Annotated in this window: 52 protein-coding genes (1 of these 52 only partly in view); 27 read left to right on the forward strand and 25 right to left on the reverse strand. The window is 66.8% G+C overall.

Features of this window, described 5'->3' with window-relative positions:
- Positions 1–275: FAD-dependent monooxygenase (locus GXK59_RS19285; protein WP_202129243.1), on the reverse strand; the 275-nt coding region annotated here is incomplete at its 3' end.
- A 135-nt stretch (positions 276–410) separates the two neighbouring features.
- Here GXK59_RS19285 and GXK59_RS19290 point away from each other — a divergent pair.
- The 9 genes from GXK59_RS19290 to GXK59_RS19330 all read left to right on the forward strand — a co-directional run bounded on the left by GXK59_RS19290 (position 411) and on the right by GXK59_RS19330 (position 9,752).
- Entirely contained in the window at positions 411–1,106 is a 696-nt protein-coding gene (locus tag GXK59_RS19290) for a GntR family transcriptional regulator (RefSeq protein WP_160668889.1), read from the forward strand.
- Between the two features lie 121 nt (positions 1,107–1,227).
- Positions 1,228–2,469, forward strand: a complete 1,242-nt coding sequence (locus GXK59_RS19295; protein WP_160668890.1) for an MFS transporter — start codon at positions 1,228–1,230, stop codon at positions 2,467–2,469.
- Positions 2,469–2,891: a nuclear transport factor 2 family protein gene (locus tag GXK59_RS19300; RefSeq protein ID WP_160668891.1), complete on the forward strand. Its 423-nt coding sequence runs from the start codon at positions 2,469–2,471 to the stop codon at positions 2,889–2,891. Before GXK59_RS19295 ends, GXK59_RS19300 begins: the two co-directional genes overlap by 1 nt.
- A 221-nt stretch (positions 2,892–3,112) precedes the next feature.
- Positions 3,113–4,048 carry an SDR family NAD(P)-dependent oxidoreductase gene (locus GXK59_RS19305; protein WP_160668892.1) on the forward strand — a complete coding sequence of 312 codons (936 nt, stop codon included), beginning with the start codon at positions 3,113–3,115 and terminating at the stop codon, positions 4,046–4,048.
- 1 nt (position 4,049) lies between these two features.
- Complete coding sequence (locus GXK59_RS19310) at positions 4,050–4,943, forward strand: amidohydrolase family protein (RefSeq protein WP_160668893.1); 894 nt, start codon at positions 4,050–4,052, stop codon at positions 4,941–4,943.
- Between the two features lies 1 nt (position 4,944).
- Positions 4,945–6,159, forward strand: a complete 1,215-nt coding sequence (locus tag GXK59_RS19315; RefSeq protein WP_160668894.1) for an acyl-CoA dehydrogenase family protein — start codon at positions 4,945–4,947, stop codon at positions 6,157–6,159.
- An 88-nt stretch (positions 6,160–6,247) separates the two neighbouring features.
- Positions 6,248–6,703: a MaoC family dehydratase gene (locus tag GXK59_RS19320; RefSeq protein ID WP_160663309.1), complete on the forward strand. Its 456-nt coding sequence runs from the start codon at positions 6,248–6,250 to the stop codon at positions 6,701–6,703.
- A 41-nt stretch (positions 6,704–6,744) separates the two neighbouring features.
- Entirely contained in the window at positions 6,745–8,112 is a 1,368-nt protein-coding gene (locus GXK59_RS19325) for an MFS transporter (RefSeq protein ID WP_160663311.1), read from the forward strand.
- Between the two features lie 53 nt (positions 8,113–8,165).
- The gene (locus tag GXK59_RS19330) at positions 8,166–9,752 is read left to right on the forward strand and encodes an acyl-CoA synthetase (RefSeq protein WP_160669269.1); all 1,587 of its coding nucleotides are present in this window, start codon (positions 8,166–8,168) and stop codon (positions 9,750–9,752) included.
- 20 nt (positions 9,753–9,772) lie between these two features.
- Here GXK59_RS19330 and GXK59_RS19335 read toward each other — a convergent pair whose 3' ends face one another.
- Entirely contained in the window at positions 9,773–10,396 is a 624-nt protein-coding gene (locus GXK59_RS19335; RefSeq protein WP_160663315.1) for a LysE family transporter, read from the reverse strand.
- 246 nt (positions 10,397–10,642) lie between these two features.
- On the opposite strand from GXK59_RS19335, the gene GXK59_RS19340 reads away from it, so the two are divergent.
- Positions 10,643–11,395: a PKD domain-containing protein gene (locus GXK59_RS19340; protein WP_160663317.1), complete on the forward strand. Its 753-nt coding sequence runs from the start codon at positions 10,643–10,645 to the stop codon at positions 11,393–11,395.
- A gap of 21 nt (positions 11,396–11,416) precedes the next feature.
- Here the strand turns inward: GXK59_RS19340 and GXK59_RS19345 are convergent, their stop codons facing one another.
- Complete coding sequence (locus GXK59_RS19345) at positions 11,417–12,232, reverse strand: methyltransferase domain-containing protein (RefSeq protein WP_160663319.1); 816 nt, start codon at positions 12,230–12,232, stop codon at positions 11,417–11,419.
- 132 nt (positions 12,233–12,364) lie between these two features.
- Here GXK59_RS19345 and GXK59_RS19350 point away from each other — a divergent pair, with 132 nt between their 5' ends.
- Positions 12,365–13,702, forward strand: a complete 1,338-nt coding sequence (locus tag GXK59_RS19350) for an APC family permease (protein WP_237394029.1) — start codon at positions 12,365–12,367, stop codon at positions 13,700–13,702.
- Here the strand turns inward: GXK59_RS19350 and GXK59_RS19355 are convergent.
- A complete protein-coding gene (locus tag GXK59_RS19355; protein WP_160663323.1) occupies positions 13,644–14,171 on the reverse strand; it encodes a MarR family winged helix-turn-helix transcriptional regulator in 528 nt (175 codons plus the stop codon). The genes GXK59_RS19350 and GXK59_RS19355 overlap by 59 nt on opposite strands.
- A gap of 202 nt (positions 14,172–14,373) precedes the next feature.
- Here GXK59_RS19355 and GXK59_RS19360 point away from each other — a divergent pair, with 202 nt between their 5' ends.
- On the forward strand, positions 14,374–16,599 hold the full coding sequence (locus tag GXK59_RS19360; RefSeq protein ID WP_237394030.1) for an MMPL family transporter: 2,226 nt from the start codon (positions 14,374–14,376) through the stop codon (positions 16,597–16,599).
- A 49-nt stretch (positions 16,600–16,648) separates the two neighbouring features.
- On the opposite strand, the gene GXK59_RS19365 is transcribed toward GXK59_RS19360, so the two are convergent.
- A complete protein-coding gene (locus GXK59_RS19365; protein WP_160668895.1) occupies positions 16,649–17,572 on the reverse strand; it encodes an NAD-dependent epimerase/dehydratase family protein in 924 nt (307 codons plus the stop codon).
- A gap of 223 nt (positions 17,573–17,795) precedes the next feature.
- Here GXK59_RS19365 and GXK59_RS19370 point away from each other — a divergent pair, with 223 nt between their 5' ends.
- The 6 genes from GXK59_RS19370 (at position 17,796) to GXK59_RS19395 (ending at position 23,419) form a co-directional block, all read left to right on the forward strand.
- Positions 17,796–18,566, forward strand: coding sequence for a TetR/AcrR family transcriptional regulator (locus GXK59_RS19370; protein WP_160663325.1), 771 nt, complete (start codon positions 17,796–17,798; stop codon positions 18,564–18,566).
- A gap of 106 nt (positions 18,567–18,672) precedes the next feature.
- Complete coding sequence (locus GXK59_RS19375) at positions 18,673–18,963, forward strand: hypothetical protein (RefSeq protein ID WP_160663327.1); 291 nt, start codon at positions 18,673–18,675, stop codon at positions 18,961–18,963.
- 385 nt (positions 18,964–19,348) lie between these two features.
- Entirely contained in the window at positions 19,349–21,211 is a 1,863-nt protein-coding gene (gene dnaK, locus GXK59_RS19380; protein ID WP_160669271.1) for a molecular chaperone DnaK, read from the forward strand.
- A gap of 2 nt (positions 21,212–21,213) precedes the next feature.
- Positions 21,214–21,894 carry a nucleotide exchange factor GrpE gene (locus tag GXK59_RS19385; protein ID WP_202129031.1) on the forward strand — a complete coding sequence of 227 codons (681 nt, stop codon included), beginning with the start codon at positions 21,214–21,216 and terminating at the stop codon, positions 21,892–21,894.
- 94 nt (positions 21,895–21,988) lie between these two features.
- A complete protein-coding gene (locus tag GXK59_RS19390; RefSeq protein ID WP_202129032.1) occupies positions 21,989–22,978 on the forward strand; it encodes a DnaJ C-terminal domain-containing protein in 990 nt (329 codons plus the stop codon).
- Between the two features lie 15 nt (positions 22,979–22,993).
- A complete protein-coding gene (locus GXK59_RS19395; RefSeq protein WP_160663331.1) occupies positions 22,994–23,419 on the forward strand; it encodes a heat shock protein transcriptional repressor HspR in 426 nt (141 codons plus the stop codon).
- 58 nt (positions 23,420–23,477) lie between these two features.
- On the opposite strand, the gene GXK59_RS19400 is transcribed toward GXK59_RS19395, so the two are convergent.
- The 4 genes from GXK59_RS19400 to GXK59_RS19415 form a co-directional block, all read right to left on the reverse strand.
- Positions 23,478–24,758 carry a hypothetical protein gene (locus GXK59_RS19400; protein WP_160663333.1) on the reverse strand — a complete coding sequence of 427 codons (1,281 nt, stop codon included), beginning with the start codon at positions 24,756–24,758 and terminating at the stop codon, positions 23,478–23,480.
- Entirely contained in the window at positions 24,755–25,261 is a 507-nt protein-coding gene (locus GXK59_RS19405; protein WP_160663335.1) for a hypothetical protein, read from the reverse strand. Before GXK59_RS19405 ends, GXK59_RS19400 begins: the two co-directional genes overlap by 4 nt.
- 1 nt (position 25,262) lies before the next feature.
- Positions 25,263–26,096: a COG1470 family protein gene (locus GXK59_RS19410; protein WP_160663337.1), complete on the reverse strand. Its 834-nt coding sequence runs from the start codon at positions 26,094–26,096 to the stop codon at positions 25,263–25,265.
- Positions 26,097–26,221: 125 nt separating this feature from the next.
- Positions 26,222–26,674, reverse strand: a complete 453-nt coding sequence (locus GXK59_RS19415; protein ID WP_160663339.1) for a hypothetical protein — start codon at positions 26,672–26,674, stop codon at positions 26,222–26,224.
- 496 nt (positions 26,675–27,170) lie between these two features.
- On the opposite strand from GXK59_RS19415, the gene GXK59_RS19420 reads away from it, so the two are divergent.
- A complete protein-coding gene (locus GXK59_RS19420; RefSeq protein ID WP_337248049.1) occupies positions 27,171–27,617 on the forward strand; it encodes a hypothetical protein in 447 nt (148 codons plus the stop codon).
- 44 nt (positions 27,618–27,661) lie between these two features.
- Here GXK59_RS19420 and GXK59_RS19425 read toward each other — a convergent pair whose 3' ends face one another.
- Genes GXK59_RS19425 through GXK59_RS19450 form a run of 6 tightly spaced genes read right to left on the reverse strand, consistent with a single transcriptional unit; the run spans position 27,662 to position 34,122 of the window.
- A complete protein-coding gene (locus tag GXK59_RS19425) occupies positions 27,662–28,495 on the reverse strand; it encodes an HpcH/HpaI aldolase family protein (protein WP_202129033.1) in 834 nt (277 codons plus the stop codon).
- The gene (gene hpaH, locus GXK59_RS19430; protein WP_160663341.1) at positions 28,480–29,265 is read right to left on the reverse strand and encodes a 2-oxo-hept-4-ene-1,7-dioate hydratase; all 786 of its coding nucleotides are present in this window, start codon (positions 29,263–29,265) and stop codon (positions 28,480–28,482) included. Before hpaH ends, GXK59_RS19425 begins: the two co-directional genes overlap by 16 nt.
- A 2-nt stretch (positions 29,266–29,267) precedes the next feature.
- Positions 29,268–30,356, reverse strand: a complete 1,089-nt coding sequence (gene hpaD, locus GXK59_RS19435; protein ID WP_160668900.1) for a 3,4-dihydroxyphenylacetate 2,3-dioxygenase — start codon at positions 30,354–30,356, stop codon at positions 29,268–29,270.
- Positions 30,357–30,395: 39 nt separating this feature from the next.
- On the reverse strand, positions 30,396–31,910 hold the full coding sequence (hpaE, locus tag GXK59_RS19440; protein WP_160663343.1) for a 5-carboxymethyl-2-hydroxymuconate semialdehyde dehydrogenase: 1,515 nt from the start codon (positions 31,908–31,910) through the stop codon (positions 30,396–30,398).
- 9 nt (positions 31,911–31,919) lie between these two features.
- Positions 31,920–32,642: a GntR family transcriptional regulator gene (locus GXK59_RS19445; protein ID WP_160663345.1), complete on the reverse strand. Its 723-nt coding sequence runs from the start codon at positions 32,640–32,642 to the stop codon at positions 31,920–31,922.
- The gene (locus GXK59_RS19450; protein WP_160663347.1) at positions 32,635–34,122 is read right to left on the reverse strand and encodes a fumarylacetoacetate hydrolase family protein; all 1,488 of its coding nucleotides are present in this window, start codon (positions 34,120–34,122) and stop codon (positions 32,635–32,637) included. Before GXK59_RS19450 ends, GXK59_RS19445 begins: the two co-directional genes overlap by 8 nt.
- A gap of 237 nt (positions 34,123–34,359) precedes the next feature.
- Between GXK59_RS19450 and GXK59_RS19455 the strand changes: the two genes are divergently transcribed.
- A complete protein-coding gene (locus GXK59_RS19455) occupies positions 34,360–36,279 on the forward strand; it encodes an FAD-binding monooxygenase (RefSeq protein WP_160663349.1) in 1,920 nt (639 codons plus the stop codon).
- A 157-nt stretch (positions 36,280–36,436) separates the two neighbouring features.
- On the opposite strand, the gene GXK59_RS19460 is transcribed toward GXK59_RS19455, so the two are convergent.
- Together GXK59_RS19460 and GXK59_RS19465 are read right to left on the reverse strand one after the other, a co-directional pair.
- Positions 36,437–37,294, reverse strand: coding sequence for a prephenate dehydratase (locus tag GXK59_RS19460; protein ID WP_160663351.1), 858 nt, complete (start codon positions 37,292–37,294; stop codon positions 36,437–36,439).
- 159 nt (positions 37,295–37,453) lie between these two features.
- The gene (locus GXK59_RS19465; protein ID WP_160663353.1) at positions 37,454–38,863 is read right to left on the reverse strand and encodes an aldehyde dehydrogenase family protein; all 1,410 of its coding nucleotides are present in this window, start codon (positions 38,861–38,863) and stop codon (positions 37,454–37,456) included.
- 273 nt (positions 38,864–39,136) lie between these two features.
- Between GXK59_RS19465 and GXK59_RS19470 the strand changes: the two genes are divergently transcribed.
- Positions 39,137–40,606, forward strand: coding sequence for an APC family permease (locus GXK59_RS19470; RefSeq protein ID WP_160663355.1), 1,470 nt, complete (start codon positions 39,137–39,139; stop codon positions 40,604–40,606).
- A gap of 126 nt (positions 40,607–40,732) precedes the next feature.
- On the opposite strand, the gene GXK59_RS19475 is transcribed toward GXK59_RS19470, so the two are convergent.
- Both GXK59_RS19475 and GXK59_RS19480 read right to left on the reverse strand, forming a co-directional pair.
- Positions 40,733–41,704, reverse strand: coding sequence for a helix-turn-helix domain-containing protein (locus GXK59_RS19475; RefSeq protein ID WP_160663357.1), 972 nt, complete (start codon positions 41,702–41,704; stop codon positions 40,733–40,735).
- 124 nt (positions 41,705–41,828) lie between these two features.
- On the reverse strand, positions 41,829–42,419 hold the full coding sequence (locus GXK59_RS19480) for a TetR/AcrR family transcriptional regulator (protein WP_160663359.1): 591 nt from the start codon (positions 42,417–42,419) through the stop codon (positions 41,829–41,831).
- A 120-nt stretch (positions 42,420–42,539) separates the two neighbouring features.
- On the opposite strand from GXK59_RS19480, the gene GXK59_RS19485 reads away from it, so the two are divergent.
- Complete coding sequence (locus GXK59_RS19485) at positions 42,540–44,465, forward strand: primary-amine oxidase (RefSeq protein WP_443094251.1); 1,926 nt, start codon at positions 42,540–42,542, stop codon at positions 44,463–44,465.
- 3 nt (positions 44,466–44,468) lie between these two features.
- Complete coding sequence (locus GXK59_RS19490) at positions 44,469–44,936, forward strand: hypothetical protein (RefSeq protein ID WP_160663363.1); 468 nt, start codon at positions 44,469–44,471, stop codon at positions 44,934–44,936.
- On the opposite strand, the gene GXK59_RS19495 is transcribed toward GXK59_RS19490, so the two are convergent.
- Entirely contained in the window at positions 44,926–48,417 is a 3,492-nt protein-coding gene (locus GXK59_RS19495; RefSeq protein WP_160663365.1) for a DEAD/DEAH box helicase, read from the reverse strand. The genes GXK59_RS19490 and GXK59_RS19495 overlap by 11 nt on opposite strands.
- A gap of 99 nt (positions 48,418–48,516) precedes the next feature.
- Positions 48,517–48,882, reverse strand: a complete 366-nt coding sequence (locus GXK59_RS19500) for a DUF3846 domain-containing protein (protein ID WP_160663367.1) — start codon at positions 48,880–48,882, stop codon at positions 48,517–48,519.
- 631 nt (positions 48,883–49,513) lie between these two features.
- Between GXK59_RS19500 and GXK59_RS19505 the strand changes: the two genes are divergently transcribed.
- Complete coding sequence (locus GXK59_RS19505; protein WP_237393709.1) at positions 49,514–50,383, forward strand: DMP19 family protein; 870 nt, start codon at positions 49,514–49,516, stop codon at positions 50,381–50,383.
- A 49-nt stretch (positions 50,384–50,432) separates the two neighbouring features.
- Here GXK59_RS19505 and GXK59_RS19510 read toward each other — a convergent pair whose 3' ends face one another.
- Complete coding sequence (locus GXK59_RS19510; RefSeq protein ID WP_160663369.1) at positions 50,433–50,972, reverse strand: COG4315 family predicted lipoprotein; 540 nt, start codon at positions 50,970–50,972, stop codon at positions 50,433–50,435.
- 174 nt (positions 50,973–51,146) lie between these two features.
- Here GXK59_RS19510 and GXK59_RS19515 point away from each other — a divergent pair, with 174 nt between their 5' ends.
- From GXK59_RS19515 to GXK59_RS19525, 3 genes are all read left to right on the forward strand, one after another.
- The gene (locus GXK59_RS19515; protein WP_160663371.1) at positions 51,147–51,647 is read left to right on the forward strand and encodes a sigma-70 family RNA polymerase sigma factor; all 501 of its coding nucleotides are present in this window, start codon (positions 51,147–51,149) and stop codon (positions 51,645–51,647) included.
- On the forward strand, positions 51,644–52,345 hold the full coding sequence (locus tag GXK59_RS19520; RefSeq protein ID WP_160663373.1) for an anti-sigma factor family protein: 702 nt from the start codon (positions 51,644–51,646) through the stop codon (positions 52,343–52,345). The genes GXK59_RS19515 and GXK59_RS19520 overlap by 4 nt, the downstream gene beginning before the upstream one ends.
- Before the next feature lie 228 nt (positions 52,346–52,573).
- Positions 52,574–53,089 (forward strand): flavin reductase family protein, encoded by a 516-nt coding sequence (locus GXK59_RS19525; protein WP_160663375.1) that lies wholly within the window; start codon positions 52,574–52,576, stop codon positions 53,087–53,089.
- A 42-nt stretch (positions 53,090–53,131) separates the two neighbouring features.
- Here the strand turns inward: GXK59_RS19525 and GXK59_RS19530 are convergent, their stop codons facing one another.
- The 3 genes in view from GXK59_RS19530 to GXK59_RS19540 are tightly spaced (at most 33 nt apart) and all read right to left on the reverse strand, a layout consistent with a single transcriptional unit that may run on beyond the window.
- Positions 53,132–54,559 (reverse strand): NtaA/DmoA family FMN-dependent monooxygenase, encoded by a 1,428-nt coding sequence (locus GXK59_RS19530; RefSeq protein WP_160663377.1) that lies wholly within the window; start codon positions 54,557–54,559, stop codon positions 53,132–53,134.
- Positions 54,559–55,809: an acyl-CoA dehydrogenase family protein gene (locus GXK59_RS19535; RefSeq protein WP_160663379.1), complete on the reverse strand. Its 1,251-nt coding sequence runs from the start codon at positions 55,807–55,809 to the stop codon at positions 54,559–54,561. Before GXK59_RS19535 ends, GXK59_RS19530 begins: the two co-directional genes overlap by 1 nt.
- Before the next feature lie 33 nt (positions 55,810–55,842).
- A protein-coding gene (locus GXK59_RS19540; protein WP_160663381.1) for a dipeptide ABC transporter ATP-binding protein crosses the window boundary here: on the reverse strand, positions 55,843–56,109 show its final stretch. 1,401 nt of this gene lie beyond the right edge of the window; the window shows 267 of its 1,668 coding nt (coding positions 1,402–1,668); its start codon lies beyond the right edge, outside the window — the gene reads right to left on this strand; the stop codon is at positions 55,843–55,845.

A 56,109-nucleotide genomic window follows, 5' to 3' on the forward strand; every position in this document is an offset into this window, starting at 1 on the left:
TCGTAGATATCCGACGCCGAGGAGAACTCGGCCATGAAGTCGGCAAGTCCGAGGCCGTCAAGGGCCCGGGAGATGTCGCCGTCGTAGTGGACGGCGCGGGGAAGCGGATACGGTTCGGCCTGTTTTTCGACGACGACGACGTCGTGCCCGTGCCGGGCCAGCAGCAGGGCCAGCACCTGGCCAACCGGTCCAAGTCCGACAATTGCTACGTCGTGGATGTACGCCGTGTCGGCGGTCTCCCGCGCTCTCGACGGATCTGCTGCGTAATCTGACATGCGATTTTCTCCCTTGAAACCATGCCGGCGTGCGTGAAAAGTGACGGGGGTCATGGCAAGCATCGCAGAGATCCTTGAGGTATTCAAGAATTATCGAAAATAACGCGATTCACGGACATCGACTATCGTGGAAACATGGCAACTTCTCCCAGTGGCTCGACACTGACCGAGCATGTGTACGAACAGCTTCGTGCCGGCATCCTTAAGGGCCGCTACGTTCCGGGCAGTCCGCTGCGTCTCGCTGCGTTGTCCAAGGAGTTCGGCGTCAGCATGGCCGTGGTCCGCGAAGCCCTCGTCCGCCTGGCGGAACAGCACCTTGTGGCGCTTGCGCCCAACCAGGGCTTCAGGGTTATTACCATTTCCCGGCAGGACCTGATTGACCTGACCGACCTTCGGATCCGGCTCGAAGGCCTGGCCTTGCAGCGGTCCGTTGAGTCCGGTGACATGGGCTGGGAGGCCAATGTGGTGGCGACCCACCATCGGCTGGAGCGGGCGCCGCTGACGCATCCGGGCGAGCCTGGCGCCACTGAGGAGTGGAGCGCCGCACATGCGGCTTTTCATGACGCTCTGGGGGTCGGTTGCGGCAGTCCGCGCTTGATTGCTTTCGCCCGCACCCTGCGCGACAGTTCGGAGCTGTACCGCCAGCTCTCGGGAACGGCGGTGGAAAGAAGCCGCGACGTGAAGGCGGAGCACCGGGAGTTGATGGAGCTGGCGACGGGCCGTCAGGCCGACGAGGCGGTTGAGGCGCTTCGGCGCCACCTGCAGTGGACCACTGATGCCTTGCTTGAGTCGGTCCTTGCCGAGCCCGTGGCGACCGCCGCAAACGCCTGAAAATAACTCTAGATTCGCTTGATTTTCGAAAATCCCTTGTTTAACGAGTAAAACTCAGGCACTCTGGGCTGACCACAGGCGCGGGACCCACTGCGCGCCGCGACCCAGCAAAGGGATCTCAATGGCGATTCTCCCGACCCCCACAGGCTCCATCGCGAATGGAGCCGCCCCCGCATCCCCTGAGCGTTCCGGCACGACTTTCCAGGGCATCCTGCTCCTGATCGGAAGCTGCCTTCCCGTTCTAGGTGCCGTCCTGCTCGCTCCCTCCCTGCCGAACCTCATGCAGGTTTTCGCGGCCACCCCCGGGGTGGCCGTCCTCGTGCCGATGATCCTGACGGTGCCCGCGCTCATGGTGGCCATCGTGGCTCCCATGGCGGGTGCCGTGGCTGACAAGGTGGGCCGCAAGCAGGTGCTGGTGGTGGCGATGATTGCTTACGCCGTGCTTGGTGTGGCGCCGTTCTTCATGGACAGCCTTGAGGCCATCGTCGTGACCAGGGTGGGCGTCGGCATCTGCGAGGGCTTCATCATGACGTGCTGCACCACGCTCCTGGGCGACTACTACTCGGCGCAGCGCCGCAACAAGTACCTTTCATTACAGACGGTTGTCACCACCATCAGCGCCACGGTCTTCCTGGCGGCCGGGGGTGCGCTGGGCTCACTGAGCTGGCGTGCGCCGTTCTGGTTGTACGCCATCAGCATTGTGATCGCCGTGCCGATGATGTTTGTTCTCTGGGAGCCAGTGAAGCAGCCCACCAAACACCTTCGCCAGGCGGTGCCCTGGAGCCTGATCATCAGGCCCGCCCTCGTGACTTTGTTCGGCGGCATCGTGTTCTACACCCTCGTCGTCCACCTGTCATTCCTGCTCGCCGGCCAAGGGCTGACGGACATCGGGGGTATCGGCATGATGGCAGCGCTGGCTTCGCTGGCTACAGCTGTAGGCGCCTTCTCCTTCCGCGCCGTCGGAAAATTCGGACCGCACCGGCTTATGCCGGTCGCCTTTGGTCTGACGGCCGTGGGATTCATTGTGATCTGGTTCGCGGGCAGTGTTCCCGCTGTCATGACGGGAGCCGTGCTCGCCAGCGCCGGCGCGGGCCTGTTGCTGCCGACACTGCTCACCTGGGCAGTGAATCTGCTGGCTCTCGAGGTCCGCGGTACGGGTACCGGCATCTGGACGAGCGCCCTCTGGATCGGCCAGTTCGTCTCACCGTTCATCATTGCGGCGCTCGGCGCGGCCGCCGGAGGGATGCAGGCCGCCGTCGGGATCCTGGGCATTGCTGCCGCAGTAGCCGCGGTCCTCAGCATCTTTGCGCCCGGAAAGTCCCAGCGGACGGCCACGGCCGCGCCCTCGGCCCTGGTGCACTGATGGCTGCAGGATTGAGTGCAGGGGCAGCACAAGAAGCCGTTCAGGCCGGGGTGTCCGCGGAACAAGAAGTACGACTTGCAGAGCAACTACGCTTCACGGCCCTGGTCAACGGAGACTTCGACGCCTTCGATGAGCTATGCGACGACCGCTTCATCTACACGCATTCGACCGGCCACCGGGACGGTAAGTCATCCTTTTCGGCGGCATGCCGGAACGGTCTGATCCGCTACCACCGGATCGACGCTACCGCTGAACAGATAGCGCTGACGGGCGACTGTGCCGTGGTTACCGGGACCATGGAGGCGGATTTATCCGTGTCTGGCATCCCACGTACGGTCCTGAATCTCTCGACCTCCGTGTGGGTTCGTGAGACCGGGGCCTGGAAGCTGTTGGCGTCGCAGTTGACGGCCATCCAGGCATAGCCCCGGGGCCGGTCTGCAGCTGGCGAGAAGTGTCTTCGGGCCGGAATCTCCGGCCGGAAGGCGCTTCTTCCTGTTTCCTGCGACCCATCAAATTTTGAATGCAGAAATAAATCATTGACATTGTCAAGGAATACGTTTCTAATTGAAGCAGTCAAGGGAGATGTGCATCACACGCAGGCTCCCTCGGATATCCGCCGCAAGGCGCAGTGCAAAGGAGCAGCATGAGCCTGTCAGGGAAAGTAGCAATCGTCACCGGAAGCGGCCGCGGCCTGGGCCTGGCCTACGCCCGGGAACTCGCCCGCCAGGGCGCCGCCGTCGTGATCAACGATGTGGATGCCGACGTGGCCGCTGACGCGGTCCGGACCATTGAGGCCGATGGCGGCCGCGCCGTCGCCGTCGTCGCCCCGGTCGGCAGCACCGAAGCCGCCCGGCAGCTCGTGCAAAAAGCGGTGGAGGCTTTCGGCCGGCTGGACATCCTGGTCACCAACGCCGGCATCCTGCGCGACAAGTCCCTGCTGAAGATGGCGGACGAGGACTTCGACCTCGTGATCAACGTCCACCTCAAGGGCACCTTCACCTGCGCCCGCGAAGCGTTCGCCTACTTCAAGGAAAACGGCATCGCCGGCCGCATCATCACCATCGGCTCGCCCACCGGCCAGCGCGGCAACTTCGGCCAGACCAACTACGCCGCCGCCAAGGCCGGGATCGTCGGCATGGTCCGCACCTGGGCGCTGGAAATGAAGAAGGCCGGCGTCACCGCCAACGCCGTCATCCCGGTGGCCGCCACCGCCATGACCAAGACCGTCCCGTACTTCCAGAAGGCCGTCGAAGCGGACGAACGCGGCGAGGCCATGCCGGCCTTCTTCCGCCACGACCTTGGCTTCGGAACCGCCGACGACGTCGCCGGACTCATTGCCTTCCTCGCCTCCGACGAAGCTGCCGGCATCACCGGCCAGGCGATCGGCGCCGGCGGGGACCGCCTGCAGCTCTGGACCCACCCCGAGGCTGCCGTCACCGAGTACCGCGAGGGCGGCTGGGGCTACAAGGACCTCGTGGAGGACTTCGGCGCGCTCTTCGGCGACAAGCTGCAAAGCGTCGGCGAGGAATTCCTGCCGCTTCCGGAAGAGCTCAAGCCCGAACCGGCGGAGGTCCGCTGACATGGCCTCCCAGCGCTACGAACTCGGCATCGATGCCGCAAAGCTCGACGCGATCGACATGCACGTCCACCTTGAGGTAGACGGTCACGGCCATGAATCCCTGCCGCCGGTATTGACTGAAGCGTCCGCCAAGTACTTCAAGTCCGAAGACCGGACCCCGTCGCTGGACCGGATCGCCGAAGTCTACCGGGGGCTGAACATGGCCGCCGTCGTCTTCACCGTGGATGCCCGCACCCAGCTCAAACACGAGCCCAACAGCATCGAGGAGCTCATCGCCGGTGCCGCCCGGAACAACGACGTGCTGATTCCCTTCGGCAGCGTGGACCCACGCACCGGCGCCGAGGCCATCCAGGGCGCCAAACACCAGGCCATCGACCTGGGTGCCCGCGGATTCAAGTTCCACCCGTCCCTGCAGGGCTTCGACCCCTCCAACGAACAGTTCTACCCGCTCTGGGAAACGCTGCAGGAACTGGGCCTGCCGGCCATCTTCCACACGGGCCAGAACGGCATGGGCGCCGGACTGCCCGGCGGCTACGGCATCAAGCTCGGCTACTCGAACCCGCTGCTGCTGGACGCCGTCGCGGCGGACTTCCCGGAACTGCAGATCATCATGGCCCACCCGTCCGTGCCGTGGCAGGACGAGGCCAACTCCATCGCCACCCACAAGTCCAACGTGTTCATCGACCTCTCCGGCTGGTCCCCCAAGTACTTCCCGGACTCGCTCGTGAAGATGGCCAATTCCGTGCTCCAGGACAAGGTCCTCTTCGGCACCGACTTCCCGCTCATCACCCCGCAGAAATGGCTGGCTGCCTTCGCTGACCTTCCGCTCAAGGACCAGGTCCGGCCCAAGATCCTCAAGGACAACGCCGTCCGCCTGCTCGGACTGGGAGGCTGAGATGACTGTCGATACCGAACAACAAACCCGGCTGTACGGCGTCTGCGACTATTTCGACGCCGAGTCCCTGCTCACCGCGGACGAACGACGTGTTCTCGGACGCCTGCGGACCTTCCTCGACGAGAAGGCCCGGCCGCTGCTGGCGGACTATTGGGAACGCGGCGAATTCCCGGACGAGCTGGCGCAGCCGCTGATCGGACTGGACCTGATGGAACCGGCAGAACTGACCGGCGCCCCGGGTGCAGAGCGAACGCCGGCCCGGGGAATCTACCAGGGCTTCCGGATCTTCGAGCTCGCCCGCACCGACGCCTCGCTCGCCACCTTCTACACGGCCCAGGCCGGGCTCTTCCGGACCGCGATCCGGGTCGGTGCCTCCGCCGAACAGCAGGCCGAATGGATGCCGAAGGTCATCGACTTCTCGCTCAAGGGGGTTTTCTCGCTGACCGAGCCGGAGTCCGGTTCCGACATCGCCGGCGGGCTCTCCACCACCGCCCGCCGTGAGGGCGACGTCTGGATCCTCGACGGCGCCAAGCGCTGGATCGGCGGCGCCGCTACCGCGGACGTCCTGGCCGTGTTTGCCCGCGACGTGGCCGACGGCCAGGTCAAGGCGTTCCTTGTCGAGCGGGAAGCCCCCGGCGTGACGCTGGAGAAGATCCACGGCAAGACCGCCTTGCGGATGATGCAGAACGCCCACATCACCCTCGAGGGCGTCCGCGTGCCCGAATCGATGCGCCTGCACAACGTGAACTCCTTCCGGGACGTCGCGGCAATGCTGCGCGCGATGCGCTCGGACGTTGCCTGGATCGCCACGGGCATCGCGGCCGGTGCATTCGAGGCGGCACTGCGCTACGTCACGGAACGCCGGCAGTTCGGCCGCACGCTCGGATCCTTCCAGCTGGTCCAGGAAAAACTGGCCCGGATGCTCGGAAACGTCACCTCGGCGCTGTCCCTCGTGGTGCGGCTCACCGAACAGCAATCCAAAGGCATCTACCGGGACCAGGACTCCGCCCTGGCCAAAATGCAGACATCCCTGCTGATGCGCGAAACCGTGGCCCTGGCCCGCGAAGTGGTCGGCGGCAACGGCATCACCCTCGAAACCGACGTCGCACGCTTCCACGCCGACGCCGAGGCCGTCTACTCCTACGAAGGCACCCACGAAATCAACGCCCTCATCGTCGGCCGGGCCCTGACCGGCGAAAGCGCCTTCACCCGCTGACCCCGGCACCCACCAAAACCCGCACACCCCCGCTCCGGCACCGCCGTCGGACAGTTCCCTACCCCATCCAGCCCTCCAGGAGGACACCATGCCCAATCTCGTCGTCGATTTCGACAAACTGCTCACTCTCGCCGGCACCGATCTCGGGGTCAGCGAGTACCGCGAAATCACCCAGGAACAGATCAACAAGTTCGCCGACGCCACCGGTGACGACCAGTGGATCCACGTTGACCCGGAACGCGCCAAGGACGGCCCGTTCGGCGCCCCAATCGCCCACGGCTTTTTCACCCTCTCGCTCATCATCCCTTTCTGGGGCGAGCTGTTCGACGTCGACGGCGTCACCGCGAAGGTCAACTACGGACTGGACAAGGTCCGCTTCACGTCCCCGGTCAAGGTGGGCGCGCGGATCCGGATGCGGGCCACCATCAGCGAAGTGACCGAGGTCAAGGGCGGCGCCCAGATCAAGGTCGCCAACACCATCGAGATCGAAGGCCAGGAGCGCCCCGCAGTCGTCGCGGAATTCCTCGCCCGCTTCTACAAGTAAAAACCCCTCCAGGAACCCTCCCTCTGTTCAAAGGAACAACCATGTCAGGACTCACTCAGCTTCAAGCGATGGGCACCGCCGAGCGACGCAAGGAAGCACGCACGGTCATTGCCTCCAGCTACCTGGGCAGCACCATCGAGTACTACGACTTCCTCCTCTACGCCACGGCCGCAGCGGTTGTCTTCCCGAAGGTCTTCTTCAGCGGCATGGACGACTGGGTTGGCGTTGTGGCCGCCTACGGCACGTTTGCCGCGGGCTACGTGGCCCGCCCGGTTGGCGGAATCATCTTCGGCCACTTCGGCGACAGGATGGGCCGCAAGGGCATGCTGATCATCTCCATGCTGGTCATGGGCCTGGCTTCCACCCTGATCGGGCTGGTACCAGGTGCCTCCGTGGCCGGACCCTGGGGTGCGGTGCTCCTGGTGATTCTTCGCGTCTTCCAGGGCATCGCCGTCGGCGGGGAATGGGGCGGGGCCGCCCTGATGGCGCTGGAGCACTCCGAATCGGGCAAGCGCGGGTTTGCCGCCTCGTTCGTCAACGCCGGGGCGCCCACCGGTGCCGTCCTGGGCACCCTGATCATGGGCGCGTTCTCGGCGCTGCCGAACGACCAGTTCCTCGCCTGGGGCTGGCGGGTGCCGTTCCTGCTCTCCTTCGTGCTGCTGGGCGTGGGCATGTTCGTCCGGCTCAAGGTTTCCGAAAGCCCTATCTTCAAGGCCGCACTGGAACAGGAAAAGGCCGAAAAGGCACAGGCTGACCAGGAAGCCATCCGCCAGGGCCTCACTGCCAAGCGGGATATTCCGCTGCTGCTGGTACTGCGGCGCCCCAAGACCCTGATCTTCACCATGCTGGCCGGCGCCGCCGGCTTCGCCCTCCAGGTGGTCCTGGCGACGTTCTCGGTGACCTACGCCGTCTCCAAGGGCGCGGACCGCCAGGGCGTGCTGTACGCCTTTGCTGCCGCCTCGCTGATCTCCATCGTGTTCGTGATCATGGGCGGCCGGCTTTCGGACAAGGTGGGCAGGCGGCCGGTGATGATCGGCGGCCTGGTTCTCTTCATCATTTACCTGGTGCCGATGTTCCAGCTGCTCTCCTCCAACAACATCATGCTGATCTTCGTGGCGTTCGCCATCGGCCTGATGATCCATTCCACGCTGTTCGGTCCTTTGGCGGCCTTCGTGTCCGAGCAGTTCGGCACCACCTCCCGCTACACCGGCGCGTCCCTGGGCTACCAGCTGGCAACCCTGCTCGGTGCCGGGTTCACTCCGGGCATCGTGGCCCAGATCTTCAAGGACTCAGGCCAGGACACGGCATCGGTGGTCTGGTACCTGGCGGCCATGTCGGTGGTCTCCATCGTCTTCATCCTGCTGACCCGGGAACCGAAGAACAACGACCTCCGCACCGTCCAGGCCTGACCCTTCATCGGGTCCCGTCACGCGGGCTAACCTCACAGTAGAAAGGATTCGCCGTGGAAAATTTTGGCATCGGCTCGTGGCTGCAACGTCGCCGCCCGAAGTCCGGCAGCAAAACCGCCCTGATCAGCGGAGGCCGGGAACTCAGTTATGAACAGTTCGCGGACCGGACCGTCCGGCTCGCCAACGCCCTGAGGGACCGCGGCGTGGCCAAGGGGGACAGGGTTGCCTATCTGGGCGAGAACCACCCGTCCTTCCTGGAGACCCTCTTTGCGTGCGGAACCCTCGGCGCCATCTTCGTCCCGCTCAACACGCGGCTGGCGCCCCCGGAAATCCAGTTCCAGCTGCAGGACTGCGGCGCCGGGACCCTGGTCCATGCCGGCAGCCTCGGCGACCTGGCAGCCCGCGGGTCGGCCGGCACGGCAGTGGCGAGACTCGTCGTCGTCGCCGATTCCCTTGACGGTTCCTCGGCCAGTGCGGCAGGCGGCGGCGTGCAGGCTGCCCGCGGGGCGGACGCAGCGGCGGTGGAGGACTTTGAGGACCTGGTGGCCTCCGGTTCGGACCAGCCGGTCGACGAACCGGTCACGCTGGACGACGGTGCCATGATCCTCTACACCTCCGGTACCACGGGCCGGCCAAAGGGCGCCCTGCTGACCCACGGCAACGTCACATGGAACTGCATCAACGTGATCGTTGATTTCGACTTCTCCTCGCAGGACGTGGCGCTGATGATTTCGCCGATGTTCCACGTCGCGTCCCTCGATATGGGCGTACTCCCGACGCTGCTCAAAGGCGGAACGGTCATCCTCGAATCCAGGTTTGACCCCAGCCGGGTCCTGGCCCTCATCGAGCAGTACAGCGTCACCACTATGAGCGGCGTCCCCACCACCTATCAGCTCATCTGCGAACATCCCGCGTGGGCCTCGACGGACCTTAGCTCGCTGAACAAGCTCACCTGCGGGGGGTCCGCGATCCCGATGCGGGTGCTCGACGCCTATGAGTCCCGGGGCCTGCAGATCGGCACCGGCTACGGCATGACCGAAACCGCGCCTGCAGCCACGGTCCTCCCCGCGGCGCGGTCCCGCGACAAGGCCGGTTCCGCCGGGCTTCCGCACTTCTTCACCGACGTCCGCATAGCCGACCCAATAGCCGGCACCGCGGAGCCCGGAACTGGGGGAGAGATCCAGATCAAGGGCCAAAACGTGATCCCCGAGTACTGGAACCGGACTGACGCCACCGCCGAGTCATACGCGGAGGGCGGCTGGTTCAAGTCAGGTGATATGGGCTACAAGGATGACGACGGGTTCGTCTTCGTCTCGGACCGGATCAAGGACATGATCATCTCCGGCGGCGAGAACATTTATCCCGCCGAAGTGGAGCAGGCCATCACGGAACTCGAGGCGGTGGGAAGCGTGGCCGTCATCGGCGTGCCGGATGAGAAATGGGGTGAAGTGCCCCGGGCCGTCGTTCTTCTGCGCGAGGGTGCCCAACTCACGGAAGAGCAGCTCAGGCGGTACTTGGATGGACGCCTGGCACGCTACAAAATCCCCAAGTCCGTGGTGTTTGTCGATGAGATGCCCCGGACCGCCAGCGGCAAGATCAGGAAGGCCGACCTGCGGAAGCTGAGCGCCATCCAGCCATAACTGGCCGTGGCCTGCGCCCGTCAGTGAATGAGGGCCAGCATGACGCCGACGGCCATGAACAGCACGCCGAACGTCCGGTTGAGGGTGCGCTGGCCGCGGGCATCGTGGGTAAAGCGCTGGAAGGTCTTGGCCGCGGCGGCGAAGAAGAACCACATCACTAGGACGTCGATCACGATCACGGTGGCTGACAGGGTCAGGTACTGCGGCAGGAGCGGGTTCTCCGGGCGGATGAACTGAGGCATAAAGGCGAGGAAGAACACGATCGCCTTGGGGTTCAGCAGGTTGACCCACAGGCCGCGGCGGAACATGGAAAATGCCGGCTCGTTCCGCAGCGCGGCGGCCTTTTCCTGGTCCAGATCGGGTTTGTGCCGGAACTGCTGGATGCCCAGATAGACGAGGTAGGCGGCGCCCGCGTAGCGGATCACGTTGAAGGCGACCGGAGAGCTGGCCACCAGCACCCCGACGCCGAGGGCCACGATCACGATGTGCACCACCAGCGCGGCCTGCTGCCCAAGGATCCCCCAGATGGAACGCCGGAAGCCGGAGTTCAGGGAATTGCTCATGGTGTTGATGGCGCCCGCACCGGGCGTAAAGCTGATCAGGACACCGGCGCCCGCCAGGGCCAGCCAAAGGGAGGGTTGCACTGATTCAGTTTACGGCCGCGGACGGGCCCAGCCGGCCGCCGCTTCACAACACCGTCACACGCCGGCCATTCGCCAGAAATGGCCGCTCTGGCCGTCCCCATAGCGGCCATCTCCGGCAAATGGCGGGCGTGGCCCCCGTATTCATATCCGCCAGCGAACCGGCGAGTGGGAGACAGCCCGGCTGTGGGACGCTACGATGCACTCAACCGTGCGGCATCAGTGCGTGCAGCCAGACTTGGGGAGTCTATGGACCGGATTGTCGGAACGATGCTTGCGGGAGCTGTCGTCCTGGCCACCTCGTCCTGCGCGTTGCCAGGGGCCGGACCGCCGCCAGTATCCGCCACCCAGGCCACAGCCGCAGCGGCCGCCACGCCCCGGACTGCCGGCACCCTATTTGCGGCGAATCCCGGGAGCACCGCGGGCCCGGCGGCCGTGCCGCTGCCCGAGGCGCGGTTCGCCAATCCCGACTACTACGCCATGCCCGGACAAACGATCACCTTCGACGTCTCGGCGTCGCTGCCCCGCGGCGTCAGCATCGCTCAGTACGAATGGGACTTCGACGGCGACGGTGCCATCGATCAGGTGGGGCCGCTCCCCGTGGCTCCCCACAGGTACGCCGCCGCGTTCGAGGGTAAGGCGACGGTGCGGATTACCCATGCCACGGGAGGCTTGTCGACGGCATCGACCGGGGTCCACATCGGCCGGGGGCCGCGGGACGGACTCCCCGCCGCGCCCATCAACGTGAGCGTGGTGGTGACCGCCCACTCGGGCGGCATCAGCACCGTCCAAATATCGTGGGAGCCGGGCGGGCCGGAGCCCTACCGCTGGGGTCTGACCGTTGACGGTTTTCCGGCCGGGATTGTGGAGGGCCACACACGCACCGCGACCATGACGGACGTCCACCGGCTCAAGGACGTGAAGATCGGCGTCGTCGGGTTCACTGAGAACCAAGGCATGGGGGCCTCCGCCGGCGTGACGCTTCCCGCGCTGCCGGATTAGGCGGCTCCGGCGCCAACCGCCTCACGCCCGGGCGATCACCTCGCCGTTGGGGATCAGGAACCAGCCGTCGTCCGTGGAACCCCAGCGGTGCCAGCCGGCCGAAATCCGGGCAAGGTCGGCGGCGTTGGCGAAGCCGTATTCGAGAGCCTGGTCCGCAAAGGCCGAGTGCAGCACGCGTTCGCCCCACACCCGGGCCTGCCAGCGGCGCTGCTGGCCGGTCGCGTAGAGCCAGTTGCTGCTGGAGGGTGCGACGTCGGTGAACCCGGCGGACTGGGCCCAGGAAACCAGGCGTCGGCCGGCGTCGGGCTCGGCGCCGTTCCGGCGTGCGATCCGCTGGTAGAGCTCCATCCATTCATCCAGCTCGGGGACGGCCGGGTACCAACTCATGCCGTGGAAATCTGCGTCGCGCACCGCCACGATCCCGCCGGGCTTGGCGACGCGGCGCATTTCCCGCAGGGCCGCAACAGGGTCCGTGAGATGCTGCAGGAGCTGGTGGGCGTGCACGACGTCGAATGTCTCGTCCTCGAAGTCGAGGTCGTAGATGTTGCCGGCGACGAACTCGACGTTCTGCACGCCCCGCTCGGCCGCGAGGGCGGCCGCCTGGCCGATCACCTCGGGCGAGCGGTCCAGCCCGGTGACCTTCCCGGGGGAGACGAGCCCGGCGAAATCGCACGTGATGCTGCCCGGCCCGCAGCCGACGTCGAGCACCGAAACCCCCGGGGTCAGGTGCGGGATCACAAACGCCGCGGAGTTCTCCGCCGTCCGGGAGGCGTGGGCGCGGACCACAGACTCGTGGTGGCCGTGGCTGTACACATCTTCAGGCTGCTGCGCACTCATAATGAAACGCTACCGCCCCGCACCGGCAAATCCGCGAAAGCGGGGGTAACGGCCGGGAAGACGGCAGGATTTCGCGCGCGGCCGTCCGTTTTGCCGCTTCCGGCCGGGGCGGTTCCGCGGATGATTAGAGGAGTGAACACCAACAGCAGCAAGCAGTCAGGGCTCGGCCTGTTCCGGGCCACCGGCATCTACGTCGGGGCGATCCTGGGCTCGGGCATCCTGGTCCTCCCGGCCATCGCTGCCAAGGAGGCAGGGCCAGCGTCGCTCCTGGCCTGGACCCTGCTGCTGGTGTTCTGCACCCCCGTGTCCTTCAGTTTCGCTGAGATGAGCCGCCAGCAGCCCGACGCAGGCGGAATCGCCCACTTTGTCACGCGCGCCTACGGACGCCGTGCCGCGGTCGTGGCCGGCTACCTCTTCTACTTCGCCATTCCCTTCGGTGCCCCGGCGACAGCCGTGATCGGCGGCAACTACATCGCCCACGCGCTGGGCGGCGGGCGCGGGACGGCGTTGGTGGCCGCCGCACTGCTGCTGGCCGCCGCTTTCGCGAGCAACGCCGTCGGGATCCGGATGTCCAGCGGCATCCAGCTGGTACTGATGGTATTGCTCGTCGGACTGCTGGCACTGGCCGTCGCCCTGGCTGCACCGTTTGGACGGGCGGGGAACTTCGAGCCGTTCGCGCCGCACGGCTACTGGGCCGTGGGCGGCGCGGCCAGCCTGCTCTTTTTCTGCTTCGCCGGCTGGGAGGCGGTCACGCATATCGCCGGGGAGTTCCGCCACCCGGAACGTGACCTCAAACGGGCCACCTGGCTCACCCTGATTGTGGTCGGTGTGGTCTACCTCGGCGTCGTCTCGGCGTCGGTCGCTGTGCTGGGCCCCGCACTTCCGGGCAGCGAGGTGCCGATCGCGGAGCTGCTCGAAAAGGGACTGGGCGGATTCGCTGCGCCGCTGACCGCCGCCGCCGCGGTGCTGACCTTCGGTCCGGTCAACACCTTTGTCGCCGGCGCCAGCAGGCTGGGGGCGAGCCTGGCGTCCGACGGCGTTTTGCCGCGGGCCCTCGCGCGGGGCGCCGGTCCGGGGGAGGTGCCCACGGCCAGCCTGGGATTGCTGGGCGTGATGACGTTGCTGTCCTTCGGGGCGGCGGCAGCCGGGCTGGTCGACTTGCAGCTCCAGATCGGGGCGGCGTCGGCCTGTTTCACCGCAGTGACGGCGTTTGGCCTGCTCGCCGGGATCCGTTTGCTGCCCACCCGGACGCCGGCCTGGCTCGGAGTCATAGTGGCTGCTGCTGTGATGCTGGCCGTGCTGCTCTTCAGCGGATGGGCACTCGTGGTCCCGCTCGGGCTGGCCGTGGCCGCCATCTTGGCTGGCCGGCCGGGCGCACGGGTATGGCAGTTGGGACGCGCGAAAACGCCAACTAGTGCCGGTCGGCGGGGGCCGGTGCCGGCTGCTGCGCGGCCTCCTGCCCGGCCCTGACCGTCGCCTCGATCATCGAGGACATGAACCGCGTCGCGATGTCCAGTTCCTCCGGAGTGAATTCGGCCATCGCGGCCGCCATGTGCCGGGCCAGCGGCTGGAACATGGCGCCGCCGTCGCGGTAGGCCTTGGGGGTCATGCGGAGCTGGACCTGGCGGCGGTCCGGGCCCTCCCGCTCGCGAATCACGTGGCCGGAGCTGTGCAGCCGGTCGATCAGTGCCGTGGTGGCGGGTGAGCTCAGGTGGAGTTCCTTGCGGAGCACGCCCGGCGTGACGATCTGGTTCCTCGCGGTGTGCTGCATGATCACGGCCAGGGCATTGAGGTCCGTCCGGTGCATGTCGTTGCGGCCGCCGGCGGAATCCACGTAGCGGTTGGCCTCGAGGCTGAATTCCTGAAGCAAGCGGACCAACGGCGGCGGTCCGGAAGGCGGTCCGGAAGATTCGGGGCGTCCCGGCGGATCAACTGTCACGGCGAACCTTCCTCTCTCCTTTGCCTTGCCCACTGCTCCGCAGCAGGCGCCCTCCGGAGTTTACTTCAGCGGACCTCGGCCTCGGACCGGCCCGGCGTCGAAGTATTTCCCAAGAATTGGACCCCACCCGTTTATCTCCATAGTGGAGATAGTCTACTATGGACTCAATTCTACTCCTCCCAGGCATGCACCAGAAGGAACCATGAACAAGACACCACACGGCAGTGCCCGCGTCCCTTTCTGGCTGCGCTGGCTGATTCCCGTCCTGCTCGTCGTCACCTGGCTGGCCATCGCCGGGATCGGCGGGCCCACTTTTGGCCGGCTGAGCGAGGTCTCCTCCAATGACCAGGCGTCCTTCCTGCCGACGGGAGCCGAGGCCACGGAGGTCCGGGACTGGCAGGCCAAGTTCCGGGACACCAATGAGGTCCCAGCCGTCATTGTCATAGAGAGCGACTCGGCCTTCACCCCGGCCCAGCTCGGCGAGGTGGCAGCCCTCAAGGGCAAGCTGGAGGCGCTGGGCGCCGGCAGCACCGTCGTCGGCCCCATCCCGTCCGAGGATGCCAAGGCCGTGCAGTTTGTAGTCCCGATCGAATCGGCCGGCGAAGTGAAGGAAGTCGTCAAGGAACTCCGCGCGGAGGTGCAGGCATCCGCTCCGGCGGGAATGCAGACCTTCGTAACCGGTCCGGCCGGGCTTGCCGCGGACCTCGTCAGCGCCTTCGCGGGCATCGACGGCATCCTGCTGCTGGTGGCCCTTGCCGCGGTTTTCCTGATCCTGCTGATCGTCTACCGCTCGCTGCTGCTGCCGATCGCCGTGCTGTTCACCTCGGTCTTCGCGCTCTGCGCCGCCATCCTGCTGGTTTTCGGGATGGCCAAGCTCGGCTGGATCCAGCTCAACGGCCAGAGCCAGGGCATCCTGTCCATCCTGGTGATCGGTGCCGCCACTGACTACGCGCTGCTCTATGTGGCGCGGTTCCGTGAGGCGCTGACGCACACGACCAACCGGACGGCCGCCGCGCTCACCGCGTGGAAGGCGGCCTGGGAGCCTATCCTGGCCTCCGGCGCCACCGTCATCATCGCGCTGCTGTGCCTGCTCTTGTCCGACCTCAACTCGAACAAGGCACTCGGCCCCGTGGCGGCCGCAGGCATCCTGTGTTCCCTCTTCGCGGCCCTGACCCTGCTGCCAGCGCTGATGGCGCTGCTGGGCCGCGCCGCGTTCTGGCCGTTCCGCCCCAAGCTGCTCCCGGAGACTGAGCGCGAGCCCGAACTCGTCACCGGCCTCGAGGGCCAGAAGGGCTTGTGGCGCGCCACCGGGTCCCTCGTGTCCCGCCGGCCGCGGACTGTCTGGGTCGCCTCCGTGCTGCTGCTCCTGATGGCCTCCGCCGGCGTGCTCCAGCTCAAGGCAAACGGCGTCCCGCAGACCGACGTGATCCTCCCCGCCTCCAACGCCGTCGACGGCCAGGACGCCCTGGCCCGTCACTTCGACGCGGGCTCCGGCAGTCCTGCCGTGATCGTCGCTGACGAGGCGAAGGCGCAGGACGTGCTGGCCAAGACCAAAGCGACCGACGGCGTCGGGGCCGCCTACCTGCTGGCCGAAGGCAGCGTTCCGATCGTCCCCGGCGCTCCGGCCGCACCCGGCGCCCCGGCTTCTCCCACGGCTCCTGCGGTGAGGGACGGCAAGGTCCTGATCAACGCGACGCTGGACTTCGCCGCGGACTCCAACGAGGCTGAAAACGTCGTGGTGGCCCTCCGCCAGGAACTGAAGAAAATCGACGACGGCGCCCTGGTCGGCGGAGTGACGGCGACGGCCCTGGACACGAACACCACTGCCCAGCGTGACCTCGTCACCATCATCCCTGTGGTCCTCGCGGTGATCCTGGTGATCCTGATGCTGCTGCTGCGCTCCGTGCTGGCGCCGGTGCTGCTGGTTGCCTCGGTGGTGCTGTCCTACGCCGCCGCCATGGGAGTCTCCGCCTTCGTGTTCAACAACATCTTTGGATTCCCGGGAGCCGATGCCACCGTCCCGCTCTTTGGCTTCGTCTTCCTTGTGGCGCTGGGGGTGGACTACAACATCTTCCTCATGAGCCGGGTCCGGGAGGAGTCCATTAAGCACGGCACCCGGCCCGGCATCCTGCGCGGCCTGGGCGTCACGGGCGGCGTGATCACCTCCGCCGGGGTGGTCCTCGCGGCCACGTTTGCCGCCCTGGGCGTTATCCCCATCATGTTCCTCGTGCAGCTGGCCTTCATTGTGGCCTTCGGCGTGTTGCTGGATACCGTCCTGGTCCGGTCGCTGCTGGTTCCGGCCCTGGCCTACGACATCAGCCCGCGGATCTGGTGGCCGAGCAAGTTGGGGCGCGCGCAGATGGATGCAACCGAGCGTGTCCGCCCGGCCGCCCCGGAGGCGGAATCCGCGGAGGCGGGAATCCGCTAGCCCGCACCCGCGACTGCGCACCCGCCTCGCCCCGCAGCCGCAGCCGCCGTCACTGTTCCTGGTCCCTCCACCAGGCAACGGTGGCGGCGGCTGCTTCCTTGAGCGGCGTGGGCTGCAGCCCCAGGGCCGCTTCGCTGGCGTTCGAGTCCATCACGAAGGGGCGTTCGAACTGGTACAGGGTTTCGGCCAGTTCCCGCGTTCCGGCGGAGAACATGCCCACCGTCCGCAGCACCCACCCGCGGACGGCGGCCACCCGCGGCGCCCGGACGCCGGCAGCGGCGGCGAACGCTGCAGCAATCTTCCGCTGGCTGAGCGCGGGGCCGGTCGGTGCGTGCCACACCCGGTTCCACAGCGCAGGATCCTGAGCTGCCCTGATCATGGCGGCGGCCAGGTCCGGCACATAGGTGAAGGAATGCGGCAGCCCAGCGTTGCCAATTACCATCAGGGGCTTTTCCGCCAGGACCGGCTTCACCATGCGCTCGCCGGCATGCGCGCCGCGGACCCTGGGACCGAAGAAATCGCTCGCCACCACACTCACGGTGTCCGTTGCGGACGCCGCACGGGCCGCGAGCAGGGCGGTGCGGATACCCCGTTTGCCGCCGCGGGCCTCCCGCGGGCCCTTCTCGGTCATCGGCCGTTCCGGCTCGCTGTAGGAGTACAGGCTTTCCGGAAACACGACGACGGCGCCGGCCTCGCCCGCCGCGGCAAGCACCACCTCCTCGGCGCCGGGCAGTTCCTCCGCCCAGACCTTTGCGCTGTACTGCGATCCGTGGATGCAGTGGAACACGGCTTTGGCGCCCCGGAACAGCTCGCCGAGCCGCGCAAGGTCGGACACATCGACGGCCGTCTTTTCGATCAGCGGGTTGTCCGGTCCGGTGCCGGAGCGGGTGAGCACCCGCACCCGGTGGCCCGCTGCGGCGAGCTGTTCGGCCACCGTCCAGCCGACGGGGCCGGCGCCCGTGACGACAAACAGGGCAGTGGCCGGGGCCTCGGGGGATACGGACTGGGACAAGGTGTTCTCGCTTTCGTTGTGGTCGCACGGGCCGCGGCGGCCCGGGCTGGGGCTGGATTGGCCAGGCCGCAACCTGAACCTGAGAGCACTGCTCTCTGAATTCAGGATGGATCCGGCTGGGGCGAAAGTCAAGAGCAGTGCTCACATTTGTTGACACTGCTCTGCTTTGTGGAATGCTGGAGCCATGCCGCAGACCACTGACCTGGCCGTGAAGCCTCCCACTCCCCGCGAGCGTGCCCGGGCACGGACCATCGAGGACATTGTGCGCCTCGGCCGGGAGCATCTGGCAGTGCACGGGGCTGCCGCGCTCTCCCTTCGCGCCGTGGCGCGGGATCTCGGCGTGGTCTCCTCGGCGGTCTACCGGTACGTGGAGAACCGCGAAGAGCTGCTGACCCTGCTGCTCATCGACGCGTACAACGAACTCGGAGACGAAGTCGACACCGCCGTCGCTGCCCTGCCCGTGACCGACTTTGCCGGGCGGTTCAGCGCACTGGGGTCCGCTGTGCGGCGCTGGGCGCTGCGCGAACCGGCCCGCTATGGGCTCCTCTTCGGCAGCCCTGTGCCCGGATACCAGGCGCCGGTCGAGCGGACCACGGCGCCGGGTACCCGGGTGATCTACGCCCTGATGGCGCTCCTGGACGGCGCCTACCGGGCCGGGCGGCTGGCCGCGCCTGACGGTCAGACCGTCGTCGTCCCCGCACTTTCCGCCGACCTGGAGCGGATCCGCAGCGGGATGGGACTCGCGGTGCCCGACGGGCTGCTGGCGCGCGGTGCCCTCGTCTGGACGTCCCTGTTCGGAGCCATCAGCTTCGAGGTTTTTGGCCAGTACGGCGCGGACACCTTTAGCGCCCCGGATGAACTCTTCGCCCACCATCTGACCGTGCTGGCGGACCTCGCAGGCCTTGAGCAGCCAGCGACCCAGGCCGGCCGGCAAGCCGCCGATCACCCGGAATAGCCGATGCCCCGGGGTTTTCCTTGCCCCCTGTTGTCTCCCGGTGGCGCTCGATAGACTGCCCCTGCGCCTGCCTGGGCGCGCCGAGGCTTCCAGGAAGGATCCAACCATGTCCGAAAACAGCGAGTTTGATCGAACAGCAGCGGAACCCGAAGAGCAGGCCGCGGAAGGCCAGTATGTCGAGGGGGACTACGGCACGGCCGGCACCGCCGGGGAGAACCCGCCCGAGGCCAAAGAGGGCGAATACCCCACCGGCGACTACGGGGCGGCCGGCACCAGCGGCGCCACCGCCGTCGGCGCGGAGGAAGGCGGTTACCCCGAAGGCGATTACGGCGCGGCGGGTGGCACCGCCGCGACGCCGGCTGACGCCGAGGAAGGCGAATATCCCGAAGGCGACTAAGGTACCGCCGGCGCCTCGCGCGCCGCTGGGCGGGGCGCTGATGAGGTGCCCGCACGGAACGCAGTGGAGCGGAACGCAGACACCGACGAAGCTGACCGCGGGGAGCGCTGACGGCGGACTTCGCGCACAGCGAAATACCCGGCGGCTGGCCGCACTGTTGGCCGGGTACTCCCCGGATTCCGGGGGAGAGCGACTTCCAACGAGCGGGCCGCGCCGTCCAAAATCCAAAGTTGAGCGCATGACGCTCAACTTTGGATTGACTTTAATCGGGGTCTGAGTAAAGTTGAGTGCAGATCGCTCAATCACCGTCGGATCCTTTGCCGTTAGAGGCATTGCGGTCCGCGGCCATCCCGGCGAGTTTCCACGGAAAGTAAGGACGCAACACATGTCACGTGCAGTAGGTATTGACCTCGGAACAACCAACTCCGTCGTCTCCGTTCTCGAAGGTGGCGAGCCCACCGTCATTGCCAACGCCGAGGGTGGCCGCACCACGCCGTCGGTTGTTGCATTCTCCAAGTCCGGCGAAGTGCTGGTTGGCGAAATCGCCAAGCGCCAGGCCGTCAACAACATTGACCGCACCATTGCTTCCGTCAAGCGCCACATGGGCACCGACTGGTCCGTCGCCATTGACGACAAGAAGTACACGGCGCAGGAAATCTCCGCCCGTATCCTCATGAAGCTCAAGAACGACGCCGAGTCCTACCTCGGCGAGAAGGTCACGGACGCCGTGATCACCGTCCCCGCGTACTTCAATGACGCCGAACGCCAGGCCACCAAGGAAGCCGGCGAAATCGCGGGCCTCAAGGTCCTGCGCATCGTCAACGAGCCCACCGCGGCCGCCCTGGCCTACGGCCTGGACAAGGGCAAGGAAGACGAACTCATCCTCGTCTTCGACCTCGGCGGCGGCACCTTCGACGTCTCCCTCCTCGAGGTTGGCAAGGACGAAGACAACTTCTCCACCATCCAGGTCCGCTCCACCGCGGGCGACAACCGCCTCGGCGGCGACGACTGGGACCAGCGCGTTGTCGATTACCTGCTGAACCAGCTCAAGGTCAAGGGCATTGACCTGTCCAAGGACAAGATTGCCCTGCAGCGACTGCGTGAGGCCGCGGAGCAGGCCAAGAAGGAACTCTCCTCCTCCTCGAGCACCAACGTCTCGCTCCAGTACCTCTCCGTCACCCCCGACGGCCCCGTGCACCTCGACGAGCAGCTGACCCGCGCCAAGTTCCAGGACCTCACCAAGGATCTGCTCGAGCGCACCAAGAAGCCGTTCCACGATGTCATCAAGGAAGCCGGCATCCAGTTGTCCCAGATCGACCACATCGTGCTGGTCGGCGGTTCCACCCGCATGCCTGCCGTCTACGACCTGGTCAAGGACCTCGCCGGCGGCAAGGAGCCGAACAAGGGCGTCAACCCGGATGAGGTCGTCGCCGTCGGCGCCGCACTGCAGGCCGGTGTCCTGAAGGGTGAGCGCAAGGACGTCCTCCTGATCGACGTCACCCCGCTCTCCCTCGGCATCGAGACCAAGGGCGGCATCATGACGCACCTGATCGAGCGCAACACGGCCATCCCGACCAAGCGCTCCGAGACCTTCACGACGGCGGACGACAACCAGCCGTCCGTGGCCATCCAGGTCTTCCAGGGCGAGCGCGAGTTCACCCGCGACAACAAGCCGCTGGGCACGTTCGAGCTGACCGGCATCGCGCCGGCCCCGCGTGGCGTCCCGCAGGTTGAGGTCACCTTCGACATCGACGCCAACGGCATCGTGCACGTCTCGGCGAAGGACAAGGGCACCGGCAAGGAACAGTCCATGACCATCACGGGCGGTTCCAGCCTCTCCAAGGAAGACATTGACCGCATGGTCAAGGACGCCGAGGAGCACGCAGCAGAGGACAAGGCCCGCCGCGAGGCAGCCGACACCCGCAACACTGCCGAGCAGCTTGCCTACTCCGTGGACAAGCTCATCGCTGACAACGCCGACAAGCTGCCGGAAGAGGTCAAGACCGAAGTCCAGGCCGACGTCGACGCCCTCAAGGCAGCGCTCGAAGGCACCGATGACGCAGCCGTCAAGACCGCGTTTGAGAAGCTGCAGGCTTCCCAGACCAAGCTCGGCGAGGCCATCTACGCCCAGGCAGGTTCCCCGGACGGCGCCACCGGCGCCAAGGGTGCCCCCGCCGGCGAGCAGGCAGCGGGAGCCGACGAGGACATCGTCGACGCCGAGATCGTTGACGAAGACGAGAAGAAGTAATCATGCCGCATCACGGTAACGAAGAAGACCACGGTTCTTCCGAGAGCCGTCGCGACGCCGAACAGCGGGAGAACGAGCCGCAGAAGCCGATCATCCACGACAACCGCAAGGTTGACCCGAAGACCGGCCAGGCCCGCCACCCCGACCAGGAGCGCGCCGCCGCGGCAGACTCCGACTCCGGTTCCGGGGACGCCCTGTCCCAGGCCGAGGACATCCTCAACAGTGTGGACGTTCCGGCCGCGGATTCCGTGGCCCAGGGTGCTGACGGCGCGGAGGCGGAGGAGCTCAGGAATGACCTCCGCCGCCTGCAGGCCGAGTACGTCAACTACCGCAAGCGCGTTGAACGCGACCGTGCCGTGGCAGGGGAGATGGCCGTCATCGGCGTCCTGAACTCCCTGCTGCCGGTGCTGGACGACGTCGACGCCGCCCGCCAGCATGGTGACCTCACGGACGGACCGTTCGCCGCGATCGCCGCCAAGCTGGAGAACGCGCTGAAGACGTACGGCCTGGTGCGCATCGATGAGACCGGCGTGGAGTTCGACCCGACGATCCACGAGGCCCTCATCCAGCAGCCGGGCACGGATGTCGAAATCGACACCGTCAGCCAGGTCCTGCGCTCCGGGTACAAAACCGGCGACAGGGTCCTGCGGGCAGCTCAGGTCATCGTGGCCGTCCCGGCCTAGCAGTACGCCATCGAAGTGACAGTTCGCGCCCGTGTTTCGACCAAACATTGGCGCGAACTGTCACCTCGGCACACAGATTTGAAAGGAAACGCCATTGGCTAGCCAGGACTGGGTGGACAAGGACTTTTATAAGATCCTTGGAGTCGCCAAGGACGCTTCCGACGCCGACATCAAAAAGGCCTACCGGAAGCTCGCGCGGCAGCACCACCCGGACACCAACGCGGGGAATGCCGCTTCGGAGAAGAAGTTCAAGGACATCTCCGAGGCCTACTCCGTGCTTTCCGATGCCGACGAGCGCCAGCAGTACGACGCCATCCGGGCCATGGGCGGCGGTGCACGCTTCGCCCCCGGCGGAGGCGGCGGGGCTGCCGGCGGGGCCGGGTTCGAGGACCTCTTCGGCGGGCTCTTCACCGGCGGCGGGGGACGGCACTCCGGCAGTTACAGCACGGCCGGCGGCATTCCCCCCGAGTTCGCCGACCTCTTCGGCGGCGGTGGCGGCGGCTTCGGCGGCGGGGGCCAGTCCTTCCAGCGTGCACCGCAGAAGGGCGCCGACCGGACGGCGTCCACCTCCATTTCCTTCGCCGGTTCCATCCGGGGCACCACCATCGGCCTGCGTGAACCGGACGGCGAGGTCATCGATGTCCGCATCCCGGCCGGCATCAAGGACGGCCAGAAGGTGCGCGTCCGGGGCAAGGGCCAGTACGGTCCGGCCGGCTATGGGGATCTTATGGTCACCGTCTCAGTGAAGCCGCACGATTTTTACGTCCGCGACGGCGACAACCTGCGCATCCACGTTCCGGTCACCTTCCCGGAGGCAGCCCTGGGCGCCGACATCGAGGTTCCCACGATCGACGGCGACAATGTCAAGGTGCGCGTGCCTGCCGGCACGCCGTCGGGCCGCACCCTCCGCGTCAAGGGACGCGGCGTGAAGCACACCAAGGCCACCGGGGATCTGCTGGTGACCATCGACGTCGCCGTCCCGCGGAAGCTGAGCAAGGAAGCCGAGGAGGCCGTCAAGACCTTCGCCGCGGCCACCGCCGGTGAGGACGTCCGCGCCGAACTGGCAGCCAAGGCCCGGCTCTAGGAACGGACGCCTGCCATGGCCATCGAGTACGAGCAGCCGATCTTCGTCATCTCCGTTGCCGCGGAACTGGCGGACATGCACCCCCAGACGCTCCGGCAGTATGACCGGCTGGGCATCGTCTCGCCCAGCCGGGCCCCCGGCAAGTCGCGGCGGTACTCTCAGCGGGACATCAGCATGCTCCGCGAGGTGCAGCGGCTCTCGCAGGAGGGCGTGTCCCTCGAGGGCATCAAGCGGATCCTCCAGCTGGAGAACCAGGTGGCAGCCCTGCAAAGGCGCGTCACCGAGCTGACTGAAGAACTGGACCGCCGGCCCCGCGCCCTCGATTCCCGCATCTTCGCCGCCGGAGCCGCGGGCGACGTCGTGAGCCTGGCCCGCGGCAAGCGCCCCCGGGCACGGTCCCAGGCGCTGGTGGTGTGGCGGCCGCGCGGGATCGAAGACTGAATCCTGGCTTAACGCAATGAGTGCCCGGGACCCCTGAGGGTCCCGGGCACTCATTGCGTCAGAAGCGTGAAGCGGTGGTGCTGGTGAACTTGTCGGTGGGAAGAGCGTTGCCGGCGGCATCGGTGATGCCGGAATCGGGTGTGAATGAAGGCGCGGCGGCCGGCTGGGCCGTGGTGTTCGCAGCGCCTCCTGTCGAGCGGGTTCCGAGCGTGATCGTCAGCGCCTTGGCAACGGCGTTCCAGCTCAGTGACGAGCCGTTGGAGCCGTTGCCTCCGTAGCTGAGAGTGCCCGAGCCATAGTAGGTCCCCGCCAACGCCACCGTGCCGATTCTCGACGTCGCGCAGCCCGCGCTAGTCACTGTGACGCTGAGGACGTTGCTGGAACTGACATTGACCATGACCACACCGTTCCCGCTCACGGTCCCGTCGGCCCCGGCTGTCCACTTGCTGCAGATTGTTGAGGCGTCCATGGACTCGGAGAAAGTGATAATGACTTTGTCCTTGGCATCCAGCACACCGATACTGCTTCCGCTGCCTCCGCCGTCAGCCAGCGCCACCGTTGACACCGCAGGCGCCGCGACGTCCTTGACTGAGGTCGTCGTGCCGGGCGTCGCGGGATTGCCTTGGTTGCCCGCGGTGTCGGTAGCGACCGCGCGGTAGGTGATGGTTCCGGGGTTCAGGGACGACAGGTTGACGGTGGCGTTCCAGGCACCTGAGCTGTTCGCCGTCGCGGTCGCGGGGACCGAGTGCGCTGCGCCAACGTCGGTCACAGCCAGGGCGATGGATGCCCCCGGCTCGGTGCTGCCGTTGACCGGCACCGCAGCGACATTGCCGCTGTAGACGTAAGTGGGGGCAACCACGGAAGGAGCGCCTGGCGGCGTGGTGTCCACGGCGGCACCGCCGCTGCGGACGCTCTCGGCTCCCTGCCACTGCGCGAGCACCGGGGTGACCGTGTAGTACCAGGTGCCGGTCGGGACGCCCTGGTCGGTGCAGCCCGGTCCGGCCGTGACCGTGCCTGAGCACGTACCGCCGGTAGCGACTTTGGTGCCGCCCGAGGCGGAGGCATAGCGTGCCACCGTGTATCCGGTGACAGCGCGGCCGGCGAGGGTGGTGGTGGCGTTCCATGCCAGCGTGACATTTCCGCCGGACACTGTGGCGGTCGGCGTGGCGCCGGTGCGCAGAGCGTCTGCGCTGGCTGACGCGGAACCGCCAGTTGACGCGGCCGTCCAGAAGGCATTGGCCCCGGGGCCAGCCCACGAGAGGAGGGCGGCGCCGGTAAGGATGACTGCGATGCGGCTCCGGGTTCGGGAGCGTGCCTCGCGCCTGTTGTGACGGCTCATCGTCGTGCCTCCACTTTGACGGGAATCTTGAAGGTCGCGCCCTGGCAGGCAGACTGTGACTGGGCGGACATGCTCGCCGCACCCGGGAGGGTGACAAACACCGAGGACTTCGCCGGGATGGTGACGGCGGGTGCGAGCGGTGTGGCCGGGGCCGTGAAGGAAACCCCGGTGGTGGTGCATCCGGCATGGGCGGCATCGGCCGTGGCCGCCGCGCTGGCGGCCACCGAGTACAGCGTTACCGCGAAGGCGTTGGGGTTGCTGGTCCGGAGGATGACATCTGCGGTGCCGCCCGGGACCATGCTGGTGCTGTTCGAGTCGCCTGCCACCGACGCGTCGACGCTGATTTGCATGGTGCCTGCGGCTGCGGCGCCGATACCCGAGCCCGTGCTGGCCCAGTACGCGTAGGCCGTGCCCCCGCCGGCCAGCAGGCAGAGCGCGACGGCACCGGCCGAGGCGGTTCCAGCGAGTTTGGTGCCCTGCACCAAGGATCGTGTGGATCGCATGTCAGTTTCCCTGCCCTGATCCCGAGTACGCCAGCTGGAGGACTGCGCCTTTGCAGCCGTCCTGGAGACGTGGAGTGTCGAGCATGGCGATCCGGGGCCATTGGGCCGGGGGAACGCCAAGCTGTGAGAGCGAGCTGTTGCCGGACGGGACTGTCAGGGGATAGCGCCCGCTGTACTGCGCCACGGCATAGTCCTGTGCCGTGCAGGGCAGGTTCGCCGCGATTGCCTTCGACGTGCGGACCACACCCGTGATCGAGACGGTCAGATTGCCGACGTCGATCCCCTTATCCGGGTTGTTGAATCCGAGGTCCAGGGACCGGCTCGTCCCGGGGGCGAGAAGGCCCGACACATCGCCGGCGAGCCCGAAGACGCGCAGGGGCGCCTTGACCCGGAACTGGACCTTGACGGCTGCCGACTGCAGGGAGCCGCTCTGGCCCGTAAGCGTCAGATCGTAGTCTCCAGCGGCTGTAGCGGATGCCGTGGATACGTTCATGCTGAGCTGGGCTGTGTTCCCGGCCGTCAGCTTGACGGACGACGGCGAGAAGCTGGCCGCTGCCTCCGCGGGGACACCGGTGACTCCCAGTAACACTGTGCCTGCGAATCCGCCGGTGGAACTGACGGTTGCGGAATAGCTCGTGGCCTGTCCCTGGTCCACGTTCCGGGTGGACGGCGTGACCTGCAGCAGGATTCCGGGCTTTTGCGGGGCCGACTGCTGCCCGGCGGCGTAGAGTGTGCCCGCGGGCAGGAAGATGGCCAGCAAGCCAATCATGAGGGCACGGCCGGCGAGGCCCGCATGACCCCTGGCGAGCCGGAAGAACCGCAGTGGATGCAGCATTACCTATCCTCCTTCGACCGGGCGCCTTGGGCGGGTCGTGGTGTCGGCGGTGACTGGTGGGTTGCTGTGCGGCGGCCCGAAGGCCGCCCCGGCGGGCCGGGTGTCCGGCCCGCCGGGGACACCAGCTACACGCTGCCGACAGTGACCGTGACGACGGCTGACTTGCAGGCATCCTGGTTGGCGGCGTCATTGAGGAACGCCAGCGTTCCCGACCCCACCTGGGTGCCCGTGCTGTTCGCCCCGACTGCAGTGTTCGACGTGTCGGCGCTGACTGTGAACCAAGCCGGCAGGCATCCGGCCACGCTCGTGGTCACACTTGCGGTGAGGGCGCCGACGACGGTGCCGGTGTTGGAGCTGTTATCTGCCGTGTACGTGACGGGCACCGAGTTGCCCGGGGCCAGGCCGGCGGCGAAGCTGGCATGCAGGGTCACGGTGCCGCCGCCGGTGGAGTTGGCGGCGGTGCCGGTGCCGGTGCCGGTGGTGGTCCAGTAGGCGTAGGCCGTGCCGCCGCCGACTGCCACGAGGGCAACCGAGGCTGCAACGGCGATGACCTTGCTCTTCTTGGTGAGCTTGCGCATTTGTGAGACTCCTTCTGTGGGGCACCCGGACAGAGGAGTCAACAGGCAAGAGCCGCTTTCCCCCCAATCCTGCGGTTGCCATCGCTGAATCGAATGGCCTCATCGTTTCCTCGAAGCGGGGGCTTCACAACACGTAGTGGTACCTGTCTATTGCGGCGTGGACTACTTGCCTCGACGCAGAATTACTGGAATTCAGGACACCGGGTGGTCGCGAAAGGACGTACCCGCAATCCCGGCCCGGGCGCGGCGGGAAAAAGCTTGCCGGGACCAGAAAGTGGCCCCGGACCCCGGCCACCAAGTGTTCCGGCGCACTGAAGTGAGTACATCTTCAGGTGCGCCACGTAGCAGCGCGGCTGAAACTCGAGTACCTTCCTCGCGGGACCCCGCGGACGGCCACCCTGTTGAATTGGGGTTGCCAGCCAGTTGAGCCGGCAAGTCGGACAGTGGTAGATGCCGGGGGGCACCGCATGTTGAAGCACTTCACGTTTGATCCAATGTGGCCGGGAAAGTCGGCGCCTGGACCTGCACTGATCGCGGGCAGGCCATGAACTCCGGGCTCAGTGCCCTGGCCCTTATCGCCGGATCCCTGCCCGGCTCAATCCTTTTGTCCCTGGGCCAGACCGTCGTCGTCGTGTGTGTCTGCTTCGACATGGTCCGTGCGCTCTCGGTGCCGCGGTCCCACCGCCGGTACGTGGCAAACACGGTCTTCACGACGCTGGCCTGGCCCTCGATCCTGATCAGCGCGGTCACTGTGCTCATCGATGCCGCCAGCGGGACATGGCAGGACGTCGCGGGCGGAGTCTTTGTGATGGTCATGGTGATCTTCCGGTGGCGCAACGGCGGCGATGAGGACAGCTGGTGGAAGGGCAAGGGCAAGAAACTGGCCGACTGGTTCCGCAACCAGACCGCTTCCCGGTCCGTGACTGCACCCGCCGCGGCCTAACCTAGCGTTGCTATGGCAGCCCGACGTTCCCTAGTGGCGGATCGTCAGTAGCTGGCGGGGGTGCTGGCGGCCTCAGCCACCGGGTCCGGTGGGATGAATTCGGCAGCGAGTGCTTCGGAGCCGCGGGCCAGCAGGGCGACGTCGGCTCCGACCAGGATGAAGTTGGCGCCGTTGGCCAGGTAGTGGCGGGCGGTGTCGGGGTTGAAGGCATTGACGCCGGCGGGTTTCCCGGCCGCTGTAGCGGCGGTGAGGCAGTGTTCGACGGCGGCCCGCACCTCTTCGTGTTCCTGCTGTCCCAGCAGACCCATGGACGCGGCAAGGTCGGAGGGCCCCAGGAAGATGGCGTCCACGCCGTCCACCGCCAGGATGTCCTCGACCGCGTCGACAGCGGCGGCGGATTCGATCTGGACGGTGACGCTGATGGTTTCACCGGCCCGGGCGAGGTAGTCCGGGACGCGGTTCCAGCGGGCGGCGCGGGCCAGGGCGGAGCCGACACCGCGCACCCCGTGCGGCGGGTAGCGGGTGGCGGCCACCGCGGCTTCTGCTTCGGCGGCTGAGTGGACCATTGGGATCAGCAGGTTCTGGACGCCCAGGTCCAGGTACTGCTTGATCACCACGGTGTCGTTGACCGGGGGCCGGACCAGGGTGTGGATGGGGTAGCCGTGGATGGCCTGGAGCTGGGCGAGGATGGATTCGAGCCCGTTGGGGCTGTGTTCGGCATCCACTAACAGCCAGTCCAGGCCGGACCCGGCGCAGAGTTCGGCCACCAGCGGGCTGCCCGAGCACACCCACATCCCGGCCAGCGGGCGGCCGGCAGCGCCGGTTTGGTTGCGCAGGGCGTCCCGGAAGGTGTTTTGAGGTTCTATTCGAAGCGGCATGTCACAACTCCCAGTGGTCCGTAGTCTGCGTGGACGGTGTCGCCCTTGGACACCCACATCGGCCGGGTAAAGGAACCGGCCAGGATGATGTCGCCGGCTTTCATGCTGTCCCCGTGGGCGGCGATCTTGTTGGCCAGCCAGTGCACCCCGTTGGCCGGGTGGTCCAGGACCCCGGCGGCAACACCGGTCTCCTCCACCGTCTGATTCTTGTAGAGGATGGCGGAGACCCAGCGGAGGTCCACGGCGTCGGGCTTCACCGGGTTGCCGCCGATCACCATGGCCCCCATCGCGGCGTTGTCCGAGATGGTGTCCACGATGGTCCGGCCCTCCATCTCGATCCGGGAATCCAGGATCTCCAGGGCCGGAACCACGTAGTCCGTGGCCCGCAGGACATCGAAAATGGTGCAGCCGGGGCCTTTGAGCGCGTCTTTGAGGACAAACGCCAGCTCCACCTCCACCCGCGGGTGGGTGTACTTGTCCCACTCCACCGAGCAGCCGGTCTCGAGCACCATGTCATCGAAGATGGCGCCGTAGTCCGGTTCGGTGATGCCGGTGGCAGCCTGCATGGCCTTCGACGTCAGACCGATCTTCCGCCCCACCAGGGTCCGGCCGGCTTCCTCGCTGCGGCGCCGCCACAACTGCTGGACCGCGTAGGAGTCCTCCACCGTCATATCCGGGTAGCGGGCAGTCAGGCGGGGAACAGGCTTCCGGTTGCGGCCGGCTTCGAGCAGTTCGTCCGCGATGGCCTCAATCGTTGTGGCATCCAGCATGGCTACAGCTGCGCCCCGAGCTTGAACCCGGTTTTCTCGCCGGCATGGCCGTCCTCTTCCTTGCGGGTGTAGGAGAAGCCGTCGGCACCCACGGTCACTGCCATTTCGCTCTTTTCCTCGCGGATGATGACCGGCTGCGGATTGCCGTCCAGGTCCAGGACCAGGGAGGCCTCGGTATACCAGGACGGGACGACGGGGTTGCCCCACCAGTCGCGGCGCTGGTTGTCGTGCACGTCCCAGGTGATGACGGGGTTGTCCGGGTCGCCGGTGTAGTAGTCCTGGGTGTAGATCTCGATGCGGTGGCCGTCCGGGTCCAGGATGTACAGGTAGAAGGCGTTGGAGACGCCGTGCCGGCCCGGGCCGCGCTCGATCCGGTCGGAGATGCGCAGCGCGCCCATTTTGTCGCAGATCTGGATGATGTTGTGCTTCTCATGGGTGGCGAACGCGACGTGGTGCATGCGCGGGCCGTTGCCCCCGGTCAGTGCGGTGTCGTGCACGGTCTGCTTGCGGTGCATCCAGACGGCGTAGGTGACGCCGTCGGAATCCTGGATGTCCTCCGAGACCCGGAAGCCGAGGTCCTCAAGGTACTTCCGGCCGCGCGGGACGTCCGGGGTGACCTGGTTGAAGTGATCCAGCCGGACGAGTTCGCCGGCGGAGTAGAGGTCGTAGCGCTGGGTGAGGCGTTCGACGTGCTCCACGTCGTAGAAAAACTCGTAGGGGAAGCCCAGCGGGTCCTCGACGCGGACGGAGTCGCCAATGCCCTTGGTGAAGCCTTCCTTGCGGCGTTCGGTGCGGCAGCCGAGTTCCTTATAGTAGGCCTCGGCGGCATCGACCTCGGCGGGGGACTTCACCCGGTAGGCGAACGCGGCGACGGCGGCGATGGGTCCCTTGCGCAGCACAAGGTTGTGGTGGATGAACTCCTCCAAGGAGCGCAGGTAGATGTTGTTCTCGTCTTCCTCGGTGACGTGCAGGCCAAGGAGGTCAACGTAGAACTCGCGGGACTTGGCCAGGTCCGTGACCACGATCTCCATGTAGGCGCAGCGGACGATGTCCGGTGCCGGGACGGAGGGGGTCGGGATGAAGTTGGTCATGGTCATCTCTCTTCTTTGAAAGGGGGGGCAGGACGCGGGTTAGGCGCCGAATTTGGGAGTGTGGACGGTGCCGAGGGTGATGTGGACGGCCTGCTGGTCGGTGTAGAAGTCGATGGAGCGGTAGCCGCCCTCGTGCCCCAGGCCGGAGGCCTTGACGCCGCCGAAGGGGGTGCGGAGGTCGCGGACGTTGTGGCTGTTGAGCCAGACCATGCCGGCCTCGACGTTCTGGGAGAAGTTGTGCGCCCGGGTCAGGTTCTGGGTCCAGATATACGCCGCGAGCCCGTACTTGGTGTTGTTCGCCAGGGCGAGTGCTTCGTCGTCGGTATCGAACGGGGTGATCGCCACGACCGGGCCGAAGATTTCCTCCTGGAAGATCCGGGCGTCCGGTGCGACGTCGGCGAATACGGTGGGCGCGATGTAGTTGCCCTCCGGCAGGTGGGCCGGGCGGCCGCCGCCGGCCAGCAGCCGGCCTTCGGTTTTGCCGATTTCCACGTAGGAGGCCACCTTGGCATAGTGCTCCGGGTGGACCAGGGCCCCGACCTCGGTCTTGGGGTCGTGGGGGTCGCCGACCACGATGTTCTTGGCCCGGGCGGCGTACTTGTCGCAGAATTCCTCATACACGGCACGCTCCACCAGGATCCTGGAGCCGGCCGTGCAGCGCTCGCCGTTGAGCGAGAAGACGCCGAACAAGGCGGAATCGATCGCGGCGTCGAGGTCGGCGTCGGCGAACACCACGCACGGCGACTTGCCGCCGAGCTCCATGGACAGGCCCTTGAGGTTTTCCGCGGCGTTGCGGAAGATCGTCTGGCCGGTGGTGGTTTCGCCGGTGAAGGAGATCAGCGGCACGTCCGGGTGCTTCACCAGCGCGTCGCCGGCTTCCTCGCCGAGGCCGTTGACGAGGTTGAAGACGCCGTCGGGCAGGCCGGCGTCTTTGAAGATGGTGGCCCAGAGCGAGGCGGACAGCGGGGTGAATTCGGCCGGCTTGAGGACAACGGTGTTGCCGGTTGCCAGCGCCGGGGCGAGCTTCCAGGACTCGAGCATGAACGGCGTGTTCCACGGCGTGATGAGGCCCGCGACGCCGATCGGCTTGCGGTTGACGTAGTTGATCTGGGCGCCAGGGACTTTCATGGCGTCGTCGAACTGGGCCACGATCAGGTCCGCGAAGAACCGGAAGTTCTCCGCCGCGCGCAGCGCCTGGCCCTTGGCCTGGGTGATCGGCAGGCCGGTGTCGAAGGTTTCGAGCTCGGCGAGCCGTGCCTCCTGGGCTTCGACGGCGTCGGCGATCCTGTTCAGGACCCGGGAGCGTTCCCGCGGCTTCATCCGCGGCCACGGCCCGGTGGTGAAGGCCTTCCGGGCGGCCGCGACAGCGAGGTCGATGTCCTCTTTCTGCCCGGCGGCGGCGGTGGCGTAGTTGGTGTTGGACACCGGATCCAGGACGTCGAAGGTCTTGCCGCTCAGGGAGTCGACGAATTCGCCATTGATGTAGTGCTGGATGTGGGTGGGAAGGTCCTGCGGAACGTAGTGGGTTGTAGCTTCTTCGGCAGTGAACGTCATTGTCTTTCCTTACTGCTGGGGCGTGTGCTGGTCGGTTGCAGCGGCCTGGGCGAGGTAGGCGTCCAGGGTGGCGGAGCGGTGGAGGCGGGCGGCCTTTTCGATCTCGTCGGAAGTGGCGCCCGACTCGATGAGCTTCAGGAGTGCCTCGTGTTCGTCGACCGATTCGTGGGCGCGGCGGGGGACGAAGCGGAACGTGGAGGACCGCAGCGAGGCGAGCCGGTTCCAGCCACGGTGGACGAGGTCCAGGATGTGGGGGTTGGGGCAGTGCTCGAACAGCATGCTGTGGAAGTCCTGGTTCAGCCGGGTGAACCGGACGGGGTCGAAGTGCTGCAGGCATGCGCGCATCTCGGCGTTGACGGCGCGGGCACGGGCTATGTCCGCCGGCCCGATCAGGGGAGCAGAAAGGGCCGTGGCGGCACCTTCCACGATGCTGAGGGTTTGCATCGTGTAGAGGTACTCGGTGGGGTCGATCCCGGCGACGGTGGCGCCGACGTTCCGCTCGAATGTCACCAGCCCTTCGGCCTCGAGCCGGCGGATGGCTTCGCGGACCGGCACCACACTGACGCCCAGATCCTCGGCGATCTTCGCCAGCACCAGCCGGTAGCCGGGGGAGTAGGCCCCGTCCACGATCCGGGCCTTGACGGCCGCGTAGGCCTGCTCGGACTTGCTGACTGTGTGCGCGGCGGGGTGAGTACCTGTGTTTGTGCCTGTGGCAGTCGCCGTGTCAGTCATTGGCTTTGCCTGCTTCCCATTCCTCGTACTTGGTCCGCCATGCGGTGTTCAGCGGGTAGAGGCCGTCCACGCTGTGACCCTGTGCCACCATCTCGGCGATGAAGACTTCCTCGCGTTCCTGGGCGATGGAATCGTCCGCGAGTTCTTCGGCCAGGGCCGGCGGGATCACCAGGATGCCGTCCGCGTCCGCCACGATGATGTCCCCGGGCTGCACGGTGGCGCCGCCGCAGGCGATCGTGATGTCCGTGTCCCACGGGATGTGCCGGCGCCCGAGGACTGCGGGGTGCGGGTTGGCGTAATAGGTGGGCATGTCCATCGCAGCCACGGCGGAGAAGTCACGGACGCCGCCGTCGGTGATGACGGCGGCGGCGCCTCGGACCTGGGCGCGGAGGGCCAGGATGTCGCCGATGGTGCCGGTGCCCTTTTCGCCGCGGGCCTCCATGACGAGGATTTCGCCCTCGTTGACCGAGTCGATGGCCTTCTTCTGGGCGTTGAAGCCGCCGCCGTGGGTCTTGAAGAGGTCCTCGCGGTTGGGCACGTAGCGCAGGGTCCGGGCCAGGCCCACGATCCGCCTGTCCGGGCGGGTCGAGGTCAGGCCGTCGATGCTGACGTTGTTCAGGCCGCGCTTGCGCAGCTGGGAGGACAGGGTGGCCGTGCAGACGCTTTCGAGCTTCGCCTTCAGCTCCGGCGACAGGACATGTCCGACGGCGGCGAGTCCGGCCGCTTCACGCGAGCCGTAGGCTTCCTCCCGCTGGAGGTCATCGGTCCTGGGCTGCGCGCCGAAGTCCGCGAACGGCGTCGTGCCCTCCTCGACCCGGGTGACCAGGCGGCCCGTGGAGAAGCCGGCAGCGGCGGCGCCCGCCGTCGTGCTTTCGGTGCTGACTTCAACTTCGACGACGTCGCCCGGCTTGGCCACGGAGGCCCCGGCGGGGGTGCCGGTGAGGATGATGTCGCCTTCCTCGAGGGTGAGCAGCTGGGAGAGATCAGCGACCAGGCGGGCAAACGGGAAGAGCAGGTCACCGGTGGTGTCGTCCTGGACCAGGTCGCCGTTGTGCCAGGTGCGGATCCGTAGTTGTGCCGGGTCGACGGCGTCCGCGGCGATCAGTCCCGGGCCCACCGGCGTGAAACCGTCGCCGCCCTTGGACCGGAGGTTGGAGCCCTTGTCGGCGTAGCGGAGGTCGTAGACGCCAAGGTCGTTACTGGCCGTGATCCACCCGACGTGGTTCCAGGCGTCCTCGATGGCCACGCGCCGGGCCGGCTTGCCGATGATGAGGGCGATCTCGCCTTCGTACCCGAGGAGTTCGCAGCCGGCGGGACGTTCCACCGTTGAGCCGCTGAGCGCCAGGGAGGAGGATGGCTTCAGGAAATACGACGGCTGCCCGGGTGTCCGGCCGCGCTGCGCTGCCCGGCTGGGGTAGTTGATGTGGACCGCAATGACCTTGCGCGCTGCGGCCAGGAGGTGGTCGGTGACCTGTTCCAAGAATTACTCCTCATCGAGTACGAAATCGTATACGAAAACTATTGCCCAGGAATCGTGGGACGTCAACCCCTTGCCTGGGGGAGTTTTCCGGGTACTTGTAACCCGCGTCATATCTGCCGTACAGTTTTGCCTGGAGATATGAGTTCTATTATCGAACGTCAAGTTCTAATATCGAACACCCCGACGGCGACAGTCCGCCACACCACGAAGTGCCACACAGCGAAGTGAGGAAAGCCCGTGCAGTTCCACCACCACGGTTACGTATCCGGTGACCCGCGAGTCCAGCCAGCTGCCGGCGTCGGCATCGATCGGCCCACAGAACTTCCTGACGAGGTCGACGTGCTCATTGTGGGCACCGGACCGGCGGGCGTTGTCACCGCCGCGCAGCTGTCCCAGTTCCCGGGCCTCACCACCCGGATCGTGGAGCGCCGCGACGGGCGGCTCCCCATTGGCCAGGCCGACGGCATCCAGGCCCGGAGTGTCGAGACCTTCCAGGCCTTCGGATTCGCCGAGCGGATCATCGCCGAGGCCTACCGCATCACCGAGATGGCCTTCTGGAAGCCGGACCCCGCGGACCCGTCCCGGATCGTCCGGGCCGCCCGCGCCGTGGACGACACGACAGGCATCAGCGAGTTCCCGCACCTCATCGTCAACCAGGCCCGCGTCCTGGACTACTTCGGCGAGTTCATGGCGAACGCGCCCACCCGCATGGCGCCTGACTACGGCCTGGAGTTCCGGAGCCTCGAGGTCTCCGACGCAGGCGAGTATCCCGTCACCGTCACCCTCGTCCACACTGCCGGCCCCGATGAGGGCCGGGAGCGCATTGTCCGGGCGAAGTACGTCGTCGGCGCGGATGGCGCCAGGAGCAAGGTCCGGGACTCGATCGGCTGCACCCTCGCGGGCGACCAGGCCAACCACGCCTGGGGCGTCATGGATATCCTCGCCGTCACGGACTTCCCGGACATCCGCACGAAGTGCGCGATCCAGTCCGGCACCGGCGGCAGCATCCTGCTGATCCCGCGCGAAGGCGGCTACCTGTTCCGCATGTATGTCGATCTTGGCGAGGTCGACGGGAACGACAAAGGCGCCGTGCGCAGCACCACCATCGAGCAGATCATTGCCCAGGCGAATGAGATCCTCCACCCCTATACCCTCGACGTCCGCAATGTTGCCTGGCACAGCGTGTATGAGGTCGCCCACCGCCTCACTGACCGGTTCGACGACGTCCTGCCGGACCAGCTGGGCACGCGCACGCCGCGCGTGTTCATCACCGGCGACGCATGCCACACGCACAGCGCCAAGGCCGGCCAGGGCATGAACGTTTCCATGCAGGACGGCTTCAACCTGGGCTGGAAGCTCGGGCACGTGCTCGAGGGCCGCAGCCCGGAAAGCCTGCTGTCCACGTATTCGGCCGAGCGCCAGGTCATCGCGAAGAACCTCATTGACTTCGACAAGGAGTGGTCGACGCTCATGGCGAAGAAGCCCGAGGAATTCGAAAGCCCCTCGGAGCTCGAGGACTTCTACGTGAGCACCGCCGAGTTCCCGGCCGGATTCATGACCCAGTACGCCCCGTCCATGCTCGTCGGCGAGGCCGACCACCAGGACCTGGCTGCCGGCTTCCCCATCGGCAAGCGCTTCAAGTCCGCGTCCGTTGTGAGGGTCTGCGACACCAACCCGATGCACCTGGGCCACCACGCCACGGCGGACGGGCGGTGGCGCATCTACGTCTTTGCCGACGCAGCAGCGGCCGGTGCCCCGTCACCCACCACGGACTTCGCCGACTGGATCGCGACCGCGCCGGACTCCCCGCTCGCCGCCACCCCCAGGGGGGCCGACCTCGACGCGTGGTTCGACGTGAAGGTGATCTACCAGCAGGACCACACGGGTGTCGACATCGGCGCGGTCCCCCCAGTGTTCAAGCCGCTGGTGGGCCCGTTCCAGCTCACGGACTACGAGAAGGTCTACGCCACCGATCCGACGGCGGACATCTTCGAGCTGCGCGGCCTGGACCGCGGCGGCGTCGTTGTGGTGGTCCGCCCGGACCAGTATGTGGCCAACGTCCTGCCCCTCACGGCGACGGCGGAGCTCGGCGCGTTCTTCGCGCCCCTCCTGCAGGCAGGCAACCGCACCCCCGAGCTCCAGGACCACGCGGGCTAAGCACCGGTCCGGGTACCCCTGCGCGCTGCGGGAAACGTCCCGTGACACGGCAAAGGCTGAGCGCTACGGGTATACCCGCAGCGCTCAGCCTTTTGCGCGTCGCCAGCCCGGATCCGTAGCGGATTCCTAGGCGGGTCCCGCCTGCGCGGCGAGGACCTCAGCTTGCGGCTGCTTGTCCGGTCCGGTACTCGGCTGCGGCATAGACGCCCAAAATGCGCACTTCGGTGGTGAAGAAGTCCAGCTCCTCAAGGGCCAGGCGGACGGGCAGGTCCTCGGGGTGACCTTCGACGTCGGCCATGAACATGGTGGCAGCAAACTCGTCGCCCACCATGTAGCTTTCCAGCCTTGTCATGTTCACGCCGTTCGTGGCAAACCCGCCAAGCGCCTTGAATAGGGCAGAAGGAACGTTCCGGACCCGGAACAGCAAACTGGTCACAGCCGCTTCCGGCAGCGCCTCCCGGGACGGCAATTCCTTTTCCGGCGCCAGGACCACGAACCGGGTGGTGTTGGACGGGTCATCTTCCACCCGCGAAGCCAGCACCTGCAAGCCGTAGATCCGGGCAGCGAGCGGGGGAGCGAGGGACAGCTTGGTCGGATCATTCCACTCCCGCACTTCACGGGCAGAACCGGCGGTATCGCCGGCAATAACAGGCTTCAGGCCGGCACTGCGGATCAGCTTGCGGCACTGGCCCAGGGCATGGATGTGGCTGTGGACCTCAGTGGCCCCCTCGATGGTGCTGCCCGGGATGCCCAACAGGTCAAAATGAATCGGAAGAAAGTACTCGCCCACTATCTGCAGACCGGATAGCGGCAGCAGGACGTGGATGTCAGCCACCCGGCCGGCGATCGAGTTCTCAATAGGAATCATGGCCAGGGCAGCCTCCCCGCCGGATACCAGCTCTAAGGCATCCTCGAAGCTGGCGCACGGGACGCTTTCCAGCTCGGGAAACATCTGCGCGCACGCAATATTGGAATTGGCGCCGGGCTCACCCTGGTACGCAATCTTCTTGACCATGGTCGGTATGCTGTCATGCCGGGAGCCCTAGTGCCCAAACGGTTCGCGTTCAGCGTCACAAGCCGGGGGTTCCGCGACATCGAGCCCCAGTCATCTGGGATACCCGGAGGCCGGGGCAAACTCCCCCGGCCTCCGCCGTCGCAGGTTACCCCCGGCCGGTCAGCCGTTGATGACCTGGGGTACGCCGAGGGCCTTGAGTCCTTCGACGCCGAATTCCAGGCCGTAGCCGGATTGCTTGGCGCCGCCGAAGGGGATGCGCGGGTCAACGGCGCCGTGCTTGTTGATCCAGACGGTGCCTGCCTCGAGCCGGGCCGCGACCGTGCGGGCTTCCGCCGGATCGGCGGACCAGACGGAGGCGCCGAGTCCGACGTCGAGTCCGTTGGCCATAGTGACGGCCTCGTCCACCGTGCGGTAGCGGATGATGGGCAGGGCGGGGCCGAACTGTTCCTCGGCCACCAGCGGATTGTTGTTGTCGATGTCGGCCACCAGGGTGGCGGGGTAGAAGTAGCCGGGCTGGTCCGTGGCCGGGTCGCCGCCGAGCAGGATCTTGGCCCCGGAATCGCGGGCGTCCTCTACCAGCCGGGCCACGATGTCGAACTGCTGCTTGTTCTGCAGCGGGCCCAGCACATTCCCCTCGTCGAGGCCGTTGCCCATGGGCATCGCGGCGGCGACCGCGGTGAGTTCCTCGCAGACGGCATCGTAGATGTCGCCGTGGACGTAGAGGCGCTTCAGGGCCGCGCAGGTCTGGCCGGTGTTGATGAAGGCGCCCCAGAAGAGGCCCTCCGCGATAGCCTTGGGGTCGGCGTCGGGCAGGACGATGCCTGCGTCGTTGCCGCCGAGTTCCAGGGTGAGGCGTTTGACCGTGTCCGCGGAGGACCTGATGATGGCTTTGCCCGTGGCCGTGGAGCCGGTGAACATCACCTTGCCGATCGTGGGGTGCTCGGCCAGCCTTGCGCCGACGTCGCGGCCGCCGGAGACGACGGTGAGGAGGCCTTCGGGCAGTTCCTCGTTGAGGACTTTCGCCAGGGCCAGGACGGACAGCGGGGTGTATTCGGACGGTTTGACCACCACGGCGTTGCCCATCCGGAGGGCCGGTGCGATCTGCCAGATGGTGATCATCATGGGCCAGTTCCAGGGCCCGATCGCCCCGACGACGCCGATGGGCCGGTAGTGCAGTTCGGCGCGGGTTTCGCCGTCGTCCACCACGGTCTCCGGCTCCAGGACGGTGGCGGCAGCCGTGCGGAGCCAGGCGGCGCAGGCGCCGACCTCGAACCGTGCATTGGGGCCGTTGAGGGGTTTGCCCTGCTCGCGGGAGAGCAGGCGGGCGAGTTCCTCGGCAGAGCGTTCGACGGCGTCGGCGGCCCTCAACAGTGCGGCGCTCCGCGCGTCATGGCCCAATGCCGCCCACGCGGGTTGGGCGGCGGCTGCAGCGGCAATGGCCCGCTCCAGGTCCTCCAGCGTGTGCACCGGCGCTTTGCCGACGACAGTGCCGGTGGCGGGGTCAAGGATGGTCCGGGTGTCGCCGGTGTCAGGGGTGATCGAGGCCAGAAGGGCGTCGTAAGTTTCCATGGGGTGTACTCCACATCGAGTAGTTGGCCGTACTGTCATGTCCGAGTGTCCTCCGGTGTGCGGCGCGCAGTCTTGTCTTTGCGCGAACTGCAGTTGACCCAGTGCGAAGGATCGCGGCGGCCTTGGATGCCGTTGCGCTGAGGAACAACAAACGATCGCTGATCGACAAAAGGGTGACAGGCGTCACCTGCAATGCTGGATTGCACGGTGCAAGACACCTCTCCCTTTCTCACACCGCCAATCCCCAGACTCATGACCGTTAAGAAGGATCCGATGAGTATTTCAAAATCCGAGCCCCGGACCGCGGAAGACAATCCCCGCGCCGAGCACTCCACCGCCCTGCGCGCCGGCAGCGTCGGCGTCATGGGCATTCTCTTCTTTGTTTTGTCCGCCCAGGCGCCATTGACCGGAATCGTCGGGGCGTCGCCGCTGGCCGCGGCCCTCGGCAACGGCCCCGGAGCGCCCGGTGCGTACCTGGTGGTGGGTATCGTCATCGTCATCTTTGCGGTCGGGTTCGTGGCGATGAGCCGCAAGATCCAGGCCAACGGCGCGTTCTACGCCTATGTGACCGCCGCCTTTGGGCGCAAGACCGGAGCGGGAGCCGCGTGGCTCGCGCTCCTGGCCTACAGCACAGTCCAGGCCGCAATGTACGGGCTGTACGGCGCGGCGTTCTCGGGGCTCCTCGGGTCCGCCGGCGTCGTGGTTCCCTGGTGGCTGCTGGCCGTGGTCACGATGGCCGGCGTGCAGATGCTCGGATCCCTCAACATCGAACTTGGTGCGCGCGTCCTGGCGGTACTTGTTGGACTCGAAGTCGCCATCCTGCTCATGTTCGGCATCACTGTGCTGCTGCGGGGCGGCGGCCCGGAGGGAATTTCGCTCGCGGCGTCCTTCTCTCCCGCGGCGATCGCCACCGGAGCCCCGGGCGTCGCCATCATGTTCGCCGTCGCCTCCATGTTCGGCTTCGAATCCACGGCCATCTACTCGGCCGAGGCCAAGGATGCCCACCGCACAGTGGCCCGTGCCACCTACCTGTCGGTGGGGGTCATCTCGGTGTTCTTCGCCTTCATCTCGTGGATGCTGGTCAGCTACTACGGCCCATCGCGCGTCATGGACGCCGCGGGGGCGGCGCTCGAATCAGGCGACTCCACCTCCTTCGTGCTGACACCGATGGTGGAACTCTTCGGGCCGTGGGCCGGGATCGCCACCGGCGTCCTGCTCGTGACCTCGCTGCTGGCCGGCATCATCGCCTTCCACAACGGCATCAACCGCTACCTCCATTCGCTGGCACTGCGCGGGTCCATGCCCGGCGTCGTCGCCCATACCAACCGGCACCGTGCCCCCGCCGTCGCCGCACGGATCCAGACCGTAATCGCGTTCCTGCTCATGGCGCCGTTCGCCCTGCTGTCCCTGGACCCGGTCCTGACCCTCTTTTCCTGGTTCAGCGGGCTGGCCGTGGCCGCGCTCCTGGTCCTGTACATCCTGTGCTCCCTGGCCGTCGTCGCGTATTTCCGGCGCGAAAGAGTGGCCGGCCAGGTCTGGCAGACCAAAGTGGCGCCGATACTCGCCACCCTGCTTCTTGGCTGGGTTCTGTCCCTCGTGGTCAGCAACTTCACGGCGCTGATTGGCGGCAGCACCGAAACGGCCATGGGCCTGCTGACCGCTGTCCCCGTAGTGTTTGCGGCCGGCGTCTTGGTGGAAGTCGGCGTCGAGCGCAAGGCCGCCCGGGCCGGGGTCCCCGCGTAGCGGCCGGCATTAAATGCTGGGGGCGGTGCCGGACGGATCCGGCACCGCCCCTTCTGCAGCCCGCTGGCGGTGCCGGCGGCCGGTGCGGCTGAGCAGCGGCGCCTGCCTGCGGGAGCGGACCGTCGTTTAGGCGCCGCGCCGCCAGTCGCTGGGGGATTCGCCGAAGGCGTCACGGAAAGACCGGCTGAAGTGGGCCGCATCCAGGAAACCCCAGCGCGCGGCCACGGCCCCCACCGGCATGCCGGCCAGGAGCGGATCCCGCAGCTCGCGGCGTGCCCCTTCCAGCCGCTGGGTCCGGATCCAGCTCGCCACGGTGGTCCCGGATTCATGGAAGACGTTGTGCAGGTGCCGTGTGGAAATGAAATGGGCCGCCGCGATGGACGCGGGCGACAGCAGCGGATCGGCCAGCCGGGCGTCGATGTACTCGCGGACGGATGCCGCCAGGAGGGCCTGCGGCCGCATCCGGTCCGCGGACATGTCCAGTTCCGAATGCAGCATCGTGGAAACGAGATCGAGGGCATTCGCGGCAAGGCGGGACCCGCTGGGGCCGCTCAGGGCATCCAGGTTCTCGGCAAGGTGGGCGATGAACGGCCCGACGATTGCGGCGAGGCCTGAGCCGGCGGCCATCCGCACGGCCGAAAGCTCCGCGATGCAGTCCGGCGGCAGGGACAGCGCGTCCCAGGGAAACATCACCACCATGAGCCGGGCGTCGCCCTCGAAGGCAAGCGTGTAGGGGCGGCTGGTGTCATAGATAGAGAGGTCGCCCGGCTGCAGGACGGCCTCGCGGTTGTCCTGGATGAGGAGCCCGGTGCCCTGCATTTGGAGATTGAGCTTGAAATAGCGCTGGTCGGACTGCGCAATGAGCGCCGGCGTGCGGTGGACCTCATGGCTCGTGGAGGACACCTCGACGACCGCCACGCGGTCCAGCCTGCGGGCCCGCAGGCGGCCGCGGAAGTTTTCCGCATTCTTGCTCGACGCGGCCAGGGGAACGAAGGACTCCGCGACGAGGTGCCGCCAGTGGTCGAACGAGGTTGCCGGGCTGGTGCGCAGGGCCTGGCCGGCGGGACTGAAGGAGGGGCGGGCTGCAACTGCGGTCATCGAGGATCCTGACGCCGTCGTATTTCAGGGAGTGTGTCATGGGACACAGTCCTTTCAGGGTAGCGCCGCGGCCCGCCGGTGTCATCTTTTTTCGACAGCTGGCGAAAAAAGATTGCACGCAGGGTCAGCGGGCCAGCAGGGTCAGGAACCCTTCCAGCTGTTCATTCAGCCCGAGCTCCAGCTGGCCTTCCGGGGCGAGCGCCGCCGCGATCTGCGCGCCGAGGAGGAGGTTGAGCAGCTGTCCGGCCAGTGCGGCGTCGTCGACGGCGGTGGCAACTGCGCCGGCCTGCCGCGCCTCGGCAAGGTACTGCCGCATCGCCGCAAGCCACTGTTGCATTGATTCCCGGTGGATCCGGGCCTTGCCGGGATCGTTGATGGCCTTCTGCCAGAACGGAATGACAATCCGGGCCTCGTTGATCCGCTCCTCATCCAGGGGCAGCACCTCGACGCAAAACGCCTTCAGGGCCGCGAGTCCAGCCAGTCCGGCGGTCACCGTCGCGATGCGCTCGTTGGTGCGGTTGAAAACGTGCCCGAATGCGAAGGTCAGCAGGTCATCCTTCGTGGGAAAGTACGGCTTGAGGGCCCCGTTCGCAAAGCCGGCCTCAAGGGCAATTTCCCGCATCGTGGCACTTTCAATGCCGAGCCGGGCGATGATCCGCCACGTGGCGTCGACGAGTTCAAGCCGCCGCTGGTCGTGGTCGACAATCTTTGGCACCGGACAGCTCCCCAGGAATATTTTGCGTCGGACTCTTGTGGCACAGCTTACGTTTCCGTATTCTCTACAACTATAGAAAATAAAGTTCTGACCCGCCAGGGTCCCCGAACGAAGGCCGCCATGATGACCGTACAAACTGACACACGCACCCCGTTTAGTCCGTACAGCCTGGCCGCGGGCGCTGAAATCACGGCAGTTCAAGGCATCCTGCGCTCCGCGGGGCTGCTGGGCGACACCAAACGCATCGCGTACCTGGGCCTGCTGGATCCCGCCAGGAATGCGCCGGAGGGAAGCGAGGACCGCAGGTTCCGGGTCTTCGTCCATGACGTGTCCGGAGGGCGCCCGGCCGACGTGACCGTCTCGGTGTCCAGCAGCGCGGTGATATCCGTCGTCGAGCTGGACACCGCGGTGGCCGGTGAACTCCCCGTCCTGGAGGAAGAGTTCGAGCTCGTCGAGGAGCTTCTGGCCACGGACGAGTGCTGGCTTGAGGCGCTGGCCAACCGCGGCCTGGACGTCAGCAAGGTCCGCGTTGCCCCGCTGTCTGCCGGCGTCTTCGAGTACCCGGAGGAAAAGGGCCGCCGCATCCTTCGCGGGCTGGCTTTCGTGCAGGATTTCCCCGAGGACAGCGCCTGGGCCCACCCCGTGGACGGTCTCGTGGCGTACGTCGATGTGGTCAGCAAGGAAGTCACGCAGGTGCTGGACCTGGGCGCCATGCCGATTCCCGCAGAGCACGGCAACTACACGGACCCTGAGCTCACCGGTCCGCTCCGCACCACGCAGAAACCCATCAACATCACCCAGCCGGAAGGGCCCAGCTTCACCGTCACCGGCGGCAACCACATCGAGTGGGAAAAGTGGAGCCTCGACGTCGGCTTCGATGTCCGCGAAGGGGTAGTACTGCACAACATTGCGTTCCAGGACGGCGACCGGAAACGGAGCATCATCAACCGGGCGTCCATCGCCGAAATGGTGGTCCCGTACGGAGATCCCTCGCCGATCCGGTCCTGGCAGAACTACTTCGACACCGGCGAGTACCTCGTGGGCCAGTACGCCAACTCCCTGGAGCTGGGCTGCGACTGCCTCGGCGAGATCACCTACCTCAGCCCCGTCATCAGCGACGCCTTCGGCAACCCCCGCGAGATCCGCAACGGCATCTGTATGCATGAGGAGGACTGGGGGATCCTGGCCAAGCACAGCGACCTCTGGACGGGCATCAACTACACCCGCCGCAACCGCCGCCTGGTGATCTCCTTCTTCACCACCATCGGCAACTACGACTACGGCTTCTACTGGTACCTCTACCTCGACGGAACCATCGAGTTCGAGGCCAAGGCCACCGGCGTCGTCTTCACCTCCGCCTACCCGGAGGGCGGATCGGCCAACATCTCCCAGCTCGCCCCGGGTCTGGGCGCACCGTTCCACCAGCACCTGTTCAGCGCACGCCTGGACATGGCAATCGACGGTCTCACCAACCGGGTCGAGGAAGAAGACGTGGTCCGGCAGGCGATGGGCGAAGGCAACGAACGCGGCAACGCCTTTTCCCGGAAGCGCACGCTCATTGCCCGCGAATCCGAGGGCGCGCGCGAGGCCGACGCCCGCAACGGCCGGACCTGGGTCATCTCCAACCCGCAGTCACGGAACCGCCTCGGCGAACCCGTGGCGTACAAGCTCCACGCCGAAGGCCAGCCCACCCTGCTGGCGGACCCGGAGTCCTCGATTGCCCGGCGCGCCGCGTTCGCCACGAAGGACCTGTGGGTCACCCGGCACGCCGACGCGGAGCGCTACCCCACCGGCGACTTCGTGAACCAGCATTCCGGGGGAGCGGGGCTGCCGGCCTATGTTGCCCAGGACCGGGACCTGGACGGCCAGGACATCGTGCTCTGGCACACCTTTGGCCTCACGCACTTCCCGCGTCCCGAGGACTGGCCCATCATGCCCGTGGACACAGCCGGCTTCAAGCTGCGCCCGGAAGGCTTCTTTGACCGCAGCCCCGTGCTGGATGTGCCGGCGAATGCACAGCCGGCCGGTGGCCACTGCCACAGCTGAGCCATGACCGTCGCAGGGGGCCTGGGCGGCCGCGCCGGCATCGTCTTCCATTCCCGGATCTGCGCCGCCGTGACAGCGGCGTCGTGCCTGGCGCACCTGTGGCTGGTGGCCGCGAACCAGCACGGGACGTGGCTGAACCTGCTGATGCTCGCCATGGTGGCGGTGTGCCTGCCGTGCGCCGCGCACATCTGGCGGCAGGGACGGGCCGGCGCCCTGCGGCAGGTCATGGCCTCGGCACTGGCGATGACCGGGGTGCACGCGGTCCTGCTCCTCGGGGCCGGAGCCGGCGCCTCGGCACATGTCCACCAGGGCGCGGCCACCGCAGCAGCCGGAGCGGCACCCCCGGGCGCCGGGGCGCTGCTGGCGGTCATTGCGCTGGAAATGACGACGGCGCTGCTCGCCGCGACGCTCCTGGCCCGGCTCCGGGAGCGTCAGGCGTGGGAACGCGCCAGCCACGAACTCAGTCGTTAAACAGCCCGGCCAGGTCCTCCGCCGTGAGTGCCCCACCGGAGAGCGCGTCGCCTTCCATGACGTCGGCGAACAGCTGGGACTTCCGGGCCTTGAGCGCCATGACCTTTTCCTCGATGGTGTCCTTGGCGACGAGCCGGTACACCATGACGTTGCGGGCCTGCCCGATCCGGTGCGTGCGGTCCACTGCCTGCGCCTCCGAGGCCGGGTTCCACCACGGGTCCAGCAGGAACACGTAGTCCGCCTCCGTGAGGTTCAGGCCGAAGCCACCGGCTTTGAGGCTGATCAGGAACACCGGGGCGGCGCCGTTCTTGAACTCATTGACGACGTCGGTGCGGTTGCGGGTGCTGCCGTCGAGATAGCAGAACTCGATGTTCTCCTCGACGAGCCGCTCGCGGACCTTGCCCAGGAACCCGGTGAACTGGCTGAAGATGAGGGCGCGGTGCCCTTCCGCCACCAGGTCCTCCAGCTGTTCGAAGAGCACGTCGAGCTTGCTGGACCGGACCCCCGAGAGCGAGGGATCGATCAGCGAGGGATCCAGGCTGAGCTGCCGCAGCAGCGTGAGGGACTGGAAGATCGTGAAGCGGTTCTTGTTGACGTCGTCGATCAGTCCCAGGATCTTCTGGCGTTCGCGCTGCAGGTGCGTCTGGTAGACCTTCTGGTGCCGCGGGTTCAGCACAACCTCGAGGATCTGCTCCTGCTTGGGCGGAAGGTCGTGGATGACCTGTTCCTTGGTGCGCCGCATCATCAGCGGGCGGACCCGACGCCGGAGCTTGTCCAGCTGGGCCTTGTCGCCGTTCTTTTCAACCGGCTTCTGGTAGGACTCGGCGAACCGCTTCGGGCTGGAGAAGAGCCCCGGCGCCACAATCGAGGTGAGCGCCCAGAACTCCATCAGGTTGTTCTCCAGCGGGGTGCCGGTGATCGCGAGTTTGAACACCGCCGGAAGCTTCCGGGCACACTGGTAGGCCTTGGACTGGTGGTTCTTGACGAACTGGGCCTCGTCCAGGACCAGCCCGGCCCACTCCTTGGAGGCGTAGGCCTCGTAGTCGATCCGGAACAGGGCGTAGGACGTAATGACGATGTCCGCACCGGCCATCGCCTCCGTGGGGCTTGAGCCGCTCTTGGCGAAGGTTTCGCTGATGGCGCGCACGGTCAGACCGGGCGCGAACCGCGCGGTCTCCGCCTCCCAGTTGCCCACGACACTTGTGGGGGCCACCACCAGAAAAGGCGCAGCACCGGGCGCAGCACCGGGCGCAGCGCCAGGCACCGTGGCGGCAGCGCTGCCGTCGGCAGCTGCAGCGGGAGCAACTGCCGCGTCCTTAGCGGCGCAGATCAGCGCCAGCGCCTGCACGGTCTTGCCCAGGCCCATGTCATCGGCCAGTACCCCGCCGAGTCCGTGGCGGTAGAGGAAACTGAGCCAGTTGAAGCCCTCCAGCTGGTACGGGCGAAGCTCGGCATTGAGGGTTGCCGGCAACGGCAGGCCCTTCGCGCCGCCTTCCAGCAGCCCGCCGACAGCCTCGCGCCAGGCCGCGGCCTGCTGGTCCACAATGCCGAGTTGCGCCAGTTCGTCCCAGAGCCCGGCCTGGAATCGGCTGATCTGCAGTGGGGCGTCCTTGTTGTCCTGCAGTTCCCGGGCCTCTTCAATCAGGGCCCGGAGCTGGTGGAGTTCGGGCAGGTCCAGAGAGAAATAGGCCCCGCTGGGGAGCAGCATCTTGGTCTGGCCGGCCGCCAGCGCGGAGAAAACGGCCGCGAAGGACACCGGCTGGCCCTCCAGGGAAATCTGGATGCCCAGGTCGAACCAGTCCCGCTGCTCGGTGGCCTTCGTGGAGATGGACACGACCGGCGCCTCTTCGGCCTCCCGGTAGTCGGCGATTTCGCCGGCCGTGTCCACCGAAACGCCGGGGACCTCGCGGAGCCCCGGGAGCAGCTCCTCGGTGAACGCCAGGGTGTCCAGGCCGCTGAGTTCCGCCGAGGCTGACAGCCGCGGCGTTCCCCAGCCTCCCGTGGCCGACTCGCCTAAGGCTGGAACCACATCCCAGGGCTGCCCGACTGCCTCAAGGATGCGGGCCTCGGCAGGGTCGTCGCGGTAGCCGTGATCGCCGGGGTGGCGCCACAGCGGCTGGGCCGTGACGAGCTTGCCGGACTTGTAATGCCATTCCCAGTGCAGCCGGACCCGGTGGTCGGCGCCGTAGTTGGCCAGCAGCGACAGGGTGGGTACGGCCAGCTGGGGCAGCTCCACGGACTCGTCGGAGGCTGTGACCCGGGCGCTCTGCTTGAGCTTGGGATAGAAGCCGGTCAGGAAACGGCTCTCGTCCCGGGCCGGAATGTGCAGCGTGGTTCCGGCCGTGACGAAGGTCAGGAGTTCCTCACTGAGGCCGCCTTCGAGCGGGGCGAGCGTAATGACGGCGTCCGTCGGTGCGGCTCCGGGCAGTGCGTCCGGGCCGGAGGTCAGGAAGATCCCGTGGGCGGGGCGTCCGATGGTCCCGACGGAGGCCGGATCGACCACCTCCCCCTCAACGGTGATGGTGGGGGCGAGCGACAGCCCGCCGTCGTCCGCGTCGCCGGCAGCCGGCAGCACAACGGTGCCGTCCGCCTCGGCGGGGACCGGCGCGGCGCCGAAGCGGGCCAGGTTGAGCCCGACGGATGCCGGCTGCTCAACGAACCGCACGGGTTCCGCCCCGCGGCTGTGGACGAGGGCGACGCCGATCTTCCGGGCCTGGGCCAGCAGGCTCCACAGGTTCTTGCCAGCGTAGGTGTTCAGGCCCAGCCACAGCCCCGTCCCCGCGTGCTGACGGTTCGCCAGGGCGGTGTGTGACGCGAGGAACTCCTGCATCCACTCGACGTGGGCCTCGTTGCACTCGCGCCGGTAGCTCAGGTAGCTCAGGGTGTTCCAGGAGACGTCGCCGCGGATCCATTTTCCCTTCGCGCCCATGATCACCGGACGGGCCTTAAGCTGGCGGACGCTGCGCAGCGGGTCGCGGCGCCCGGTGTAGGAGAAGTGCGGGGCGGGTTCTTCAATTTCGAACTGGAGTGCCAGCGGGATGCCATTGGTGGACTGCGTGATTCCCGGCTGGGCAATCAGCGGGCTGAGCGCCTGTTCCCAGTCCGGCACGTCAAGCACCGGGGCCGGCCGGGACAGTCGGCTGACGTCGGCGGGGGCCAGCAGCTGGACACGGATCGCAGGGTTGTCCTCGGCCGCGAACAACAGGGCGGCAACATGCTTGCAGTCCTTCCGGACCGGGCAGCTGCACACCCCCACGGTGCAGCTCCAGCCGCCCGCCTTCCGGACCAGCTTCGCCGTCGTCGAATACGGCACATCGGAGCCGCCACGCACCTTGCCGAGCATGAGACCGGTGGCGGCGTCGAAGGACATACCCGAAACGCGGCTCCCCATGGCGTAGGCAAGTCCGGCCGCCAGGGAGCGGTCGTTGATCGCGGGAGTCTGTATTGCCAGTGCCGCACTCTCGTCCGGATGGGATGGCATGTGCGCACTACTTTCAGCAGTTGGTCATCTGATCCATCTTAGCGAGCCTGGCGGGACTCCCCGAACCCATGGGACAAGGGACCACAGTGAGTGCTTCGTCTACTGGACCATGACCGGTGCCGGGCGCGCTGTGTCGAAGAGGCGCGCGGCCAGCCGGAGCAGGTGTGCAGGTGCATCTGCCTCGCCGCCGTCGTTTTTGTGTCCGAGGAACACAACCGTCCCGCTGACGGTCTCCTCGAGATGCAGACCTGCTTCGCGGATCAGCACTTCGGCCCGGACGTTCAGGGGCAGGGGGATGAAGTCTGCCTCGTCGTTCAGATAGGCGTGCCAATCCATGCAACTGATTGCTCCGACGTTTCCTTCAACCAGGGTCTGCCGTGTGGCAAGAGCCGTGTCGATCTCCTCGACGCGAATGGGGTGGCTCAGGCGGGCCGGGATAATCAGGGCGGTACGAGTCTGGCGCATGACCGGGTCTTTCTGTGTTTGAACAATCGACAATTTCCACAGGCCTGAAACGCGGTCCAACCGGAAATCACCCGGTGCCCGGTCGGAGCATTGTGAAACGCCCGGTATCGTCCGCTTGGCGTGCATTTAATCGTTTAGCGCGAACTTGGACCGACGCCCTGGTGGCTTGCGTCTCCGCCTGTCACCGTGACCTGCCTGCCGCTGGTGCATCAGGGCTTAGGTGTCACCTCTGGCTTTTTCGCGGCTTTGCGAACAGCATTTCGCTGGTTTCGTTTTTTGCCTTTTTCTCGGCTCTCTTTTCGAGAATCGACTTTCCCGTTTTCTTGGCATTGACATTTCTGGGAGACTTTCCTGACAATGGAATCACGCCTTTCTAAACGCTATCTACCCATCACCATACCTACTTATATTTTAAATGCCAGTCCACGTGTTTAGGGCGGATTATGGACCGTGCTGGGACCCAAAAGAGCCCGGGATTTAAACGTCCGAACGAAGGCACAACCTGAAGAGCGTTGGCCGGGTCACCCAAACTTCGCCGGACGTTCAGCTGCGGCTCAACCGCAGCGCCGGCGGTGCCACGTACCGTGAAAGGGATCGGAGCACCACCCGCCTTAAGCAGTGAGGATTTTCCATGAGCAACGGCCTTTCCACCACCCTGCCCGCCACCGGTTACGCGACGGTCCTGCCGCGGGCGGTCATCAACGGCAGCGACGCGGACGTCGTTGACGCAAACGTGGACGTGGTCAATGCCATGTACGCGGAGTTGCTCGACATCGAGGAAATCGCGCCGAACGCGCTGCGCAGCTACTACGTCGACTTCTACCTGACGCAGTCGCTGGGCGGCGGGTTCGCCCAGTACGTCTTTACCGCGCCCGAACGCCAGGACATCGACGCCTACATCCGGGCCGGGCTCGAAAGCATGGGGGCCGCCGCTCACCTGGACCTCTTCAACCGCACCGTGGCTGCCTTCGATTCCCTCTCCGAGGAGGAAGCAGACGCGTATCTTGATGGGGACGCGGATCTGGACAGCGGCACGGACGGCGTCCCGGACGTGGTCGGACTCCTGGAAGAGCTCGACAGCGAGTTCGAAACCCTGCTGGAGACCGAAGACATCATCGCGCTGAACGCCGCGTGGCTCCGGGACCTGGCAGACCTCCTGGTCCTGGACGAGGAGGAGCTCGACCGCCACATCGCCGAGCGTGTGTCCCGGATCCCGAACCTGGCGGAGCGCCAGGCCGAGGCCGCTGAAGGTGATCTGCTCGACATGCCGGAATTCGAAATGATCATCCGCGAGCTCTGCGACGTGGCAGGCCACACCCTCCTGAAGATCACCATGGGCGACCCCAACTATGACCACGAGGGCCAGACCACCCTGGCCTGGCATTTCACCACGGACCAGGGCGAGTTCCTCATGCTCGAGGACGAACGCGAAGCGGTCATGATCCACCCGGAGAGCAAGGAGATTCTGGCCGCCGTCGAGTTCGAGGTCGAGGACGACTGAGCCCGAACAACTGCCACCGGCCGCGGCCGGCGGCAGTGATGGCCGGCAGTTAGTACCCGGAGGTGCCGGTGATCATGTCACCTGAGGGGGCCACGAGGTACCAGACGCTGCCCACACCCTGGCCCCGGATGTCCCCGGCCGCCGCATCCTTGGCGTAGTAGTACACGGGCATCCCGTTGATGGTCAGCTGCTTCTTGCCCTCCGGGGTGGCGATGGTGCCCACGGTGCCGGTGACGCCGTCGACCGTTGGCGTGTCACCGGCGGCGAGGGCCGGAGGCCATGCGGCGATGCACCCGCCGGTGCAGGTGCTCGTCCCGGAGTCTTTGACGTCCTTCGTGTAGAAGTAGACGCTCATGCCTTTGCCGTCGACGACGATCCTGCCGGCGGTGGAATCCGCGACCTTGAGATCCGGCCCGGCCGCGGCCGGTGCAGAGGTGGAAGCCGGAGCCGAACCCGCTGCGGCACTGCCGGGCGGCGTCGTGGCGGCCGCCGGCGTCGTGGACGTGGCAGTCCCGCTGGTGCCGGCACAGCCGGAGAGCAGTGCGGCGAGGGCGAAAGCGGACAGGCCAATGCTGAGGTGCTTTTTCATGTGCTGCTCCTTGAGTCGAACCGGCCAACTGGCCAGGCCGGCGCTAACCGTTACGACGCCTCCGGAGGAAGAATGGTTCACAGGACTGCGCCCCGGAACCCGTACGTGAACCGTTCCGGCGATCCGCACGTCATAGGGGGAACAGGCGCACAAACCCACCCGGGGAGGACGGTCATGTCGCTCGACGAAGACGTGGTGGCGGCGATTTACCGCGACCACGGGCCGGCGCTCAGGCGTTTCGTCCTGAGTGCCTGCCGGGATCCGCACATGGCGGACGACGTCGTGCAGGAAACAGTGCTGCGGGTCTGGCAGCAGGCCCCCCAGATCACGGGAAGCCTGCGCAGCTACCTGTTCCGGACGGCCCGCAACATCATGATCGACAACTACCGCAAGGCCCAGCGCCGGCCCCGCGAGGCGACAGAACGGGACCTGGCAGACCCGGCCGACGGCGAGGAACGCGTGGACGAACTCCTCAACCGGGTACTGATGGAAGAGGCGCTGCTCCGGCTCAGCGCGGAGCACCGGGACGTTCTGGTGGCCCTCCATTACCGCCGCTACACCGTGCAGGAGGCATCGGTCAGTTTGAATATCCCCAGCGGAACAGTGAAGTCCCGCGCGTTCTACGCCGTGCGGGCCCTCCGGACGATCCTTGATGAGATGGGGGTGCAGCGGTGAGCGCCACGGACCTGCACCAACTGCTCGGCGCCTACCTGCTCGGCGGGCTGGAACCCGAGGAGGCCGCCGCCTTTGAGCAGCACCTGGGCAGCTGCGCGGACTGCCGGCGTGAGCTGGACGAGCTGGCCAGCCTCCCGGCGCTGCTGGACGCGCTCCCGGTGCCCGACGCCGTCGCCCTCGGCGCCGCTGCCGCCACCACCGGGCGGAAACCGGCGACGCCGGAACCGCCGCCGTCGGGCCCCACGCCTGCCGTCATGCCGCGGCAGCTTCTCGACGAACTGTCCACACGTCGCCGGAGAATACGACGCCGGTGGACCGCAGCGCTCGCCGCAGCGGCAGCGGGCTGCCTGGCTCTCGGAATCCTGGCGGCGCCGCTGGTCAATCAGCCGCCCAAGCCGGACGCCAGCTACTCCGTCCAGGCCGGCGACGGGCTGCAGTTCACGGTGGGGATGGTCAAAAAGACCTGGGGCACTGAGCTCGCCGTCGAAGGCCGGAGCCTCCCGGTGGACGGGACCCTGTCGCTGTGGGTGAAGGCCAGCGACGGCGGCGAAGACCGCGCCTGCGCATGGACGGCAACGCCGAGCGGGAGGGTCAGGATCACCGGAGCCACGCCCCTGCAGCTTGCCAACATAGCCAGCGTTGAGATGCGGAACGGGCAGCAGCAGACCATGGCCGTCATCGCCGTGCCGCGGGAATAACAGCGGCGACGCCCCCGGGACTGGAAAGCCGGCCCGGAGTTTGCAGCTGGTGCGTGCCCTGACTCACACGGCAGGGCGATCACCTCATGAAGCGGGATGACGGACCGTCGTCGTAATTTCCTGCGCCGTGTGAAGCCACGTTGCGCTCTGCGTCCGCAGGTTTCGCCTGGTATTGGGAACCGGAAGCAACGGTGGTTGATTGGGGGAAAGCCTCGAAAGGAAACTGCCATGACGGATCATTCTGACCTGAGCCCGCAACGGCTCCGTCACGTTTTGGGTCATTTCGCCACCGGGTTGACGGTGATCACCGCTGCCACAAGTGACGGCCCTGCCGGGTTTACCTGCCAGTCCTTTTCTTCCCTATCGCTGGAGCCCGCCCTGGTGACTTTCAGCCCGGCCCGGACGTCCTCGACCTGGCCGCTGCTGCGCGGGGCAGGGAAGTTCACAGTGAACATCCTGGCCCAGGAGCATCAGCATCTGGCCGCCCAGTTCGCCCGGTCGGGAACCGAAAAATTCGCCGGAGCCGACCACGCGCCGTCCCCGCTGGGCAACCCTGTGCTGCCCGAGGCCCTGGCCTGGGTGGACTGCGAACTCCATCAGGAATACGACGGCGGCGATCACACGATCGTGGTCGCCGCCGTCCGCTCCCTCAGTGCACGCACGGACGCGGAACCCCTGCTCTTCTACAGGGGCAACTACTACGGCGTTCAGCTCCGCGACGCGCTGCTTCCCGGCGCCGCCTGACCACGGCAGGCACGCCGCCTGCCGTGGTCCCACTGCGCCCGGCTAAACCCGCAGCGGAGCCAGGTCGTTCGGCTTCACTGTTGCTGCGGCCGACAGGTCGCTGAAGGCACCGCGATAGCGCGTTGCGGGGTGGGTTGGCTCCAGCTTCGGGCCACGGCCGAAAACCTTCTCACGCAGCGTGCCCGGCGCGTACTCCGTCTGGGCCAGGCCGCGGCGCTGCAACTCGGGCAGCACGCCCTGGATGAAGTCCGTGTAGGACCCGGGGATGATCTGGTTGATGATGTTCACACCATCGATCCCGGCATCCTGCCAGCGTTCCAGTTCGTCCACAATCTGATCCGGGGTGCCGGCGATCTGCTGGGCCTTGGCACGGTAGCGTGCCAGGTCACCGATCGTAGGCTTGCCGCCGGGCACGGACGCAATGGCGGCTTGAAGAACACCCTGGGCGCCCTCGGTCTCGACGTCGCCCAGCGGGGTATCGAGCGGGAGGCCGCCCAGATCGACGCCGATCCCGCCGCCGATATGCGCGATGATCGTGTGGAGATCCAGGTACTCGTCGTATTCGGCCTGCTTGCGGGCGACCTCTGCCTCGGTGCTGCCGATTACGAAGGACAGTCCGCCAAAGATCTTGACGTCGCCGGCGGCCCGGCCTGCCGCGGCTTCGAGGGCCCGGATCGAGGCAGTTTGTTTCTTGACGTAGTCAACGTTGGGCGCAAAGAGGAAGGTTGCCTCCGCGTTCTCCGCAGCGAATTTCTTGCCGCGGGCGGAACTCCCCGCCTGGAACAGGAACGGCGTGCGCTGCGGGCTGGGTGCGACCAGGTGTGGGCCGTCAATGGAGTAACGGGTCCCGCGGTGGTTGACCTTGTGGACCTTCGACGGATCCGCGTGGATGCCGCGGACCTTGTCGGCCAGCAGTGCGTCGTCGTCCCAGGAACCCTCCCAGAGCTTGTAGACGGCCTCGGTGTATTCCTCGGCCCAGTCGTACCGGTCGTCGTGCGGAGTGAGCCCGGCGTTGCCGAAGTTCCGGTGGGCGTTCTCCAACACACTGGTAACGATGTTCCAGGCGACACGGCCATTGGAAATATGGTCCAGGGTCGACAGCTGACGGGCCAGCTGGAACGGATCCGACTGGATCACCGAGCTCGTCATGGCGAGGCCAATATCCTTGGTCACCGCGGCCAGTGCGGAGCAGAGCACCAGCGGATCGTTCGAGGGGACCTGAAGCCCCCGCTCGACCAGCGAGGCCCAGCCGCCCTCGTGGTCACCGTACAGCCCCACGACGTCGGCGAAGAACATCGCATCGAATTTCGCCTCCTCCAGCTCGCGGGCCAGATCGACCCACAGCTGCAGCTCGTTGAAGCGGTGCTGCTGCGCCTCCGGATGCCGCCACTGGCCCCCCAGGATGTGGGTGGTTGTGTTCATCACGAAAGCGCTCAGGAGCAGCCGGGGACGTTCGTCAAAGGTCCCCATCAGGAATCGCTCCCCTGGCTGGACGTGGTTGCCGGGACCGCGTCGCCGATGCTGTGGAGGCCCGTGGGGATGGTTCCGTTGATGTGATAATCGCCGACGGACCGCGCCTTGAACACCACCGGGTTGTGGGTGGCTACCGTCCGGGCGTTGCGCCAGTGCCGGTCCAGCCCCTTGCCGCGGCTGGTCGACGAAGCGCCGGTGACATCGAACAGCTCATTCGCCGCGGCCAGAACCAGGCCGGGGACGCTCACATGGGCCTGCTGCACCCCCAGCTCGGCCCGGACGAAGGCCGCCTCCACCTCAAGTCCCAGCGAAGGGTCGACGGCGGCATCCAGATCGCGTGCGGCTGCCACCACGATGGACTCGGCGGCGTAGACGCCGGCGGCGATCTGGCCAACGCGTTCCTGGATCAGCGGATCGTCCCGGAACAGCGAACCTGACCCGGTGTTGAACGTGCGGGTGCGCTCGCGGACCAGCTGGCTGGCGTCGCGAAGAGCCGCGTGGCCGATTCCGACGAGTACGGTCAGCAGTGCGAGCTGGAAGAACGCCGGTTCCAGCGTGCTGGTGACCTTGCGCTGGATGATGTCCCCGGCGTCGACCTCCACGTCCGCAAAGATGGCCGTTCCGGTGCCGGTGAGCGGCTGCCCGAACCCGTCCCAGTCGTCAAGGATCGTGACTTTGGGGTCGTTGACGCGGACCAACGCGTACTGGCGGCCCTCACGGCCTTCCGTGCTCGCCATGACCACGACCCAGTCGGCGAAGATGCTGCCCGTTGTGTAGTACTTTTCGCCCTTGAGCAGCCAGCGGCCCTCCTCCTCGCGAAGCTTGGTCTGGGTGGTGCCCAGGGCGTTGCCGGAGCGTTCCGTGGCGGCGTTGCCGAAGATCTCCCCGGCGAGTACGCGGGGGAACCAGCGGTTGCGGAATTCGATGGGCTGCAGCGCAATCGTTTCCACGAACGAGAAGTGGGACCGCAGCAGGTGTGAAACGTTGGAGTCCGCGGCGGCGAGTTCGATCAGCAGCCGGCTCAGGTGCTCATAGCTGACGGGGTCCCCGCCGTGCGCGGCGGGGACCCGGATGGTGGTGAATCCGCTTTCCTTCAGCCAGGCAACGGGCTCGAACGGCAGGACGTGGTTGGACTCGCGTTCCAGGGCACCTTCTGCGATCCGCGCGAAGACATCCTGGAAGCGGGCGGCCAACGCCGCGTAGCGGGCCTCTCCGCTGAGTTCTCTTACTTCTGTCGAGACAGTCATCTTGTTCCTAACGTTGAAGGGGGACTGACGTTCTTAGTGGCCGGTTGCCGCAACGAGGTCGCGCAGGCGGTGGCCAGGGTTGGAATCGAGCAACAGACGTGTGTAGTCGCTTTGCGGGTTGGAGAAGACCTGCGCAGTCGGGCCGACTTCCCGCAGCTGGCCCCGACTCATCACGCCGACGTCTTGGGCGAAGCGTTCAACAACGTGCAGGTCGTGGGAAATGAACAAGTATGAAAGTCCCAGGTCGCGTTGCAGGTTTTCGAGCAGGACCAGAATCTGGGCCTGCGTCAGGACGTCCAG

This window comes from Pseudarthrobacter sp. ATCC 49987 (assembly GCF_009928425.1).
Lineage (GTDB): Bacteria > Actinomycetota > Actinomycetes > Actinomycetales > Micrococcaceae > Arthrobacter.

What these genes read in the sequence shown, in the direction of transcription:
- GXK59_RS19290 (WP_160668889.1), top strand. Translation starts at nt 411, where the DNA reads ATGGCAACTTCTCCCAGTGGCTCGACACTGACCGAGCATGTGTACGAA.
- GXK59_RS19295 (WP_160668890.1), top strand. Translation starts at nt 1,228, where the DNA reads ATGGCGATTCTCCCGACCCCCACAGGCTCCATCGCGAATGGAGCCGCC.
- GXK59_RS19300 (WP_160668891.1), top strand. Translation starts at nt 2,469, where the DNA reads ATGGCTGCAGGATTGAGTGCAGGGGCAGCACAAGAAGCCGTTCAGGCC.
- GXK59_RS19305 (WP_160668892.1), top strand. Translation starts at nt 3,113, where the DNA reads ATGAGCCTGTCAGGGAAAGTAGCAATCGTCACCGGAAGCGGCCGCGGC.
- GXK59_RS19310 (WP_160668893.1), top strand. Translation starts at nt 4,050, where the DNA reads ATGGCCTCCCAGCGCTACGAACTCGGCATCGATGCCGCAAAGCTCGAC.
- GXK59_RS19315 (WP_160668894.1), top strand. Translation starts at nt 4,945, where the DNA reads ATGACTGTCGATACCGAACAACAAACCCGGCTGTACGGCGTCTGCGAC.
- GXK59_RS19320 (WP_160663309.1), top strand. Translation starts at nt 6,248, where the DNA reads ATGCCCAATCTCGTCGTCGATTTCGACAAACTGCTCACTCTCGCCGGC.
- GXK59_RS19325 (WP_160663311.1), top strand. Translation starts at nt 6,745, where the DNA reads ATGTCAGGACTCACTCAGCTTCAAGCGATGGGCACCGCCGAGCGACGC.
- GXK59_RS19340 (WP_160663317.1), top strand. Translation starts at nt 10,643, where the DNA reads ATGGACCGGATTGTCGGAACGATGCTTGCGGGAGCTGTCGTCCTGGCC.
- GXK59_RS19345 (WP_160663319.1), bottom strand. Translation starts at nt 12,232, where the DNA reads ATGAGTGCGCAGCAGCCTGAAGATGTGTACAGCCACGGCCACCACGAG.
- GXK59_RS19360 (WP_237394030.1), top strand. Translation starts at nt 14,374, where the DNA reads ATGAACAAGACACCACACGGCAGTGCCCGCGTCCCTTTCTGGCTGCGC.
- GXK59_RS19370 (WP_160663325.1), top strand. Translation starts at nt 17,796, where the DNA reads ATGCCGCAGACCACTGACCTGGCCGTGAAGCCTCCCACTCCCCGCGAG.
- GXK59_RS19375 (WP_160663327.1), top strand. Translation starts at nt 18,673, where the DNA reads ATGTCCGAAAACAGCGAGTTTGATCGAACAGCAGCGGAACCCGAAGAG.
- dnaK (WP_160669271.1), top strand. Translation starts at nt 19,349, where the DNA reads ATGTCACGTGCAGTAGGTATTGACCTCGGAACAACCAACTCCGTCGTC.
- GXK59_RS19385 (WP_202129031.1), top strand. Translation starts at nt 21,214, where the DNA reads ATGCCGCATCACGGTAACGAAGAAGACCACGGTTCTTCCGAGAGCCGT.
- GXK59_RS19395 (WP_160663331.1), top strand. Translation starts at nt 22,994, where the DNA reads ATGGCCATCGAGTACGAGCAGCCGATCTTCGTCATCTCCGTTGCCGCG.
- GXK59_RS19400 (WP_160663333.1), bottom strand. Translation starts at nt 24,758, where the DNA reads ATGAGCCGTCACAACAGGCGCGAGGCACGCTCCCGAACCCGGAGCCGC.
- GXK59_RS19405 (WP_160663335.1), bottom strand. Translation starts at nt 25,261, where the DNA reads ATGCGATCCACACGATCCTTGGTGCAGGGCACCAAACTCGCTGGAACC.
- GXK59_RS19410 (WP_160663337.1), bottom strand. Translation starts at nt 26,096, where the DNA reads ATGCTGCATCCACTGCGGTTCTTCCGGCTCGCCAGGGGTCATGCGGGC.
- GXK59_RS19415 (WP_160663339.1), bottom strand. Translation starts at nt 26,674, where the DNA reads ATGCGCAAGCTCACCAAGAAGAGCAAGGTCATCGCCGTTGCAGCCTCG.
- GXK59_RS19425 (WP_202129033.1), bottom strand. Translation starts at nt 28,495, where the DNA reads ATGCCGCTTCGAATAGAACCTCAAAACACCTTCCGGGACGCCCTGCGC.
- hpaH (WP_160663341.1), bottom strand. Translation starts at nt 29,265, where the DNA reads ATGCTGGATGCCACAACGATTGAGGCCATCGCGGACGAACTGCTCGAA.
- hpaD (WP_160668900.1), bottom strand. Translation starts at nt 30,356, where the DNA reads ATGACCAACTTCATCCCGACCCCCTCCGTCCCGGCACCGGACATCGTC.
- hpaE (WP_160663343.1), bottom strand. Translation starts at nt 31,910, where the DNA reads ATGACGTTCACTGCCGAAGAAGCTACAACCCACTACGTTCCGCAGGAC.
- GXK59_RS19445 (WP_160663345.1), bottom strand. Translation starts at nt 32,642, where the DNA reads ATGACTGACACGGCGACTGCCACAGGCACAAACACAGGTACTCACCCC.
- GXK59_RS19460 (WP_160663351.1), bottom strand. Translation starts at nt 37,294, where the DNA reads ATGGTCAAGAAGATTGCGTACCAGGGTGAGCCCGGCGCCAATTCCAAT.
- GXK59_RS19465 (WP_160663353.1), bottom strand. Translation starts at nt 38,863, where the DNA reads ATGGAAACTTACGACGCCCTTCTGGCCTCGATCACCCCTGACACCGGC.
- GXK59_RS19470 (WP_160663355.1), top strand. Translation starts at nt 39,137, where the DNA reads ATGAGTATTTCAAAATCCGAGCCCCGGACCGCGGAAGACAATCCCCGC.
- GXK59_RS19475 (WP_160663357.1), bottom strand. Translation starts at nt 41,704, where the DNA reads ATGACCGCAGTTGCAGCCCGCCCCTCCTTCAGTCCCGCCGGCCAGGCC.
- GXK59_RS19485 (WP_443094251.1), top strand. Translation starts at nt 42,540, where the DNA reads ATGATGACCGTACAAACTGACACACGCACCCCGTTTAGTCCGTACAGC.
- GXK59_RS19490 (WP_160663363.1), top strand. Translation starts at nt 44,469, where the DNA reads ATGACCGTCGCAGGGGGCCTGGGCGGCCGCGCCGGCATCGTCTTCCAT.
- GXK59_RS19495 (WP_160663365.1), bottom strand. Translation starts at nt 48,417, where the DNA reads ATGCCATCCCATCCGGACGAGAGTGCGGCACTGGCAATACAGACTCCC.
- GXK59_RS19500 (WP_160663367.1), bottom strand. Translation starts at nt 48,882, where the DNA reads ATGCGCCAGACTCGTACCGCCCTGATTATCCCGGCCCGCCTGAGCCAC.
- GXK59_RS19505 (WP_237393709.1), top strand. Translation starts at nt 49,514, where the DNA reads ATGAGCAACGGCCTTTCCACCACCCTGCCCGCCACCGGTTACGCGACG.
- GXK59_RS19510 (WP_160663369.1), bottom strand. Translation starts at nt 50,972, where the DNA reads ATGAAAAAGCACCTCAGCATTGGCCTGTCCGCTTTCGCCCTCGCCGCA.
- GXK59_RS19515 (WP_160663371.1), top strand. Translation starts at nt 51,147, where the DNA reads ATGTCGCTCGACGAAGACGTGGTGGCGGCGATTTACCGCGACCACGGG.
- GXK59_RS19525 (WP_160663375.1), top strand. Translation starts at nt 52,574, where the DNA reads ATGACGGATCATTCTGACCTGAGCCCGCAACGGCTCCGTCACGTTTTG.
- GXK59_RS19530 (WP_160663377.1), bottom strand. Translation starts at nt 54,559, where the DNA reads ATGGGGACCTTTGACGAACGTCCCCGGCTGCTCCTGAGCGCTTTCGTG.
- GXK59_RS19535 (WP_160663379.1), bottom strand. Translation starts at nt 55,809, where the DNA reads ATGACTGTCTCGACAGAAGTAAGAGAACTCAGCGGAGAGGCCCGCTAC.